Origin of the sequence: Phenylobacterium sp., from assembly GCF_044372605.1 — a bacterium.
Lineage (GTDB): Bacteria > Pseudomonadota > Alphaproteobacteria > Caulobacterales > Caulobacteraceae > Phenylobacterium.
Window position 1 is genome coordinate 1 of record NZ_JBILRO010000004.1, and the last position, 43968, is coordinate 43968.

Annotated in this window: 43 protein-coding genes, 1 tRNA gene and 1 pseudogene; 28 read left to right on the top strand and 17 right to left on the bottom strand. The window is 66.9% G+C overall.

The window, feature by feature from the left end:
• From infB to ACIQ42_RS00795, 10 genes are all read left to right on the top strand, one after another.
• A partial coding sequence (gene infB, locus ACIQ42_RS00750) for a translation initiation factor IF-2 (RefSeq protein WP_397420318.1) occupies window positions 1-2488 on the top strand: 2488 nt, incomplete at its 5' end.
• Window positions 2489-2691: 203 nt separating this feature from the next.
• Window positions 2692-4299 (top strand): NAD(P)/FAD-dependent oxidoreductase, encoded by a 1608-nt coding sequence (locus tag ACIQ42_RS00755; protein WP_397420357.1) that lies wholly within the window; start codon window positions 2692-2694, stop codon window positions 4297-4299.
• Window positions 4300-4307: 8 nt separating this feature from the next.
• Window positions 4308-4694 (top strand): c-type cytochrome, encoded by a 387-nt coding sequence (locus ACIQ42_RS00760; RefSeq protein WP_397420319.1) that lies wholly within the window; start codon window positions 4308-4310, stop codon window positions 4692-4694.
• Between the two features lie 67 nt (window positions 4695-4761).
• Window positions 4762-5259: a DUF2939 domain-containing protein gene (locus ACIQ42_RS00765; RefSeq protein WP_397420320.1), complete on the top strand. Its 498-nt coding sequence runs from the start codon at window positions 4762-4764 to the stop codon at window positions 5257-5259.
• Window positions 5260-5301: 42 nt separating this feature from the next.
• The gene (locus ACIQ42_RS00770; protein WP_397420321.1) at window positions 5302-6093 is read left to right on the top strand and encodes a dienelactone hydrolase family protein; all 792 of its coding nucleotides are present in this window, start codon (window positions 5302-5304) and stop codon (window positions 6091-6093) included.
• Window positions 6094-6174: 81 nt separating this feature from the next.
• Window positions 6175-6612 carry a 30S ribosome-binding factor RbfA gene (rbfA, locus tag ACIQ42_RS00775; protein WP_397402478.1) on the top strand — a complete coding sequence of 146 codons (438 nt, stop codon included), beginning with the start codon at window positions 6175-6177 and terminating at the stop codon, window positions 6610-6612.
• The gene (gene truB / locus ACIQ42_RS00780; RefSeq protein WP_397420323.1) at window positions 6612-7553 is read left to right on the top strand and encodes a tRNA pseudouridine(55) synthase TruB; all 942 of its coding nucleotides are present in this window, start codon (window positions 6612-6614) and stop codon (window positions 7551-7553) included. The genes rbfA and truB overlap by 1 nt, the downstream gene beginning before the upstream one ends.
• Before the next feature lie 16 nt (window positions 7554-7569).
• Complete coding sequence (gene rpsO, locus ACIQ42_RS00785; RefSeq protein ID WP_397402474.1) at window positions 7570-7839, top strand: 30S ribosomal protein S15; 270 nt, start codon at window positions 7570-7572, stop codon at window positions 7837-7839.
• A 231-nt stretch (window positions 7840-8070) separates the two neighbouring features.
• Window positions 8071-10209 carry a polyribonucleotide nucleotidyltransferase gene (gene pnp, locus ACIQ42_RS00790; RefSeq protein ID WP_397420324.1) on the top strand — a complete coding sequence of 713 codons (2139 nt, stop codon included), beginning with the start codon at window positions 8071-8073 and terminating at the stop codon, window positions 10207-10209.
• Between the two features lie 168 nt (window positions 10210-10377).
• Entirely contained in the window at window positions 10378-11043 is a 666-nt protein-coding gene (locus tag ACIQ42_RS00795) for a PEPxxWA-CTERM sorting domain-containing protein (RefSeq protein WP_397420325.1), read from the top strand.
• A 56-nt stretch (window positions 11044-11099) separates the two neighbouring features.
• Here ACIQ42_RS00795 and ACIQ42_RS00800 read toward each other — a convergent pair whose 3' ends face one another.
• The 6 genes from ACIQ42_RS00800 to mutM form a co-directional block, all read right to left on the bottom strand.
• Window positions 11100-11456: a DUF6481 family protein gene (locus tag ACIQ42_RS00800; RefSeq protein ID WP_397420326.1), complete on the bottom strand. Its 357-nt coding sequence runs from the start codon at window positions 11454-11456 to the stop codon at window positions 11100-11102.
• Between the two features lie 85 nt (window positions 11457-11541).
• Window positions 11542-12960: a chromosomal replication initiator protein DnaA gene (dnaA, locus tag ACIQ42_RS00805; protein WP_397420327.1), complete on the bottom strand. Its 1419-nt coding sequence runs from the start codon at window positions 12958-12960 to the stop codon at window positions 11542-11544.
• A gap of 416 nt (window positions 12961-13376) precedes the next feature.
• Window positions 13377-13646, bottom strand: a complete 270-nt coding sequence (gene rpsT, locus ACIQ42_RS00810; RefSeq protein ID WP_397420328.1) for a 30S ribosomal protein S20 — start codon at window positions 13644-13646, stop codon at window positions 13377-13379.
• A gap of 108 nt (window positions 13647-13754) precedes the next feature.
• Window positions 13755-14534 (bottom strand): enoyl-CoA hydratase, encoded by a 780-nt coding sequence (locus tag ACIQ42_RS00815; RefSeq protein ID WP_397420329.1) that lies wholly within the window; start codon window positions 14532-14534, stop codon window positions 13755-13757.
• 28 nt (window positions 14535-14562) lie between these two features.
• Window positions 14563-15420: a TraB/GumN family protein gene (locus tag ACIQ42_RS00820; protein ID WP_397420330.1), complete on the bottom strand. Its 858-nt coding sequence runs from the start codon at window positions 15418-15420 to the stop codon at window positions 14563-14565.
• Entirely contained in the window at window positions 15417-16280 is an 864-nt protein-coding gene (gene mutM / locus ACIQ42_RS00825) for a bifunctional DNA-formamidopyrimidine glycosylase/DNA-(apurinic or apyrimidinic site) lyase (protein ID WP_397420331.1), read from the bottom strand. Before mutM ends, ACIQ42_RS00820 begins: the two co-directional genes overlap by 4 nt.
• A gap of 63 nt (window positions 16281-16343) precedes the next feature.
• Here mutM and ACIQ42_RS00830 point away from each other — a divergent pair, with 63 nt between their 5' ends.
• Together ACIQ42_RS00830 and ubiB are read left to right on the top strand one after the other, a co-directional pair.
• Complete coding sequence (locus ACIQ42_RS00830; protein ID WP_397420332.1) at window positions 16344-17102, top strand: class I SAM-dependent methyltransferase; 759 nt, start codon at window positions 16344-16346, stop codon at window positions 17100-17102.
• Between the two features lie 6 nt (window positions 17103-17108).
• Entirely contained in the window at window positions 17109-18599 is a 1491-nt protein-coding gene (ubiB, locus tag ACIQ42_RS00835; RefSeq protein ID WP_397420333.1) for a 2-polyprenylphenol 6-hydroxylase, read from the top strand.
• Between the two features lie 120 nt (window positions 18600-18719).
• On the opposite strand, the gene ACIQ42_RS00840 is transcribed toward ubiB, so the two are convergent.
• Window positions 18720-19289, bottom strand: a complete 570-nt coding sequence (locus ACIQ42_RS00840; protein ID WP_397420334.1) for a hypothetical protein — start codon at window positions 19287-19289, stop codon at window positions 18720-18722.
• A gap of 113 nt (window positions 19290-19402) precedes the next feature.
• On the opposite strand from ACIQ42_RS00840, the gene coaBC reads away from it, so the two are divergent.
• Both coaBC and dut read left to right on the top strand, forming a co-directional pair.
• A complete protein-coding gene (gene coaBC, locus ACIQ42_RS00845) occupies window positions 19403-20596 on the top strand; it encodes a bifunctional phosphopantothenoylcysteine decarboxylase/phosphopantothenate--cysteine ligase CoaBC (RefSeq protein ID WP_397420335.1) in 1194 nt (397 codons plus the stop codon).
• Entirely contained in the window at window positions 20596-21051 is a 456-nt protein-coding gene (gene dut, locus ACIQ42_RS00850) for a dUTP diphosphatase (RefSeq protein WP_397420336.1), read from the top strand. The genes coaBC and dut overlap by 1 nt, the downstream gene beginning before the upstream one ends.
• Window positions 21052-21223: 172 nt before the next feature.
• Here the strand turns inward: dut and ACIQ42_RS00855 are convergent, their stop codons facing one another.
• Complete coding sequence (locus tag ACIQ42_RS00855) at window positions 21224-21667, bottom strand: winged helix-turn-helix transcriptional regulator (protein ID WP_397420337.1); 444 nt, start codon at window positions 21665-21667, stop codon at window positions 21224-21226.
• An 87-nt stretch (window positions 21668-21754) separates the two neighbouring features.
• On the opposite strand from ACIQ42_RS00855, the gene ACIQ42_RS00860 reads away from it, so the two are divergent.
• Window positions 21755-22492 (top strand): SDR family oxidoreductase, encoded by a 738-nt coding sequence (locus ACIQ42_RS00860; protein WP_397420338.1) that lies wholly within the window; start codon window positions 21755-21757, stop codon window positions 22490-22492.
• A gap of 8 nt (window positions 22493-22500) precedes the next feature.
• Window positions 22501-23124: a 2-hydroxychromene-2-carboxylate isomerase gene (locus ACIQ42_RS00865; protein WP_397420339.1), complete on the top strand. Its 624-nt coding sequence runs from the start codon at window positions 22501-22503 to the stop codon at window positions 23122-23124.
• A gap of 187 nt (window positions 23125-23311) precedes the next feature.
• Here the strand turns inward: ACIQ42_RS00865 and ACIQ42_RS00870 are convergent, their stop codons facing one another.
• Window positions 23312-24748 carry an amidase family protein gene (locus tag ACIQ42_RS00870; protein WP_397420340.1) on the bottom strand — a complete coding sequence of 479 codons (1437 nt, stop codon included), beginning with the start codon at window positions 24746-24748 and terminating at the stop codon, window positions 23312-23314.
• A gap of 1 nt (window position 24749) precedes the next feature.
• On the bottom strand, window positions 24750-25523 hold the full coding sequence (gene dapB / locus ACIQ42_RS00875; protein ID WP_397420358.1) for a 4-hydroxy-tetrahydrodipicolinate reductase: 774 nt from the start codon (window positions 25521-25523) through the stop codon (window positions 24750-24752).
• A gap of 178 nt (window positions 25524-25701) precedes the next feature.
• Between dapB and ACIQ42_RS00880 the strand changes: the two genes are divergently transcribed.
• The 4 genes from ACIQ42_RS00880 (at window position 25702) to ACIQ42_RS00895 (ending at window position 30181) form a co-directional block, all read left to right on the top strand.
• Window positions 25702-27993 (top strand): NADP-dependent malic enzyme, encoded by a 2292-nt coding sequence (locus ACIQ42_RS00880; RefSeq protein ID WP_397420341.1) that lies wholly within the window; start codon window positions 25702-25704, stop codon window positions 27991-27993.
• 99 nt (window positions 27994-28092) lie between these two features.
• Window positions 28093-28386, top strand: coding sequence for a type II toxin-antitoxin system Phd/YefM family antitoxin (locus tag ACIQ42_RS00885; RefSeq protein ID WP_397420342.1), 294 nt, complete (start codon window positions 28093-28095; stop codon window positions 28384-28386).
• A complete protein-coding gene (locus ACIQ42_RS00890) occupies window positions 28370-28744 on the top strand; it encodes a type II toxin-antitoxin system VapC family toxin (protein ID WP_397420343.1) in 375 nt (124 codons plus the stop codon). The genes ACIQ42_RS00885 and ACIQ42_RS00890 overlap by 17 nt, the downstream gene beginning before the upstream one ends.
• A gap of 132 nt (window positions 28745-28876) precedes the next feature.
• On the top strand, window positions 28877-30181 hold the full coding sequence (locus tag ACIQ42_RS00895; RefSeq protein WP_397420344.1) for an Hsp70 family protein: 1305 nt from the start codon (window positions 28877-28879) through the stop codon (window positions 30179-30181).
• 675 nt (window positions 30182-30856) lie between these two features.
• Here ACIQ42_RS00895 and ACIQ42_RS00900 read toward each other — a convergent pair.
• A complete protein-coding gene (locus tag ACIQ42_RS00900; protein WP_397420345.1) occupies window positions 30857-31603 on the bottom strand; it encodes a creatininase family protein in 747 nt (248 codons plus the stop codon).
• A 292-nt stretch (window positions 31604-31895) separates the two neighbouring features.
• Window positions 31896-32384 carry a hypothetical protein gene (locus ACIQ42_RS00905; protein WP_397420346.1) on the bottom strand — a complete coding sequence of 163 codons (489 nt, stop codon included), beginning with the start codon at window positions 32382-32384 and terminating at the stop codon, window positions 31896-31898.
• Window positions 32385-32551: 167 nt separating this feature from the next.
• On the opposite strand from ACIQ42_RS00905, the pseudogene acs reads away from it, so the two are divergent.
• The 3 genes and pseudogenes from acs to ACIQ42_RS00920 all read left to right on the top strand — a co-directional run.
• A pseudogene (acs, locus tag ACIQ42_RS00910) lies at window positions 32552-34429 on the top strand (acetate--CoA ligase); the annotation flags it as partial.
• The gene (locus ACIQ42_RS00915) at window positions 34415-34837 is read left to right on the top strand and encodes a hypothetical protein (protein ID WP_397420359.1); all 423 of its coding nucleotides are present in this window, start codon (window positions 34415-34417) and stop codon (window positions 34835-34837) included. The pseudogene acs and the gene ACIQ42_RS00915, both read left to right, overlap by 15 nt.
• Window positions 34837-35805, top strand: coding sequence for a small ribosomal subunit Rsm22 family protein (locus tag ACIQ42_RS00920; protein ID WP_397420347.1), 969 nt, complete (start codon window positions 34837-34839; stop codon window positions 35803-35805). Before ACIQ42_RS00915 ends, ACIQ42_RS00920 begins: the two co-directional genes overlap by 1 nt.
• A 36-nt stretch (window positions 35806-35841) precedes the next feature.
• On the opposite strand, the gene ACIQ42_RS00925 is transcribed toward ACIQ42_RS00920, so the two are convergent.
• The 5 genes from ACIQ42_RS00925 to tsaD all read right to left on the bottom strand — a co-directional run bounded on the left by ACIQ42_RS00925 (window position 35842) and on the right by tsaD (window position 39662).
• Window positions 35842-36807: a LysR family transcriptional regulator gene (locus ACIQ42_RS00925; RefSeq protein WP_397420348.1), complete on the bottom strand. Its 966-nt coding sequence runs from the start codon at window positions 36805-36807 to the stop codon at window positions 35842-35844.
• Window positions 36808-36947: 140 nt separating this feature from the next.
• Entirely contained in the window at window positions 36948-37313 is a 366-nt protein-coding gene (locus tag ACIQ42_RS00930; RefSeq protein WP_397420349.1) for a Rieske (2Fe-2S) protein, read from the bottom strand.
• Window positions 37300-37584 (bottom strand): YciI family protein, encoded by a 285-nt coding sequence (locus ACIQ42_RS00935; protein ID WP_397420350.1) that lies wholly within the window; start codon window positions 37582-37584, stop codon window positions 37300-37302. The genes ACIQ42_RS00930 and ACIQ42_RS00935 overlap by 14 nt, the downstream gene beginning before the upstream one ends.
• Window positions 37585-38574, bottom strand: coding sequence for an NAD(P)H-dependent glycerol-3-phosphate dehydrogenase (locus ACIQ42_RS00940; RefSeq protein ID WP_397420351.1), 990 nt, complete (start codon window positions 38572-38574; stop codon window positions 37585-37587).
• Window positions 38571-39662, bottom strand: coding sequence for a tRNA (adenosine(37)-N6)-threonylcarbamoyltransferase complex transferase subunit TsaD (tsaD, locus tag ACIQ42_RS00945; protein ID WP_397420352.1), 1092 nt, complete (start codon window positions 39660-39662; stop codon window positions 38571-38573). The genes ACIQ42_RS00940 and tsaD overlap by 4 nt, the downstream gene beginning before the upstream one ends.
• 70 nt (window positions 39663-39732) lie before the next feature.
• Here tsaD and hemC point away from each other — a divergent pair, with 70 nt between their 5' ends.
• From hemC to ACIQ42_RS00970, 5 genes are all read left to right on the top strand, one after another.
• Window positions 39733-40710: a hydroxymethylbilane synthase gene (gene hemC / locus ACIQ42_RS00950; RefSeq protein WP_397420353.1), complete on the top strand. Its 978-nt coding sequence runs from the start codon at window positions 39733-39735 to the stop codon at window positions 40708-40710.
• Between the two features lie 53 nt (window positions 40711-40763).
• Window positions 40764-41465, top strand: coding sequence for a uroporphyrinogen-III synthase (locus tag ACIQ42_RS00955; protein ID WP_397420354.1), 702 nt, complete (start codon window positions 40764-40766; stop codon window positions 41463-41465).
• Window positions 41462-42328 (top strand): COG4223 family protein, encoded by an 867-nt coding sequence (locus ACIQ42_RS00960; RefSeq protein ID WP_397420355.1) that lies wholly within the window; start codon window positions 41462-41464, stop codon window positions 42326-42328. The genes ACIQ42_RS00955 and ACIQ42_RS00960 overlap by 4 nt, the downstream gene beginning before the upstream one ends.
• A complete protein-coding gene (locus ACIQ42_RS00965; protein ID WP_397420356.1) occupies window positions 42325-43767 on the top strand; it encodes a heme biosynthesis protein HemY in 1443 nt (480 codons plus the stop codon). The genes ACIQ42_RS00960 and ACIQ42_RS00965 overlap by 4 nt, the downstream gene beginning before the upstream one ends.
• A gap of 51 nt (window positions 43768-43818) precedes the next feature.
• A tRNA-Thr gene (locus tag ACIQ42_RS00970) sits at window positions 43819-43894 on the top strand.
• Window positions 43895-43968: the final 74 nt, after the last annotated feature.

The window sequence follows — 43968 nt, forward strand, 5'->3', positions numbered from 1 at the left end:
CCCCGCCGCCGCCCCGGCTCCGGTCGTCGCTGCGGCCCCGACCCAGGCTCCCGCGCCGCTGGCGTCTGCGCCGCCGCCGCGTGCGCCGGCCGCGCCCGCTCTTCCGGGCCAGACACGGTCCTATCAGCCGTCGCATGAGCGTCGTGACGACCGTCCGACCACCACCACCTATCGACCGCCCACGACCGGGCGCTTCGAGGGTGCCTCGTTCAATCAACGGGCCCCGCGCACGGACGATCGTCCGCCGCGCGATGATCGCGGCCCGCCGCAGCGCAATGATCGCCCGCAAGGCGATCGCGGTCCCCGTCAGGACGCCGCCGCGAGCGGCAACACCGTGCGCTATTCGGCGCTGGCTCCACGTCCGGCGCCCGGCGCAGGCCCGCGCGGCCCTGGCGGTCCCCGTGGGCCTGCCGGCCCAAGAACCGGTCCTGCCGCGCCTCCCGCGACGCCGGAAGTCCAGCGCGCTGCACGCCAGGCCCCTCGCCCCGGCGGCGCGGCTCTGGACCGTCGCCCCGAGGAAGATGATCGGAACCGCAGGGATGCGGGTCCCGGCAAGGCCATGAGCCGCGCCAAGGGCGCGCCTACGCGCCGCGAAGGCCGCCTGACCATCCAGACCGTAGCTGGCGACGCTGAGGGCGCCGAGCGGATGCGCTCGCTGGCGTCTGTGCGCCGCGCCCGCGAACGCGAGCGTGAAAAGCGCAAGGGCGGCACGGTCGAGCAGGCCCGCGTGGCCCGCGAGGTCATCATCCCCGACGTGATCACGGTGGGCGATCTGGCCAACCGGATGGCCACACGCGGCGTCGAGATCATCAAGTTCCTGATGCGTCAGGGCGTGATGCTCAAGATCAACGATGTCATCGACAACGACACGGCGGAACTGGTGGCTACGGAGTTCGGCCATACGGTGCGGCGCGTGTCGGAAGCCGACGTGGAAGAAGGCTTCATCGGCGCCGAGGATGTGGACGACTATCTGGTGGTTCGTCCGCCGGTCGTCACCGTCATGGGCCACGTCGACCACGGCAAGACCTCGCTGCTTGACGCCCTGCGGTCAGCTGACGTGGTCTCCGGAGAGCACGGCGGGATCACCCAGCACATCGGCGCCTATCAGGTGCGGCTGGATGGCGGCCAGGCGGTCACCTTCCTCGATACCCCCGGCCACGCCGCCTTCTCCGCCATGCGGATGCGCGGTGCGAATGTGACCGATATCGTGGTGCTGGTGGTGGCGGCCGACGACGGTGTCATGCCGCAGACCATCGAGGCCATCAATCACGCCAAGGCCGCAGGCGCGCCGATCATCGTGGCGATCAACAAGATCGACAAACCCGGCGCTGATCCGACGCGTGTGATCAACGAGCTGCTCCAGCACGAGATCGTGGTGGAAAGCCTGGGCGGCGACACCCAGGCGATCCAGGTCTCCGCCAAGGAGAAGATGGGGCTGGACGACCTGATCGAGGCCATCTTGCTGCAGGCCGAGGTTCTGGACCTCAAGGCCAATCCCGATCGTACTGCCGACGGCATGGTGATCGAAGCCAAGCTTGATCGCGGACGCGGCGCGGTGTCCACCGTGCTGGTCAAACGCGGCACCCTGAAGCGCGGCGATATCGTCGTGGCCGGCGATACGTTTGGTCGGGTTCGCGCCCTGCTGAACGAGCGCGGCGAACAGCTTTCGGAAGCTGGCCCCTCAGTGCCGGTGGAGATCCTGGGCATGGACGGCACGCCGTCGCCAGGCGAGCCCTTCGCCGTCGTGGAGAATGAGGCGCGAGCCCGCGAACTCACCGACTACCGCACACGCCTCAAGCGCGAGAAGGCCGGATCCCCGATTCAGGGCGCAAGTCTGGCTGAAATGATGGCCAAGCTGGCGGACAAGAAGGTCTCGGAACTTCCCGTGATCATCAAGGCTGACGTGCAGGGCTCTGCGGAAGCCATCGTCGGTTCGCTGGACAAGCTGGCGCACGAGGAGGTCCGCGCGCGGATCATCCTGTCGGGTGCGGGCGCCATCAGCGAAAGCGACGTGATGCTGGCCAAGGGCGCAGGCTCTCCGATCCTGGGCTTCAATGTTCGCGCCTCGAAACAGGCGCAGGTGTTGGCCGAACGCGAAGGCGTCGAGATTCGCTACTACTCGATCATCTATGACCTGATTGACGACATGAAGGGCGTGCTCTCGGGCATGCTTGCGCCGATCCAGCGCGAAACCTTCCTGGGTAACGCAGAGGTGCTCCAGGCGTTCGATATCTCGAAAATCGGTCGCGTAGCCGGGTGTCGGGTTTCCGAAGGCGTGGTCCGCAAGGGCGCGCGCGTCCGGATCATTCGAGCCGACATTGTTGTGCTGGAACTGGGCACCCTGCAAACGCTCAAGCGCTTCAAGGATGAGGTCAACGAGGTGCCCTCGGGCCAGGAATGCGGCATGGCGTTCCAGGGCTTCCAGGACATCAAGGCCGGCGACACCATCGAGTGCTTCACCCTTGAGGAAGTGCGCCGCACGCTCTGATCTGCTGTTTTGTGAAAATCGCCAGGGGCGCGGGACCGCAAGGTCCCGCGCCCTTTGCATGTCTGCAATCATCATTCGCCCAGCAAAGACCCACCGGCGCCCAAGAGGGCGGCGCCGAGGCGTGAGGTTGCCGGATCGTGCCGCCATCCATTGCCGAAGCGGGCCGGTGTGTAGAAACCGGAGCACACCAAGGGGGGATGATGATGCTGGAAGACATGGGGCCGGGATCAAGGTCGCCGCTGACCCGCCGGCGGTTCTTTGAACAACTCGCAGCCGTCGGCGGCGTCTCTCTGGCGATGGCGGGTATGGACGCCCTCGGGTTCGGCTTTGCATCGGCCGCGACTGCGCCGCCCAGCCTCTCGGGTGGAGCAAAGAACACCAAAGTCATCATTCTGGGCGCAGGCCTGGCTGGCCTGACGGCGGCCTATGAGCTGGGCAAGGCCGGCTACCAGGTGCAGGTGCTGGAAGCGCGAGCTGTGGCCGGCGGGCGTGTCCAGGCAGCCCGGCGCGGCTTTGTCGACACCGACCTGATGGGCAACCGCCAAGAGTGCGACTTCGATGAGGGCCAGTACATCAACGTTGGCCCATGGCGGATCCCCTATCACCACCAGTCGACGCTGCATTACGTCCGGAAGTTCGGCGTCCAGCTGGAACTGTTCAACAACGACAATGACGCGGCCTACGTCTATTTCGAGAAAGGCAATGGACCGCTCGCCGGCAAGCCGATCCGCAAGGGCCAGATCGCCGCCGACGCGCGGGGTTACACCGCCGAGCTGATGGCCAAGGTGGCGTCCAAGGGCGACCTCGACGCCCTGCTGTCGCCTACCGACCGGCAGACCTTCATCGACTATCTGGTGAACGAAGGGCGCCTTCAGCGGGCTGACCTGTCGTATAAGGGCACTGACGGTCGCGGATTTGAGATCTTGCCCGGCGCGGGGGTGAGCCCGGGGCCTGGCAAGGAAACCGAGCCGTTCGCCTTCGCCGATGTGATGAGCTCCAGAGCCTGGAGAGTGCTGAACTCTGTTGCGGGCTGGGAGCAGCAGCGCACCATGCTGGAGCCAGTGGGCGGCATGGACATGATCCCCAGGGGCTTCCTCAACAACATCCCTGACGGCGTGATCCAGTACAATGCGCTGGTTGACCGCATCCAGCAGACCGCCAGGGGCGTGAAGGTCTCCTACACCGACGGCGCGGGCAAGAAGGCCGAGGTGTCCGGCGACTACATCATCTGCACCATCCCGCTGTCGGTGCTGAAGAACATCAAGATTGATGTGTCCAAGCCGTTCCTGGAGGCCATGAGCAGCGTCGCCTATGCGCCGGTGAACAAGATCGGCCTGCAGATGAAGACCCGCTTCTGGGAGGAGAAGCACTGGATCTATGGCGGCCATGTCTACAACGATATTCCCGGCATCGGCACCATCTCACTGCCGTCGACCGGCTGGCACAGTCAGAAGGGCGTCCTGCTGGGCTACTATTCCTTCGGCGGTGAAGCCGCGAAGATCAGCGCTCTGCCGCCGGAGGAGCGGGCGAAATTCGCCGTCGCCCAGGGCCAGAAGATTTTTCCGGAGTATGCGGAGAACTTCGAGAAGGCGTTCTCCAAGTCATGGCACCTGGATCCTCACAGTCTGGGCGGCTGGGCTGAATGGAGCGACGCGAGCCGCAAAGGTGCCTATCCGGTGCTGTGTGAACCCGATGGTCGCATCTATTTGTCCGGCGAACACCTGTCGTATCTGACGGGGTGGCAGGCCGGCGCCATCGAGAGCGCCTGGCAGCAGATGGCGAAACTGCATCAGAGGGTCCAGCAGGCGTGAGGTGGAGTGTGCGTAAAACGGTTCTGACGGCGGCGGTCTTGTTCGCGCTGGCGCCCCAGGCGATGGCGGCCGAGACGGGCCAGAGCCTCTACAATGACAACTGCGCGGCCTGTCATCAGCGCACCGGGGTTGGCATAAAGGGCGCTTTCCCGGCGCTGACAGGCGGCAAGCTGGTGGCGGGTCCGCTGCCTGTGCTGGTGGCCACCGTTCTGAACGGACGCGGTGGGATGCCGGCCTTCAAGAGCGACCTGACTGACGCCCAGATGGCGATGGTGCTCACCTATATCCGTGTGTCCTGGGGCAACAAGGCCACAGCGGTCACGACGGCGCAGGTCAGCCAGGCGCGCGTCAAGGCCCAGGCTGTGGCGAAACCCAAGGCCCTGCTGGCGCATTAGAAGCGCCGTGATCCCGCCGCCATCTGCCGATAGGGTCGGGACTGTGCACCCTTGAGGATGTCTCGCCATGCGCCTGCTGTTGATCGCCGTCGCCGCCCTGACACTGTCGGCCTGCGCCACCGTCCCCAAGCTGGATGCGGCGGGGGATGTGCACGCTCTGCTGATCGCCATCCGCGACAACGACCGACCGACCTTTGACGCCCTCGTTGATCGCCGGGCGTTGAAGCAGGAGATACAGTTGCGTCTGGTGGCCGAAGCGGGTCGTGCCGATTCTCGCGCCGCCGCCCTGGCCGCTCTGCTGGGCCCCGGTATCGCCAGCCTGGCGGGGGACGCCCTGATCAGGCCCGAAGTGTTCCGTGCGGTCGCCAGTTACTATGGCTATCGATCCGACGCCCGGATCCCGGGGCCGCTCGCCATCTCCACAACGCTGCGTCGTTTGCCCGACGGACGGGTCTGTGCGGTCAGGGAGAAGGCCGGACCCTGCCTCATGACCTTCACCTGGGCCCAGGACGGACGCTGGCGACTTTCCGGCTTTGACGGCGAACTTTCCATGCTGCGTCTGTAGCCGCGATCAGACTAAGCTGGGGTGGATAACCGGGGAATAGCCATGGGCTACGAGGCGGCGCTGGCCGACTACACGACATTCGACTTCACGCACGAGGGGCGGACCTTTCCTGTGTACCGGCGCGGATCGGGACCCGCGGTCATCGTCATGCACGAGATGCCGGGCTTGCATCCTCTCGTGGTACAGTTCGCCGACCGGGTGGCTGCGGCGGGCATGACGGTGTTCTGTCCCAGCCTGTTCGGAGTTCCTGGCAAGCCCGCAGGTAAGGCTTACGCCCTGACCACCGCACTGGGCGTGCTCTGCATCCGGCGTGAGTTCCATGTCTGGCGAGGCGACCGATCAAGCCCGGTGGTCGACTGGCTGAAGGCGCTGTCCCGCCAGGCCCTGGCAGAATGCGGCGGCAAGGGCGTGGGCGCGGTGGGCATGTGTTTCACCGGTGGGTTTGCGCTGGCGATGATGACCGATCCCAGCGTCGTGGCGCCGGTGTTGTCGCAGCCCTCGCTGCCGATCGCAGGCAAGCGTCCGAAGCCATCCGGCCAGATCGGCCTTTCCCCGGCAGAGATCGCCTGCGTGAAGGGCCGGCTCGCCGATGAGGACCTTTCGGTCATCGGTCTGAGGTTCAAAAGCGACACCCTGGTTCCGGATGCCCGGTTCGACACCTATCGGCGCGAGTTCGGCGACCGCTTCGAGGCCATAGAACTGGAAGACGCCGACGCCAAGCCGGCCTTCATCCCACCCCACTCGGTGCTGACCCTGCATCTGAAGGAGGAGGGGCCGACCAAGGCGGCCGAACAGCGGGTGATCCAGTTTTTCAGGGAACGGACGGGGGCGTGACTCCCGGCCCTTGATGCCCTAGAAGCCCGCGCTTTCCTGCGCGCGGCGTCCGATCCGTCCGCCAGGCGACCGAGGACGAAGATGGCCCCCCGCAAACCTGACAAACCCCGCACGCCCGCCGGGCCGTCGCAGCGCCAATTGCGCGCTGGAGAGCTGGTGCGTCACGCCCTGGTGGACATCTTTCGCGAAGTCACGATCAACGACACGGTACTGGCCGGGGTTTCGGTGACCGTGGCCGAGGTGCGGATGGGACCGGACCTCAGGCATGCCACCGTGTTCGCCGAGCCTCTGGGCGGTGAAAACCACGAGGCGGTGATCAAAGCTCTCAATCGGCACAAGAGCTTCATCCGAGGCCATCTGGGCCGGGCTATCGAGTTGCGCTTCACGCCTGAACTGCACTTCCGGCACGACGATACCTTCCTTGAGGCCGAGCGCATCGCCAGACTGTTCGACGACCCCAGGGTGCGCCAGGACCTGACGCCGGACGAGCCTTCGGATAGCTGGAAGGACGCCGACTGATGGGGCGTCGCCGCAAGGGCCAGGCGGTCTCGGGCTGGGTGAACCTCGACAAGGCCTATGATCTGGGATCGACCAACGCCGTGAGCCGGGTCCGCTGGCTTTACGACGCGCAGAAGGCGGGACACGCTGGTACGCTTGACCCCCTGGCCACCGGGGTCCTGCCGATCGCATTGGGAGAAGCCACCAAGACGGTTCCGTTTCTGATGGACGCGGATAAGACCTATCGATTCACGATCGCCTGGGGCCGCACAACCGCCACCCTGGACCGCGAGGGTGCTGTTATCGCCGAGTCCGGGGTCCGGCCCTCGGTGGCCGACGTCGAGGCCGCGCTGCCGCAGTTTGTGGGTGAGATCGATCAGGTGCCGCCGATCTACTCGGCCATCAAGATCGACGGCGAGCGCGCCTATGACCTGGCCCGCGCGGGAGAGGTCGTGGAAATGGAGTCGCGCAAGGTGACGGTGCACGCCGCCCGCATCGCGACGGTTCAGAGCGAGCCGGGAGACGCCAACCATATCACCCTGGAAATCGAGTGCGGCAAGGGTACCTACGTCCGCGCGATCGTCCGCGATCTGGCGCTGGCCCTGGGCGCCTGCGGTCATGTCAGCGACCTGCGTCGCACCCGCGTAGGGCAGTTCACCGAAGAAAACGCAGTGACACTGGAATTCCTTGAGAATTTGGAGTATGAGGCCCGCCACTCGGAGGCATTGCTTCCGGTTTCGACCGCGCTGGACGACATCCCGGCGCTGGCCGTTACCGATGAAGACGCCTTCCGATTGAAGCAGGGACGATCCATCGTTCTCGTTCCCCGACAGGTGGAAGCGGTCAAGGCCAGGCTCAAACCCGGCTCACGCACCGTTTCGGCGACCTCGGGGGGAATGATGGTGGCGCTCTGCGAGATGCGTGCGGGACGGCTCGAACCCTCGCGTGTCTTCAACCTTTGAAGAGCGGAGAAACCCGATGTCGATCACGGCAGAACGTAAAGCCGAAGTCATCAAGTCCCATGCCCGCGGCGAAGCGGACACGGGCAGCGCTGAAGTCCAGGTGGCGATCATGTCCGAAAGGATTGCGAACCTCACCGAGCACTTCAAGACGCACAAGAAGGACAACCACTCGCGCCGCGGCCTCCTCAAGATGGTCTCGGCTCGCCGGTCGCTCCTGGACCACCTGAAGAAGTCCAGTCCGGACCGCTATCAGAAGCTGATCGAGACCCTCGGCCTGCGCCGTTAAGGTCTGATCTGCGAACCGCTCCCTGGCTGTTTGGTCAGGCGGGCGGGTTGCCTTTGTTTTCGCCGCTCCCCGCGACAGGCCGGTGGATTGATGCAGCGCCGGGCTCCGTACGGGCCCATTCATACGCCGAGGGAAGTCCCTCACTCCGCCTGTTCACTGGAGAGGATTCGGAAAGTCCGATCGCTGTCCGCGCCCGCCGGGAATACGCCCGGGGGCTGAGAAAGAAGCAAAATGTTCGAAATCAGACGCAAGACCATCGAGTGGGGCGGCAAGACCCTCACCCTCGAAACCGGCCGCATGGCCCGTCAGGCTGACGGCGCCGTTCTGGCCACCTACGGTGAGACCATGGTTCTGGCCACCGCCGTTTACGCCAAGAGCGCGAAGCCCGGTCAGGACTTCTTCCCGCTTACCGTCAACTATCAGGAAAAGTTCTACGCTGCCGGCAAGATCCCCGGCAGCTTCCCCCGCCGCGAAGGCGCGCCCAGCCAGAAAGAAACCCTGACCAGCCGCTTGATCGACCGTCCGATCCGCCCGCTGTTCGTCAAGGGTTTCAAGAATGAAGTCCAGGTCGTCACCACGGTGCTGGCCCACGACCTCGAGAATGACCCCGACATCGTCGCCCTGGTGGCCGCCTCTGCCGCTCTGGTGATCTCTGGCGCCCCGTTCATGGGCCCGATCGGCGGCGCCCGCGTGGGCTTCGTCAACGGCGAGTACATCCTGAATCCGACGCTGGACGAGATGAAGGAAAGCCGGATGGACCTGGTGGTCGCCGGCACCGACGACGCTGTCATGATGGTCGAGTCCGAGATCCAGGAAATGACCGAAGACGAAGTGCTGAAGGGGGTGATGTTCGCCCACGCCGGCATGCAGCCCGTCATCCAGGCGATCATCGAGCTGGCCGAGCACGCCGCCAAGGAACCTTTCGACTTCACCCCGGACGACACCGACGCCATCAAGGCTGACGTCAAGAAGCTGATCGGCAAGGATCTGGCCTCGGCCTACAAGATCGTCGCCAAGGGCCAGCGTCAGGACGCGGTCGGCAAGGCCAAGGCCAAGGCGAGCGAAAAGTTCGGCAAGTCCGACGCCAATCCGAACGGCATCGGCGCTGACAAGCTGGGCGGCGTCTTCAAGGAACTGGAAGCCGACGTCGTGCGTCGCAACATCCTGGACACCGGCATCCGCATCGACGGCCGCAAGGTCGATCAGGTGCGTCAGATCGTCGGCGAAGTCGGCGTCCTGCCCCGGGCCCACGGCTCGGCGCTGTTCACCCGCGGTGAAACCCAGGCCCTGGTGGTCGCCACCCTGGGCACCGGCGACGACGAGCAGATGATCGACGCGCTGGAAGGCAAGTATTACGAAAAGTTCATGCTGCACTACAACTTCCCCCCCTTCTCGGTCGGGGAAACGGGCCGCATGGGCGCGCCGGGCCGCCGCGAAGTCGGCCACGGCAAGCTGGCCTGGCGGGCGATCCGTCCGATGCTGCCGGCCTACGAGGACTTCCCCTACACGATCCGTCTGGTCTCCGAGATCTTCGAGTCGAACGGCTCGTCCTCGATGGCCTCGGTCTGCGGCTCCTCGCTGGCCCTGATGGATGCGGGCGTGCCCCTGAAGAAGCAGGTCTCCGGCAGTGCCATGGGCCTGATCCTGGAAAGCGACGGCTTCGCGGTCCTGTCCGATATCCTGGGTGACGAAGATCACCTCGGCGACATGGACTTCAAGGTCGCCGGCACCGCCGACGGCATCACGTCGCTACAGATGGACATCAAGATCGCCGGCATCACCGAAGAGATCATGAAGCAGGCCCTGGCTCAGGCCAAAGGCGGGCGTGATCACATCCTCGGCGAGATGAACAAGGCGATGGAAGCTCCCCGCCAGGAGCTGGGCGAATACGCACCCAAGATCGAGACCATCAAGATTCCGGTGGAAAAGATCCGCGAAGTGATCGGCACGGGCGGCAAGGTGATCCGCGAGATTACCGCTGAAACCGGCGCCAAGATCGACATCGGCGAAGACGGCACCATCAAGATCGCGGCCGCTGACCAGGCCAAGATCGATGCGGCCAAGACCTGGATCAAGTCGATCACCCAGGAAGCTGAGGTCGGCGCGATCTACACGGGCAAGGTCGTGAAGGTTGTCGACTTCGGCGCCTTCGTGAACTTCTTCGGCGCCAAGGACGGCCTGGTTCACGTGAGCCAGATCGCCAACGAGCGTGTGAACAAGGTCTCGGACGTTCTCACCGAAGGCCAGTCGGTCAAGGTGAAGCTGCTGGGCTTCGACGACCGCGGCAAGACCCGCCTCTCCATGAAGGTCGTCGACCAGGAGACCGGCGAGGATCTGTCGTCCAAGCAGACCGAAGGCGCCGACGCCTAGACAGCGTTTCGCCTGACCTGGACTGAACAGGGCGGCTGCAGCGATGCAGCCGCCCTCTACATTTGTGCGGACCGGTTGCATTTTGAGCGGTCTGCACCCCTGACAAGGGAAGAGTGTTTTCCGCTGTGCTGCAAGCGGTTAGGATCAGGTAACGAGGAGTGTTTCAAAATGAATTTCAAAGCAGCTGTCGTTTCGCTGGTCGCCGTCGCCGCTCTCGCCGTTGCGGCGCCCGCCAGCGCGGCAAATCTTTTGATCAACGGCGATTTCGAGGATTCGGGCACTGCGGTCCTGCAGGGCTGGGGCGGCTATACCTATGGGGCTGCCTATAGCCTGCCGCTCCCCGGCTGGACGGTTGACTCGGGCAGTGTCGACATTGTCAGGAACGTGACCCAGTGGAGCCCATCGTATGATGGCAAGCAGGCGCTCGACATCAACGGCTTTGGTCCAGGGTCGATCTCGCAATCCTTCGCGACGACCGTGGGCAACTCCTACTCCGTCTTCTACGCCTATTCGCGCAACGCCGCCAACGCCCAGAACCCGGCGCTCGCCACCATCACTGCCCCCGGGCAGGTGATCCAGGTGTCGGCCCTTAATGGCAGCTTCGGCTCGCCGAACAATCTCTTGTGGCAGACCTCAACGTTCACGTTCCAGGCAACCAGCGCGCTGAGCAAGCTGACCCTCTCGTCGACCGACAATGGCTCCGGCGGCGTGTTCTTCGATGGCCTGTCTGTGACAGCGGTCCCGGAGCCCGCGACCTGGGCGCTGATGATCGGTGGCTTCGGCATGGCCGGCGCGCTCCTGCGCCGTCAGCGGCGCAGTGCCCTCGCCGCCTGATTTTTCGCGCTCGGCTCCGATTGAAAAACGCCCGGCGGCCACCGCCGGGCGTTTGGCTATCTCGCCTTGCGAGCCGCGTACTTGGCGTCGCGTTTGGCCTTGGCCTCTTCTTTGCTGAGTTGCTTGCGCTCCTTACGCGCCCCGCGCTTGCCCGCCAGCTCAGCCGCCTCGGCAGCGGCGGCGTCGGCCTCTGCCGCCGCGGCGCGGTCCAGCACGACTTGACGCGCCAACGCTTTATCAACCTCGCGGGCGGCGCGTACCGCCTGGAGGTCGGCCGCCTTCATGGCCTCACGCTCGGCGAAAAGAGGATCGACAATGGTGGGCTTTGGCTTGAGCTTCGCCAGCAGGGCGGCCTTCGCCTCCGCCGCGGCGGCAAGCCGGTCGGTTAGGGCAGAGCCCTTGAGATCGCGCATGTCAGGCTTTTCGGATGGGTCCGCCGTTGCGCGGGAACCCCTACCTTAAAGCATTTGAGTGCGCCCGTCCCTCGCGGCGGCAAACTCAGCCGCGCAGCTTGCGAAGCAGCATGTCCACGTCGCGGGCCAGGACGGGGTCATCCGCCTTCAGAGCCTCGATCCGGCGCACCGCATGCAGTACTGTGGTGTGGTCGCGCCCACCAAAGCGTCGGCCGATATCGGGCAGCGACCGCGTAGTGATTTGCTTGGCCAGCCACATCGCCACCTGGCGCGGGCGGGCAATGGCGCGCGCCCTGCGCTCGGACAGTAGGTCCGCCTGCTTCAGGGCGTAGTGTTCGGCCACCACTTTCTGGATGGTGTCGACGGTCACCTTGCGTTCGCTGACTGACAGATGGGGTCGCAGGATCGCTTGGGCCTCGTCCAGGGTCAGGCGAGCGATGTCGCCGCCGACGCGGGCCACCAGAGTATTGAGGGCACCTTCCAACTCGCGGACACTGTCGGTGAAGCGATCAGCCAGGAATTGCAGCACTTCGGCGCGGGCGGCAGGATGGAAGCCACCCTGGCGTGCCAATGTCTGCAGCTTACGTTCCAGAATGCCCAGCCGGAGCATCCGGTCAGCGGGTTCGATCCCGCAGACCAACCCGGCTTGCAAATGAGACCGCAGGCGGGGTTCCATCTCCGACAGTTCATTGGGCGATCGATCGGCCGTGAGCACCACGCGGCGGCCGTCCTCCACCAGCTCTATCAGGGTCTGGAACAGTTCCTCCTGCGTCTGCGTCTTGCCGGCCACGAAATGCACGTCGTCGATAAGGAGTAGGTCTGCGTTGCGAAGCTCTTCCTTGAAGGCCTGGGTCTGCTTGTCCTGAAGCGCCTTTACAAAGGTCGAGGTGAATCGCTCAGCGGACAGGTACACAACCCTCTTGCCGGGCTGGGTGCGCATCGCCTCCCACGCCACAGCATTGAGAAGGTGGGTTTTTCCGAAGCCATAGGGCCCGTGAAAAACGACCGGGTTGAAGTGCCCGTCCGCCCAGGACGCCACCCGCCTCGCCACAGCAAAGGCGAATTCATTCGAAGGCCCTGACACGAAGCTGTCGAAGGCGAAACGTTCCTGGAGGCCCTGCAGGCGGCCCTGGCGAGCGACGACGGGCGCCATGGCGTCGATCTCGACCTCCACGACCTCCGCCGAAACAGCGGCCCTGACGACCGGTGCCGGGGTATTGTCCAGGTCAAGCCGAGATTTCAGATCCAGCCGACGGCCCATAGGGTCATTCTGCGCCCACAGTTCCCCGATACGACGCCAGGCGTTGTTGCGAATCCAGTCGCGGGCCACGCCCGTGGCGGCAACTACGCAAACTTCGTCACCGGATTCCCGAAGCGCGGCCTGGCCGAGCCATGACCCGAACGTCGCGTCGCCCAGTTCACGCCTGAGAACCTGGCAAGTCTTGCTCCACACGGCCGATGCCGGTGCGCTTGCCATGGCTCCCGCAGCCCCCCCACTCGTCATGTCCAGAAACCTCTATCGCGCCCATGGTTGTCGACAAGCCGGGGTCCCGAACCCCCCAACCACGTATCTTGTTCTACAGAAACAGGTTCTCTGGCGGCGGATGCATGTGCTCCGCCGGTGTCCCGGTTGAGGCCGGGATCAGGTCCAAGGCGCCTGTTCGAAGACCGACACTACTGTCGGACGGGGGGGGGTCAACGGTGATTCTTGTGTCCGTCGAGCGAAATTTTCGTTGACATGACGCGGACCCTTTTGGGGCCTAGGGAAAGAGCTTTGTGGTGCCTTCAGCATGCCCCTGGCACTGACAATTTTGACGCACGAGGCCGGCGCGTACCGCCCAAAAAAACAGCGCCCGGAGGGCGCTGTTTATCGAAGGTTCCAATACTGCCGAGGCCCGATGGCCCGCCGGCGCGTCAGTGTCAGGCTGCAGACATTTTCTTGAGCTGTGCGGCAAGGCGAGAGACCTTGCGCGAGCCGGTGTTCTTGTGAACCACGCCCTTGGTGACGGCGCGCATCAGCTCGGACTGAGCCTTCACGAAGGCATCCTTGGCTACGGTGGCGTCGCCTGAGGTCACGGCTTCATCAAACTTGCGCAAGTAGGTCCGAACGCGAGAGCGACGGGCGGTGTTGACTTCGGTGCGGCGAGCGATCTTGCGGACCGCCTTCTTGGAGCCGGGCGTGTTGGCCATTCGGGACTGCTCTCAAAACGGGTAGCACCCGCCGGAGAGCCGGCGGACGAAATTGGAGGCGGGGATATACTGAAAGGGATGGGGGCGGTCAATGGCGCTTGGCGCCCGTTATCTTCCGGTGAATCCGGGCCTCCGCTTGTCGATGAAGGCCGCCATGCCCTCCTTCTGATCCTCAAAGGCAAAGAGCGAGTGGAACAGTCGCCGTTCAACGGCGACGCCGGTGGCGAGGGTGGTGTCGAAAGCGGCGTTCACCAGTTCCTTGTTCATCATAACGGCCAGTGGCGATTGCGACGCGATCTTTGCTGCAGCGGCCAGCGCCTCATCCATCAACTTGTCGGCGGCCACCACGCGTGAAACCAGACCAGCGCGTTCGGCTTCGGCGGCGTCCATCATCCTGGCGGTCAGGATCATGTCCATAGCTTTGGATTTTCCCACAGCGCGCGGCAGGCGCTGGGTGCCGCCTATGCCAGGCATCACGCCAAGATTGATCTCGGGCTGGCCGAACCGCGCGGTCTCTGACGCGATGATGAAATCACATAGCATCGCCAGTTCGCAGCCGCCGCCCAGTGCGAAGCCCGAAACTGCGGCGATGATCGGTTTGCGGAAGCTATCGATCCGCCGGGCAATCGGTCCGAACATGTCGCTGGCAAACATCTCTGCGTAGGACCGATCCGACATCTCTTTGATATCGGCGCCCGCCGCGAAGGCCCGCTCGGAGCCTGTAAGCACCAGGCAGTGGACCATGGTGTCGCTTTCTGCAGCATCGAGCGCCGAGCACAGCTCACCGAGCAACTGGCTGTTCAGAGCATTGAGCGCCTCAGGCCGATTCAGACGGATCAGGGTTACGCCCGCGCTGGGGGTCTCAACGATCAGGGTTTCGTAGGACATGATGGCTCCGTGGGCTGAAGCCGTCCGATTAAGGCCCCGTGACCGAATAGCCAAGGGCGCGCAGACGCGCGGGCACACCGTCCTCGCCGACCAGGTGACCAGCGCCCACCACGACGACTGTGTGGCCCTGGCCCTTCAGCCGTGCGTCCAACTGGCGTGTCCAGGCGGCGTTGCGAAAAGTGACCAGGCGCTTGAAGAGTTCAGGCGATGCTTCGCGCAGGGACATGGTCTCATGGGCCAGTCCCTTAACATCCCCGGCCATCCAGACGTTCAGTAGATCGGTGAAGGTATCCGGATCCGTCTCTATCTCGACCATCGATCCCAGCAGCGAGGCGATCTGGTCGACCATCGGCGTGTCGCTGAACAGCGCGATCTGTTCAGCGGGACTTTCCAGGGCTCGCCGACTGACCGCCGGCGGTACGGCAGCGGCGAGGGTGGCCTCCACGCCGTGTTCTGATGCGGCCCCTACTTTTCCGTAGAGGGCTGCGGCCAGGGCCACTTCGGCGAGCCAGGGTTTCAGGCGATCCAGAGCCTGGGGATTGACGCCAAGGTCGCTCGCGATCTGCACCAGGCGAGCCGCGTCCTTTGGCGTGAGCAGGCCGAACAGGGACTGGCCTGGCGGCAAGGTCCCATTTCGGGCCGCCAGTTGCGCAACTTCCTGTGAGGTCGCCTCATCCACCGGGAGCTCAAACCAGATATCATCGGCGCCCTTCAGCGCCAGATCCAGCGCGGCGGGCCGCCAGCGAAGGTTGGGCGGCAGGACATGAACCGATCCAAACAGCAGCATCTCTGAGTCGGCATCCCGCACGATCCAGACCGGCGGCTCGGCCAGGGCTGGGCCAGCCAACAGGAGCAGACCGGCCAGGACTGCAGCGCGCAGCTTCATCGCTGGCACCTGCGGCAAAAGAAAGTGGACCGTCCTGCCTGAATCTCGCGGCCTATGGTCCCCGTGCAGCCGTCATTGCGACAGCCCTCGCCCTCGCGGTCATAGGTCCGGAAGCTGTGCTGGAAGTAGCCGAGGGCGCCATCGGTCTGGGCGAAGTCGCGCAGGGTCGAACCGCCGGCGGCGATGGCCTCGGCGAGGACTGCCTTGATCTCCGGAACCAATACCGAAAGTCGCGTGGCTGAGACCTGACCGGCCGGCTTGAACGGGGAGATCCGGGCCCGGTTCAGGGCCTCGCATACATAGATGTTGCCAAGTCCGGCCACGGTCCGCTGGTCGAGCAACAAGGTCTTGGGCCCCTGCGTCCGTCCGGCGAAGACCTTCAGCAGGCGGGCTGCATCGAATGCGTCAGAAAGCGGTTCGGGGCCCAGGGCCGCGAACCAGGGATGCTGGTCCAGAGCGGCGGTGCTGATCAGCGCCATGTATCCGAACCGGCGGGGGTCGTAGTAGGTCACCGTACTGCCCGCCTCGGTCTCGAAGACGATGTGGGCGTGTTTCGCGTCCGGCGCTAAAGCGCTGTGGAACTGGCCGGGGCGGCTCTGGCCCTCGGCCCGGCTGATGTCGAAGCGGCCGCTCATGCCCAGATGCATAACCAGGGTTTCGTCCCGATCCAGCCGTCCCAACAGGTACTTGGCCCTGCGATCGAGCCGCAGGATTGTGGCGCCGGTCAGGCGCTGGACGAAATCGGGCGGCAACGGGAACCGCAGGTCGGGGCGTCGCGCCAGAACGCGGGACAGGCGTACGCCCTCCAGAACGGGGGCCAGTCCCCGTCGCACGGTCTCGACTTCAGGTAATTCCGGCATGACGGGCTGGCTTTGCACGGCATTGCTGGCGCGCCAAGAGCTGGGACGCTAAGAGCACGCGCTATGACGGGACCTTCCGCCACCTTCGGCTTCCGCGATGTGGACGCCGCCGAGAAACCCGGCCTGGTGCGCGGGGTCTTTGACCGCGTGGCGGGTCGGTATGATCTGATGAATGATCTGATGAGCGCGGGCGTACATCGCCTGTGGAAGGACGCCACTGCGGCGCGGCTCAACCCGCAGCCGGGCGAAACCATCATCGATTGCGCCGGGGGCACCGGCGATATGGCCCGTCGTTTCGCCCGGCTGGCGCGGCGCGCGCAGCTGCGCCGGGGAGGGGCCGACGCGAAGATATTCGTGATCGACTACAACGCCGAAATGGTCGCCGCCGGACGCGAGCGGGGCGGGATGCCGGAAATCACCTGGTCGGTCGGCGACGCCCAGCGCCTCCCGCTGCCGGACGCGAGTGCAGACGCCTATGTGATCAGCTTCGGGATCCGCAATGTCACCGACATTCCCGGCGCCTTGCGCGAGGCGCGCCGCGTGCTGAAGCCGGGCGGCCGGTTCCTTTGTCTGGAGTTCTCGCGGCCGGTCACCGAGGCCCTGCGCAAAGCCTATGACGCCTACTCCTTTGCTGTGATCCCGGAGATCGGGGCGCGGGTAGTGGGAGACCGGGCTTCCTATCAGTATCTGGTGGAGAGCATCCGGCGATTTCCAGATCAGGCGACTTTTGCGCGCATGATCACCGAGGCCGGGTTCTCGCAAACCAGCTGGACCAACTTCACCGCCGGTGTCGCGGCTCTCCACACCGCGCGGGCGCTATAGCTGCCAATGGCCGCGCTGGGCGCCTACATGCGGCTGTTCGGCGCCGGGTGGATGCTGATCCGCCACGATGCGCTGCTTCCCCGGGAGGGTGACGCCTACTATCCGTCGGCGTTGGGTGCGGTCGCCCGGGGGCTTCGGCTGTTCGCATCGCAGCGCGCGGGGCGACCCGGCGAGCGCATGGCCCGGTCGCTGGAGACGCTGGGACCGGTGGCCATCAAGGTGGGCCAGTTGTTGTCTACCCGCGGCGACATTTTCGGTCCCGTCTTCGCGGAGGACCTGGGTCGACTGAAGGACCGGTTGCCCGCCTTTCCGCTGATTGAGGCGAAGGCAGAGGTCGCGCGCGAACTTGGGCGGCCGGTCGAGGCCGTGTTCGAGACCTTCGGTACGGCTGTGGCGGCCGCATCCCTGGCCCAGGCGCATGACGCCACGCTCCTGGATGGCCGGCGCGTGGCGGTGAAGGTGTTGCGGCCCGGGATTGAGCGTCGCGTCGCGGAGGACTCGGAGGCCCTGGCCCTGGCGGCCCGGCTGATCGCCTTTTGGTGGCCCCTGGCGCGGCGGCTTGAGCCCGAGGCGCTGGCGGCGACCGTGATCCGGGCCACCGAGCTGGAGCTCGACCTGAGGCTTGAGGCGGCGGGCGCTGACGAGCTCGCCGAGGTGATGGCGCGGGATGGCTACATGTCGTCGCCAAAGGTGGTATGGGACGGCGTCGGCAAGCGGTGCCTGACCATGGGCTGGGCGGAGGGCATGGCGCTCTCGGACCCGGCGGCGCTGGCGCAACCGGGACTCGATCGCAAGGCTCTGGCCGACAATCTGACCCGCGCCTTCCTGGCCCAGGCGCTGGATCACGGGGTGTTCCACGCCGATCTGCACGAGGGCAACCTGTTCGCCGCAGCGCCGGATCGCCTCCATGCGGTGGATTTCGGGATCATCGGTAGGCTGGGCGCCCCGGAGCGGCGGTACCTGGCGGAGATCCTCTGGGGGTTTCTGCGGCGGGATTACATGGCCGTGGCCCAGGTCCACTTCGATGCGGGCTATGTGCCCGCCCGTCACAGCGTTGCGGCCTTCGCCCAGGCGCTGCGGGCGGTGGGGGAGCCGGTCTTCGGCCGTACCGCGAACGCCGTCGCCATGAGCCGGGTGCTGACCCAGCTGTTCGAGATCACCGCCCTCTACGAGATGCACCTGCGGCCCGAGCTGGTGCTGCTGCAGAAGACCATGATGACCGTCGAGGGCGTCGCCCGGCGCATCGATCCCGAACACGACATCTGGGCCGCCGCCGAGCCGGTGGTGAAGCGCTGGATCGCGCGGGAGCTGTCGCCCGTCACCCGGATCCAGCGGTTCGCCGGTGAGGCCGAGACCGCGATCCGCAATATCGCCCGGATGGCCCAGGCGCCGGCGGAGGCGCAGCCTGTCGCCAGACCTGCCGGCGGATTGCGCTGGTTTGCGATGGGCGCGGCGGTTGCGGGGGCGGCCTTTCTGCTGGCCGCCCTGCTCTTCTAGAACCGCTCCGCTTCATCCGGATTGATCTGATTAGATAGACAGCCCAATTTCACACAATCAGGGTGAATAGCTGGCTGTGTAATTGTCTATCCAAAGTAGTGTTTAGTTGGAGTACACGTATCAGCTGTCTTCGCGACCTGCGCGCTCGCGGTTTGCGCCGGCGGTCTGGCGGCGACTTTCGCGCGCCTTCTGCTCTTCCCAATAGGCCATGCCGTCGTCGGGCTTGAACATGGTGCGGGGCGCGCCGGCCTTGCTGGCGACCGCAAAGACATTGCCCTTTGGATCGTACATCAGCCGGTCGCCGTTGCGGCGGGCGTAGGTGAGGGTGCCCCGGGGCGGATTGGCCACGAAATTGTGGGCCGTCTGGACGAACTCGCCCACGCTGTCCGCGCCAAAGTCTGCGCCGTTACGGGCGAAGGCGCGCTCGGCGTTCTCTTCGGCCGAATAGCGCCGGCTGGCCGACCACATCGGCTTACCATCCACCAGCCTGACCGCGTCGTTGCGGCGATCCACCTGCGGCGCATCGGCCTCGTCGCCGCCACGGCCCGCGTCGGAGGTGAACGACTGACTGTTCGTCGCCATCTGGGTGCCTGCGGCCTGCTTCTGCGACACGGCCGAAGGGCCGTTGTCACAGCCCGCCAGGAAGAGGCCGGCCGCGGCGGCCAGCAAAACCATTCTCATACCCGCCATGTTTGTTCTCCCGCTGAGGCTGAGCAAGAACAAAAAATGAACACAGACCGCCGGGTTTGTCGAGTCCCCTTTCATGGCTTAAAGCGAAGCCTCCTTTGAAAGGGCGTCTGGCCTTGAGTGAAAAGCGGATTCTCCTGATCGTGGGCGGCGGGATCGCGGCCTACAAGGCGCTGGAGCTGACGCGGCTGTTGCGCAAGGCGGGCATCGGCGTGCGCCCGATCCTCACCCAGGCCGGCGCCCAGTTCGTCACCCCGCTCAGCCTCTCGGCGCTGGCGGAAGACAAGGTCTATTCGGAGCTGTTCTCCCTGACGGATGAGGCCGAGATGGGCCATATCCAGCTTTCCCGTTCCGCCGACCTGGTGGTGGTGGCGCCGGCTACGGCCGACCTGATGGCCAAGGCGGCGCAGGGGCTGGCGGGCGATCTGGCGACGACCACCCTGCTGGCCACCGACAAGCCGGTGCTGATGGCGCCGGCGATGAACGTGCGCATGTGGAACCATCCCGCCACCCGGCGCAATCTGGCGACGCTGAAGGGCGACGGGGTGCGCTTCGTCGGGCCGGACGAGGGGGCCATGGCCTGCGGCGAGTTCGGCCCGGGACGCATGGCCGAGCCTGCCGAGATCTTTGCCGCGATCCAGTCGATGCTGGACGGGGTCGCGCCCGGTCCGCTGGCCGGCAAGCGGGCGATCGTGACGGCTGGGCCCACCGCCGAGCCCATCGATCCGGTCCGCCTGCTCACCAACCGCTCATCCGGCAAGCAGGGCTATGCGATCGCCGCGGCTCTGGCGGAGCTGGGCGCGGATGTGACGCTGGTCAGCGGGCCGACCGCCCTGGCGGCGCCGGCGGGCGTGCGCCGGATCGAGATCGAGACGGCGCGCGAGATGCTGGCGGCCTGCGAGGCGGCCCTGCCCGCCGATATCGCGGTCTGTGTGGCGGCGGTGGCGGACTGGCGACCCGAGGCGGTCGGCGCGGCCAAGATCAAGAAGGGCGCCGACGGTCCGCCTGCCATCGCCCTCGTGGAAAACCCCGATATTCTGGCCGCCCTGTCGAAGGGCGCGCACCGCCCGAAACTGGTGGTGGGCTTCGCCGCCGAGACCGACAACGTCGAGACCCACGCCCAGGCCAAGCTGGCGCGCAAGGGTTGCGACTGGATCGTCGCCAATGATGTGAGCATCGCAGGCACCATGGGCGGCGACGACAACGCCGTGGCCATTGTTTCATCCGCCGGGATCGAGCGCTGGGAACGGGTCCACAAGTCCGAGGTGGCCCGCAAACTGGCCGCGCGCATGGCGGAGGTTTTTCAGTGATGGGCCCGTCAATCCCGATCACCCGGCTGCCCCATGCCGAGGGCCTGCCGCTTCCGGCCTATGAGACCAGCCAGGCGGCCGGCATGGACCTGCGGGCGGCGGTGCCGGACGACGCGCCCCTGACCCTGCACCCCGGCGACCGCTTCGCCGTGCCCACCGGGCTGGCCTTCGCCCTGCCGCAGGGCTTCGAGGGCCAGGTGCGGCCGCGCTCAGGCCTGGCGTTCAAGTCCGGGATCACCTGTCTGAACAGTCCCGGCACCATCGACGCGGACTATCGCGGCGAGGTGAAGGTGATCCTGATCAACCATGGCCCGGAAGACTTCATCATCCGTCGCGGCGACCGCATCGCCCAACTGGTGATCGCCCCGGTGGTGCAGGCCGCGTGGGTCGAGGTCGAGAGCCTGGACGATACAGCGCGCGGCGCGGGCGGGTTTGGATCGACGGGCGGGCGTTAGGCTCCGTACTCAACACCGCTCATCCCGGCGAATGCCGGGACCCAGATCTCAAGGCCGGGAGGCTGACTGGATTGGCTGCGCGGCCATAGAACCCGCCTCAGCGCCATTCCATCTGGGTCCCGGCATTCGCCGGGATGAGCGGAAGTTGTTGACCGTAGACCTGGCCCGAACCTCAGACCGCCCCCCTGACCTCCACGTCTCGCGCCACCACCTCTTCACCGCATGCCGAGCAGGTCTGGACCGGCGTGAAGTCGCAGCCGCAGGTCTTGTGGCGGTGGGTCAGGGGTGGGCCTTCGTCGCCGGCGTAGTGGACGTCGCCCCAGTGGACGATGGCCATCATCACCGGATGCAGGGCCAGGCCCTTGTCCGTCAGGCGGTATTCGTGGCGCACCGGGCGGTCCTGATAGGCTTCGCGACGCAGGACGCCCTCGTCGGTGAGGGTCTTCAGCCGTTCGGCGATGATGCTGCGGGAAATGCCGAGGCGACGCTCGAAGTCCTCGAAACGGCGGATGCCCAGGAAACAGTCGCGCAGGATCATCAGGGTCCAGCGGTCGCCGATCACCGCCACCGAGCGCGCCACCGAACAGCGCTCCTGCGCCAGGTCACTCCACTTCATCGAATTGCTCCGCTTTGACGCAAGGGTCCCATTGACGGGGTTCCAATTCAAGACGAAGTTCATTCGGATTTCGAACGGAGTATCCAGATGCCCGAGACAAAGGGAGCGTGCCTGATCGTGGGTGTGGGCGACGGGCTGGGATCAGCCCTGGCGCGGGCCTTCGCCGCTGAGGGACATGTGGTCTGCATGACGCGTCGGGCGCGCAATCTCGAGGCCTTGCAGGCGCTGGCCGGGTCGATCGCGGCCGATGGCGGCGCCGCTCATGCCTATGGGGTGGATGCGCGGTCCGAGGCGGAGATGACGGATCTGTTTGCGACCATCGAACGCGATATCGGGCCGCTGGAGGTGGTGGTCTTCAACGTCGGGGCGAACGTGCGCTTCGGCATCCGCGAGACCACGACGCGGGTGTTCACCAAGGTCTGGGAGATGGCCTGTTTCTCGGGCTTTCTGGCCGGGCGCGAGGCCGCGCGCGTGATGGCGCCGCGCGGGCGGGGCTCGATCCTGTTCACCGGCGCCACCGCCAGCGTTCGGGGCCGCGACGGCTTCGCCGCCTTCGCCGCCGCCAAGCACGGGCTGAGGGCCGTGGCCCAGAGCATGGCCCGCGAACTGGGGCCGCAGGGTATTCATGTGGCGCATGTGGTGATCGACGGGGCCGTGGACGGCACGTTCACCCGAGAGAACCGCACGGATGTGGAGGGCCTGCTGGCGCGGGACGAGATCCTGAAGCCGGAGGATATCGCCGCCGCCTACGTCAATCTGCACAAACAGCCCCGGTCCGCCTGGACCCATGAACTTGACCTGCGCCCCTGGCGCGAAACCTGGTGAGCCCCTCCATGACCAAGCCCGTCACCATCGATTTCATCTTCGATTTCGGCAGCCCCAATGGCTACCTGGCCCGCAAGGCGCTTGTCGGCGTCGCCGATCGCACGGGCGCGACGGTCCGCCTGATCCCCTGCCTGCTGGGCGGGATCTTCAAGGCCACCAACAATGCCTCGCCGATGGTGAATTTCGGCGGGGTGAAGGGCAAGCTTGCCTATGAGGGCCTGGAAACGCGGCGCTTCATCGAGAAGCACAAGCTCACCGCCTTCAAGCAGAACCCACACTTCCCGGTGAACACGCTGCTGATCATGCGCGGGCTGGTGGCGGCCCGGCGAGCCAGTGTGGAGGAGGCCTATCTCACCGTGGTGCTGGCCGCGATGTGGGAAGAGGGCGAGAAGATGGACGATCCTGAGGTGGTGCTGCGCGTCCTGAAAGCCGGAGGTCTGGATGGCGAGGCCCTGATCGCAGCCACCCAGGACCCCGAGGTCAAGGCCGAACTGGTCGCCAATACCGAAGCCGCGGTCGAACGCGGCGTGTTTGGCATTCCGACCTTCTTCGTGGGCGACGAGATGTTCTTCGGCAAGGAGCGCCTGGGTCAGGTCGAGGACGAAGTCCGGCGGCAGTCGGCCACTACCTGATCCAGAGTGCGGGCAGAGATTTACCGTCAACACTTTCAATCATGTCCGCTCATCCCGGCGAATGCCGGGACCCAGATCTCAAGGCTGGGGGGATGATTGGAGTTGCTGCGCGGACGTAGAACCCGCCTCAACGCCATTCCATCTGGGTCCCGGCATTCGCCGGGATGAGCGGATTTTGGCTTGGACCCTACGCCGGCGGCGGCTGAAAGCCCCGGACGGTCTCGTCGATGGCCTGGGCGACGGCCAGGGTGCGGGCGTCGCCACCGCGCGGGCCGATGAGCTGGGCGCCTACCGGCAGGCCGCCTGCGGTCAGACCCGCCGGGATCGCCGTCGCCGGCAGATGGAGCGTGGTGGCCAGGCTGATCCAGGTGAGCAGGGAGCTGTAGGGGATCGTCTTTCCGTCAGACATGACCAGCGAACGGCGGACGATCGGGCGCGCATCGTGCGGAAAGGCCGGCACCGGCGCGATGGGCGCCAGGATCACGCTCCAGCTGTCGAAGGCCGCGCCGATTTCGTGGCGCAGCCGGGCGCGGACAGCGTCGGCGGCCAGCCACTCACGATGCCGGGCGGTATAGGCCATGACGTTGGCTGCCGGCGACAGCGGTTTGGCGCCGCGAGCCATGGCAAGGCGGGCGAAGGGGCGCGCGAACTCCATGGCGCGAAGGGTCATCGGCGGCAGGTCCTCGGCGATGACGGCGCCCAGCAGGGTCTGGTAGGCGAACAGCAAGGCGCGCATGTCCACCGGGCTGAGTATGGGCTCCACCACCGCGCCGGCGGCGCGAAGCTCGCCCGCAAAAGTCTCCAGCGTCGCGCGCACCTGCGGGTCCAGCGGGCACAGCGGATCGTCGAGCCAGAGTCCGATCCGGACATCCTTCAGGTCGGCCGGAGGCGCGCTAGGCGCCAGCGATCCGGCCTCCAGGGTGGACAGCAGCAGTCGCAGGTCCCGGGCTGACCGCGCCATGGGCCCCACCACATTGAGGTCGCGCTCCGCATAGGATCCGGGATGGGGCGGCACGTGGCCGCGCGGCGAAACCAGCCCCCAGGTCGGCTTGTGGGAATAGACGCCACAGAAGGATGCCGGAACCCGAAGCGAACCCCCGATGTCGGACCCGATCTCGAGCGCGGTGACCCGGGCCGCCAGGGCTGCGGCGGCCCCGCCAGACGATCCGCCCGGCGTACGACTGACGTCCCAGGGATTGTTGGTGGCGCCATAGAGACCGTTGACGCTCTGCCAGTCGGCGGCCATCACCGGCACATTGGTCTTGCCCCAGATCACCGCGCCAGCGCGGCGGGCATGCTGCACGGCGGCGGCGTCGCCGGTCATCCGACGCCGGAACTCAGCCAGCCCGGAGGACGCCGCCATGCCCGCCACGTCGAAGGTGTCCTTCACCGTCATGGGCAGGCCCATCAGCGGACCCAGGATCTCGCCGCGCGAGCGGGCGTCGTCGAGGGCGCGGGCGCGTTCCAGGGCGCGCTCCGGATCGGAGGCGACCACGGCGTTGAGGCGCCCATGGGTCTCGGCATGCCGCGCGAGCGCCGCCTTCAGCAGTTCCGCAGACGAGACCCGGCCCGCCGCGAGTGCGGCCAGCTGGGTCGTGGCGTCCTGGTCGATCAGGCTATCCATCTCAGCGTGTCCGGAAGCCCAGCACGTCCTGCATGTCATAGGCGCCTGACGGTTGGGAAACGGCCCACCGGGCGGCCACGACGGCGCCGCGCGCGAACAGGCTGCGGTCGCGGGCGGAGTGGCTGAGGGTGAGGATCTCCTCGTCGGCGGCGAAGCTGACGCTGTGCTCGCCGATGATGTCCCCGCCGCGCATGACGGAGAAGCCGATCTCGCCTTCAGGCCGGGGGCCGGTCAGGCCGTCGCGCCCGCGTCGGGAGACATCGGACAGGGCCACGCCCCGACCTCTCGCGGCGGCCTCGCCCAGCATCAGGGCGGTGCCCGAGGGCGCGTCGACCTTGCGCCGGTGATGGGCTTCGAACACCTCGATGTCATAGGCGTCGGCGGGCAGGGCCCGGGCCGCCTGACCCACCAGGCCGATCAGCATGTTCACGCCGAGCGAGAAATTGCCCGTGCGCACCACGGCGACACGGCCTGCAGCCTCGTTGATCCGCCGGATGTGGTCTGGCGACAGGCCGGTGGAGCCGATGATCAGCGCGACGCCGCGCCCGGCCGCCTCGGCCGCCAGAGTTGCGGAGGCCTCCGGCGTGGTGAAGTCGATAACCACATCGGCGGCGCCCAGCGCTTCTGCGACAGTGACGAGGCCGTCACCCGCCACTCCCGGCCGGTCAAACCGACCCGCCAGCGCCAGCGCAGGATCAGCGTCAACGATCGCGCGCACAGCCTGGCCCATGCGGCCCAGTGCGCCGGCGATCGCAATTCTCGTGGGACTGGACAGGACTATCTCTCCGATTGGGTGTTGCGCGCCCAGCATCGCGCCCTTGCGCGCCCGGTCAACCACGCAGAGCCTTAAGCCGGGCCTAAAGGTTCCTCGCCGCGAAGCGTTGTCCCTGCCCACGCAGGTCTATAGGTTGTCCACTTGAAGCCGGATTGATGCCCAAAGGGGCGGGGGACGTATGGACCAGGTTGAAAAACGCACCTTCACGGATGAAGAGGCGCTGAATTTTCACCGCTATCCCACCCCGGGCAAGATCGGCATCCAGGCCACCAAGCCGATGTCGACCCAGCGCGACCTCAGCCTCGCCTATTCACCGGGCGTGGCCGTGCCGGTGCTGGCCATCGCGGCCGACCCGGACCTGGCCTACGAATACACCTCCAAGGGCAACCTGGTGGCGGTGATCTCCAACGGCACCGCGATTCTGGGCCTGGGCAATCTGGGTCCGCTGGCGTCCAAGCCGGTGATGGAAGGCAAGGGCGTGCTGTTCAAGCGCTTCGCCGACGTCGACGCCATCGACGTGGAAATGAGCTGCACCGACGTCGACGAGATCATCACGGTGGTGAAGAACATCGGCGTCACCTATGGCGGTATCAATCTGGAGGACATCAAGAGCCCCGACTGCTTCCGCATCGAGACGGAACTTCAGGACCTGCTGGATATCCCTGTCTTTCACGACGACCAGCACGGCACCGCCATCATCTGCTCGGCCGGCCTGATAAACGCCTGCGAGATCACCGGCCGAAAGCTCAGCGATATCAAGGTTGTCCTGAACGGCCCCGGGGCTGCGGGCATCGCCACCCTGGGCTTGATCAAGGCCATGGGCGTCCGCCCGGACAACGTCATCGCCGTCGACCGCAAGGGTGTGCTCTGGCGCGGACGGCCCGAGGATATGAATCAGTGGAAGTCGGCCCACGCCGTCGACACCGACAAGCGCACCCTGGCCGATGCGCTGGCCGGCGCCGACGTCTTTATCGGCGTGTCGGCCAAGGGCGCGTTGACGCCCGAGCTGGTCAAGACCATGGCGCCGCGCCCCATCATCTTCGCCATGGCCAATCCGGACCCCGAGATCACCCCGGAGGAGGTCTACAGCGTCCGCCCCGACGCCATCGTGGCCACGGGCCGCAGCGACTATCCCAACCAGGTCAACAATGTGCTGGCCTTCCCCTACCTGTTCCGCGGCGCGCTGGATGTCCGCGCGCGGCGCGTGAACATGGAAATGAAGATCGCCTGCGCCAATGCGCTGGCCATGCTGGCGCGCGAGGACGTGCCCGATGAGGTGGCCGCCGCCTATCACGGCGTGAAGATGAAGTTCGGCCCGGAATACATCATCCCGACGCCCTTCGATCCGCGTCTCCTGTCCTATATCCCGCCGTTCATCGCCCAGGCGGCCATGGACACCGGCGTGGCGCGCAAGCCCATCGAGGATATGGACGCCTACCGCGCCTCGCTGGCGCGCCGCCTCGACCCCACCGCCGCTTTCTCGCAGAAGCTGCAGGGCGCGGTGCTTTCCGGCCCGCAGAAGACCATCGTCTTCGCCGAGGGCGAGGAGCAGAGCGTGATCCGCGCGGCCTACGCCTTCCAGCAGCAGGGCCTGGGCAAGGCGGTGCTGGTCGGCCGCGAGGACCTCGTCCACGAGAACATGCGCAGCGCCGGCCTGGAGCCAGCCGAAGCCGGCCTTGAGATCGTCAACGCCCGGGTCTCGCCGTGGAATGACGCCTCGGTGGACCTGCTCTATGGCCGCCTGCAACGCGAGGGCTATCTGCGCCGCGACGTCCAGCGGCTGATCAACCAGGACCGCAACGCCTTTGCCGCCGCCATGGTGGCGCTGGGCCATGCCGATGGCATGGTCACCGGCGTCACACGTAACTTCGACCAGGTGCTGGAAGAGGTGCTCAACGTCATCGACCCCGCCGAGGACGGCCGGATCATCGGCATGAGCGTGGTGATGGCCAAGGGCCGCACCCTGTTCATCGCCGACACCAACGTCACCGAAATGCCGGTGGCCGAGGAGCTGGTCGAGATCGCCATCGAGGCCGCCCGCGCCGTCCGCACCCTGGGCTATGAGCCCCGCGTGGCCTTCATGAGCTATTCCACCTTCGGCAACCCGATGGGCGAGCGCTCGGCCCGCGTCCGCGATGCGGTGGCCATGCTGGACGAGATGGAGGGCATCGACTTCGAATATGAGGGCGAGATGCCGCCGGAACTGGCGCTGGAGCCGGAATCCCGCGGCGCCTATCCTTTCATGCGCCTGACCGGCCCGGCCAATGTGTTGATCATGCCGGCGATCCATTCGGCGGCCATCTCAACGCAGCTGATCAAGTCCCTGGGCGGCGCCGAGGTGATCGGCCCGATCCTGCTGGGCCTGGACAAGCCGGTGCAGATCTGCCCGCTGGGCTCGTCGGTCTCGCGGATCCTGCAGATGGCGACGTTCTGCGCCTATGACCGGCCGCTGGTGGAGCTGGATCTCTGAGGTAGGGGTTCTTCCGCTGGCAATTGCGGCCTGCGGCACAGGTGCGTGACATGACCAACCTGCTTGACCAAGGCCGGTGACCAACCTAGCGTTGGCGGCATGACCATCAACGTCAACATTGGCGAGGCCAAGACGCGCCTCTCGGAACTTGTCAGCCGCGCGCTTGAGGGTGAGGAAGTCATCCTTCAGAAGGCCGGACGACCGGTTCTGAAGCTGATGCCGCTGGTCGAGGCGGGCAGGCTGGAGGCCGAACGGGTCGCAGCCCGTCGCACCGCCGGCGTTGGTGCGTTCCAGGCGGCGTTTTCGGGGCAGGATCTCAGCCTTGAGGCCTTGAAGGCCGATCGCGACGACCCGCTTGTGCGGTTCCGGAGGAAATTTGGACCTGCTGCTTGATACGCACGTCCTGGTCTGGTTCGCGGCCGGGGACAGGCGTCTTGGGCCGGACTTCCTCAGCCTGCTGCCGGACCCCGGCACACGCCTGTTCGTCAGCGCGGTGACGGCGCACGAATACGTCGATCTGCTGATGCGTGGACGCTTTGGCCAAGGCGTCGACCTGGATCAACTGCGCGACGTCATGGGCTTTCATCTGCTCGATTTTCCGGCCGAATGCCGCGCGGTCGTCCAGACGCTGCCGGACATTCACCGCGACCCCGTCGACCGCATGCTCATCGCCCACGCCATCACACTCGACCTGCCCCTGGCGACCGCCGACACCACGCTGGCGCGCTATCCGGTGCGGGTTGTGTGGTGAGGCTGGTGGGGTAGCCGGTGTGCGGTTGAGGGTTAGCCAGGGTGTCGGCTGATTTCTGAAGCCTCGGCGATGGAGCCCTGTTGCTGCCGTCCCGCCTTTGCTACACAGCGCGCCCTCCAAAGGTCCCCGCGCATGTCCGGCTACAGTCTGGGTATCGATTTCGGCACCACCAACACCGTGCTGGCGCTCGCTGATGCGAACGGACCCGCGCGTCTGGTGACGTTTCCGGCGCCCGAGGGGGAGCTGTTTGCGTTTCGTAGCTGCCTCTCGTTCCATGCCCCCGCCGAGGCGCCGCAGGATCGGCAGATCGCCGCCGGGCCCTGGGCTATCGACGCCTATGTGGAGGACCCGGCGGAAACGCGGTTCATCCAGTCGTTCAAGAGTTTCGCCGCGCAGGAGAGCTTTACCGAGACCCAGATCCTGGGGCGGCGCTACCGGTTCGAGGATCTGCTCTCCACGTTTCTGCTGAAGGTGCGCGACTATGCGGGCGGCGCGCTCTCAGGGCTGCCGGATCGGGTGATCGTGGGCAGGCCGGTCACCTTTGTCGGCGGTTCGCCGAAGGAGAGCCTGGCGCTGGAGCGCTACGAGATCGCCTTCCAGCGGATGGGCGTGCGCGAGGTGCTCTATGCCTATGAGCCGGTCGGCGCGGCCTTCTTCTTTGCGCGGGCGCTTAAGGAGGACGCCACCGTGCTGGTGGGCGACTTCGGCGGCGGCACCTCGGACTTCTCGATCATCCGGTTTGAACGGCACGGCGGCGAGATGCGGGCGATCCCGCTGGGTCGGGCGGGCGTGGGGGTGGCGGGCGATGCATTTGACTACCGGATCATCGACAGCCTGGTCTCGCCGGAGCTGGGCAAGGGGTCGAGCTACGAGAGCTTCGGCAAGGTGCTGCCGATCCCCAACCGCTACTACGCCGCCTTCGCGCGCTGGGATCAGCTGGCGATGATGCGGGCCAGCCGCGACATGCGCGAGATCCGCAAGCTGGTGCGCGAGGCGGTGGAGCCGGAGAAGATCACGCGGCTGGTGGAGACGCTGGACGAGAACTACGGCTACCGCCTCTACCGTGCCGTCTCGAAACTGAAGGAGACGCTGTCGACCGAAGCGATGGCGGAGTTCCGGTTCGAGGCGGGATCGATCCGGATTGTCCGCGATGTGGCCCGCGCGCAGTTCGAGGGCTGGATCGCGCCGGAGCTGGCGAAGATCGAGGTCGCGGTGGATCAGGCGCTGGCGGACGCCGGGCTGCCGGCGGGCGGCATCGACCGGGTGTTCCTGACAGGCGGGTCGTCGCTGGTGCCGGCGGTGCGCGCGATCTTCCATCGCCGGTTCGAATCCGGCCGCATCGAGACCGGCGCGGAACTGGAGTCCATCGCCTCAGGTCTGGCCCTGATGGCCCGCGAACGCGACCTCAGCCAGTGGACGGCGCGTTCGGGGACTTGAGCTGAGCCCCTTCGCCCCTTGTGGGAGAAGGTGGCCGCCGCAGGCGGTCGGATGAGGGGTCGAAGAACCTCTCAAGCAAGCTCTGGAAACATCTGCGGAGAGACCGGCGCGACCCCTCATCCGTCAGGCTTCGCCTGCCACCTTCTCCCGCAAGGGGCGAAGGGGTCCTTGGGCCTTCGTCTCTTGGTCTCGCCGCACCGATTAAAGGAGGGTTGTTGTAAAATTAAACGATTTTGGACGTCACATCAAACATAGATGAAATACAGACCAGCCGCTGAGGAAACAATAATTGTCAAGAAAGCAGCGACTGTAATTTTACTTGTGTTTTCTCGCCGATAATTATCTGCATCGAATTGTTTTCGTGATTGTTGGTCAGATTGCCATTCGTTCAGCAGATAAATCGAGATCAAAAATAATCCAATTCCAATAATTCTCGCCACGTAGGATTCGAGCGAAGTCAACAAAACGCCAGCCGAAAAGCACCCTGACGATAACAACAGGGAGTATTTTCTCATTTCAATCGACCACTATTTGACTGTCTTTTGCTCAAAAATACGAAAAGCACCGGCGACAATTGAACTGAGTACCAGCCGGATTGGCCCGGCCGCGCAATTCAAATCAGAGATTGTCGCGAGTTTCACCTCAATGAAGCGCCCCCACGCGAGGGGGAGACCCCTAAGGCGCCACCTCCGCGCCGAACGCCGCGACATCCTCGATCAGCGAGGCGGCCGCCATCTTGACCAGCTCCCCGCCCTTTTCCGGGCTCGCCTGGCCGGGGTCGGAGCCCATGCGCCCGTCGGCGTAGCGGGCGCGGAAGTCGGCGGCTTCGCGGATGGGGCCGGTGGGGGCGATCTGCGGGGCGTAGTTGGCGGTCTTGATGGCGTCCGGATAGGCCCACTGGGTGACGGCGATCTCCGACGGCGTGGCGTGGCTGCCGTGGCCGGTGGGGAACTGGCGGCCGGCCAGACCCATCACGCCCTTCAGCTCCCACCAGTTCTTCTGCTTGCAGGCGAAGCCGCGCTTGCCGCCGGAATAGCTGACCTCGGCGTAGAGTTCCGAGAAGGCCGCATCGATGGTGGCGGTGTTCCCGCCGTGGCCGTTCAGGAAATAGATCTTCTCGAACCCGTGGTGCGCCAGGCTCCGCACCCAGTCGCCGATCGCCAGCATGAAGGTGGAGGGGCGCAGCGCGATGGTGCCGGGGAAGTCCAGATGGTGCTGGGCCATGCCGATGTTGAAGGTGGGCGCCACCAGGATGTCGCCGGTCTTCTGGGCCTCATGGGCGATGATCTCCGGGCAGAGCCAGTCGGTGCCCAGCAGGCCGGTGGGTCCGTGCTGCTCGTTGGAGCCGATGGGCACGACCACCGTCTTTGACCGCGCCAGAAAGCCCTCGATCTCGGCCCAGGTGGACAGGTGCAGCAACATATGGAGGGTCCCTTCGCGTGCGAGCGTGCGGCCCATTACCGACCGGGTCGAGCGCCGAGGTCAATCGCAACTCCCCGGTGTCATCCCGGTTTTCGTGAAACGAAAGACCGGGACCCATAAACTCCGTGCATCGATCACAGGGCGAAGCGTTACCACCTCGCGAGGACTTGCAGCGCGGAGTTCATGGGTCCCGGTCTTTCTCCTGCGGAGAAAACCGGGATGACACTCCTGGGGGTGATGGTGCCGGATTGCCCGCAGCTGTTTTTGCGGGTCCTGCTCAGTACCGACCAGGTCAATCGCCGGAAACTTCGATCCGCAGGTCGGAGGCCTGCATGCCCACCAGTCGCCACCCGCCCTTGGCCCTGGCGAAGGTCAGCAGGCAGCGATCTGGCGCCCGGGCGTCGGCCAGGCACGCGCGGTTCCCGTCGATGGCCTTCATTTGCCCGGCGATCTGATCGACACCCGGCGCGGTGGTCAGAGCCTGGCTGGAGCCCGCGCGCACCAGGTGCACCGCGTCCGGCCCGATCATCCGATCGAGCGCAAACTCCGAGGGCCCGCCCTCCACATCCAGCACCCTGGACCGTGCGACCTCGGACATCTGCCGCCGGACATCGTCGCGGACGGCCGGGCGGTCAATCTCGGCCTCGAAGGCGACGCGATCACCCTTGGCCGCCGCAGCCAGCAGGCGGGCGGCGGACTCAGTGGCGCCTCTGGGCGCAGCGTCGCCGCAACCGGCGAGGCCGGCCGAGACAAACGCAATCACGAGGAGGCGGCGAATCATCGCTGGAAGGTCTGCGGACGCGGACGCAGGGGCAAGGGTCCTTCGCACACGTGTTGCGCATACGGGCCGTCTGCGCTTAGTCCCTGCGTGGAAGTTCCTGCGGGAGATTGAGCGTGTCCGACGGCGAAGTGTTTCCGGTTCCCGAGGCCTGGGCGAAGAAAGCCCATATGAATGCGGCGGCCTATGACGCCGCCCTGCGTCGTGTGGACGCTGACCCCGAGGGGTACTGGACTGACATCGGCCGCCGGCTCGACTGGATGACCCCGTTTACCGAGGTCAAGGATGTCTCGTTCCACAAGGAAGACTTCCGCGTCCGCTGGTACGCCGACGGGGTGCTGAACGTTTCGGTCAACTGCCTGGACCGGCACCTCAAGAGCAACGGCGATACCGTCGCCCTGATCTGGGAAAACGACGACGGCAGCGTCCACGACAAGCTGACCTATCGCCAGCTGCACGCCGAGGTCTGCCGCTGGGCCAATGTGCTGAAGGCGCGCGGCGTCAAGAAGGGCGATCGGGTCACCATCTATCTGCCGATGATCCCGGCGGCGGCGGCCTCGATGTTGGCCTGCGCAAGGATCGGCGCGGTGCATTCGGTGGTGTTCGGCGGCTTCTCGCCCGACAGCATCGCCGGGCGAATCCAGGACTGCGATTCGAAGGTCGTCATTACCGCCAACGAGGGCCTGCGCGGCGGCAAGGTTGTGCCGCTGAAGGCCAATGTGGACGAGGCGTTGAAGTCGTGTCCCGGCGTGACCGACGTGATCGTGGTGCGTCGGACGAACACCGAGGTTCCGATGGTCGAGGGTCGCGACGCCTGGTTCTCGGACCTGAAGAAGACCGTCTCCGACAGTTGCGACCCGGAGCCGATGAACGCCGAGGATCCGCTGTTCATCCTCTATACGTCGGGATCGACCGGCAAGCCCAAGGGCGTGCTGCACACCACCGGGGGCTATCTGGCCTGGGCCAGCTGGACGCATGAAACCGTGTTCGACTACCGACCCGGCGAGGTGTTCTGGTGCACGGCCGACGTGGGTTGGGTGACCGGTCACAGTTATGTGGTCTATGGGCCGCTGGCCAATGGCGCCACCAGCCTGATCTTCGAGGGCGTACCCAACTACCCGACCACGTCGCGCTTCTGGGAAGTTTGCGACAAGCATCAGGTGGAGATCTTTTACACCGCGCCCACGGCGCTGCGGGCCCTGATGCGGGAGGGCGACGAGCCGGTGACCCGCACCTCGCGCAGCTCGATCCGGTTGCTGGGCACGGTGGGTGAGCCGATCAACCCCGAGGCCTGGCTCTGGTATCACCGGGTGGTGGGCGAGGGGCGGTGCCCGATCGTCGACACCTGGTGGCAGACTGAAACCGGCGCCTGTCTGATGACGCCCCTGCCCGGCGCGCACGCCCTGAAGCCGGGGTCCTGCGCCAAGCCCTTGCCCGGCGTGATGCCGCAACTGGTGGACGCCGAGGGCAAGGTGCTGGACGGCGCGATCAGCGGAAACCTGTGCATCACCGACAGCTGGCCCGGCCAGATGCGCACGGTCTATGGCGACCACCAGCGCTTCATCGACACCTACTTCTCCACCTACCCCGGCAAGTACTTCACCGGCGATGGCGCCCGGCGCGACGCCGACGGCTACTACTGGATCACCGGCCGGGTGGATGACGTGATCAACGTCTCCGGCCACCGGCTGGGCACCGCCGAGATCGAGAGCGCGCTGGTGGGCCATACCGCCGTCGCAGAGGCGGCCGTCGTGGGCTATCCGCACGATATCAAGGGGCAGGGCATCTACTGCTATGTCACCCTGAAGGTCGGGGTAGACGCGACCGATGCCTTGCAGGCGGATCTGCGCGGCCACGTGCGGCGCGAGATCGGGCCCTTCGCCGCACCTGATGTGATCCAGTTTGCACCCGGTCTGCCCAAGACCCGCTCGGGCAAGATCATGCGCCGCATCCTGCGCAAGATCGCGGAGGATGATCTTTCCAACCTGGGCGACATCTCCACCCTGGCCGAACCGGCCGTGGTGGATGACCTGGTGAAGAACCGCGCGGCGCGGCGCGGCGATGACGAGATCATCAGCGACGGTCAACGGGTCTCGACCCGGGAGATCGAAGCCGTTCTGGCGGGTCACGGCGCCGTCGCCGAAGCTGCGGCCGTCGGGTTCCCGTCGGCTGGGCGGGGCGAGGCGGTCTGGGCGTTCGTGACGCCGGAACCGGGCGCCATGGTCAGCGACGTGCTGGCTGCGGACCTCAAGGGCTGGGTGCGCCGCCAGCTGGGCGCCCAGGCCGTGCCGGAGATGGTGCAGTTCGGACCCCTGCCCAAGACGCCATCCGGCGAAGTGGTCCGGCCGCTGCTGGAACGGATCGCCGCGACGGGCGAGGCGGGCGATGTCTCCGGCCTGGCCGACACGGCGGTGGCGGACTATCTGGTGAAGACCCGGGCCGACGCCCAGGGCTGATGTCACCGGATCTGCCGCCCGCGCTTCGTAGCGCCATCGACCGGGAGATGGCCGGGGTCTCACGCCAGTCGATGGCGGCGCGGACCGCCGCCACCACGACGGCCTATCGTGCCGGCGGGACCTCGGCGTCTGCCATCCGGGGGCGGGACGATGCGCTGGCCTATGCGCTGGCGCGCCTGCCGGCGACCTATGCCGCCTGCGCCGAGGTCTTCAGCGAGGCCGGGCGGATGATCCCGGGGTTCTCGCCGCAGAGTCTGCTGGACGCGGGATGCGGCCCCGGCGGCGGCAGCTGGGCGGCGCTTGAGGCCTGGCCGGCCCTGAAGCAGGTGACCTGGCTGGACGCCAACCCGCCTTTCCTGGAGCTGGCCCAGCGGCTGGCGGCGGGCAGTGCGCTGGCCGCCGCGGCCGTCCGCCGCGGCGATTTGCTGGCCGGAGACTACCCAGGCGCGGATCTGGTGCTGGCCAGCTACGCCCTCGCCGAGATCGCGGAGGCGGACCTCGCGCGGGTCACAGGCCATCTGTGGGCGGCGTGCAGCGGCGTGCTGGCCCTGGTCGAGCCCGGCACGCCAGCGGGATATGCGCGGCTTCTGGCGGCCCGGCGTGTCCTGATCGACGCCGGCGCGGTGGTCGCAGCGCCCTGTCCGCACGAGGAGGCCTGCCCGCTGATCGACCCCGACTGGTGTCACTTCAGTGTGCGCCTGGCGCGCAGCCGCGACCATCGTCTGGCCAAGGGCGCCGAGGTTCCCTACGAGGACGAGAAGTACGCCTATCTGCTGGTGGCCCGACCCGGCCTCGGGATCGCGCCGCGACACCCCCGCGTGCTGGATCGGCCCCGGGTGGGCAAGCCGGGCATCGAGCTCAAACTCTGCGGCCCGGACGGTGTGGAGCGACGCTTCGTCGCCCGCCGCGACAAGTCCGCCCATGCGGTGGCCCGTCGGCTTGACTGGGGCGACGTTCATGAGGGGTGAGCGCGAGCCCGGCGTGGGCCGGAGGGTGACCGCCGGCTAGCCGTCTGATCCTGTCCGGGTGGAGAAGGGCACCACGATGGCTGCGTCGGCAGCGATGCGCGCCCGGCCCTGCTCCTCGAGCTTGCGGATTTCTGCCTGCAGGTGGGGCGCCATGAAATCGATGAAGGCGCGGACGCGGGGCGTGTCCTTTAACTCGCGGCGGGTGACGATCCATGACGAAATGCGGGCTTCCAGGATGACGTCGGAGCAACGCAGCAGGTCGGTATCAATATCGCCGATGGTGGTGGGCAAAGCTCCGATCCCGAGGCCAGCCTTTACGGCATAGACCATACTGGCCATGCTGTTGGACCGGGTGATCGGGATCTTGCCGCCGGAATGGCGCTTCACCCAGGCCGCCGCCGGGGTCTCGCCCATCTCACTGGAAACATCGATGAGGTCGTGGTGGGGGAGGTCTTCGGCGGCGGCAGGCACGCCGCGTCGGACGGCGTATTCCCGGCTGCAATACAGCGCTATGTCGTGGTCGCAGATCTTGCGGGCGACCAGATCGGAGGTGGCGAGGGACTGGCCGGTGCGGATGGCGAGATCCGCCTCACCACCTTCCAGGTCCAGCGACCGGTCGGTGACCATCAGATCCACCTGCACATCAGGATGGATCGCCCGGAAAGCCCCGAGCGCCGGAATCACCATGACGTTGGCCACCAGTTCGGTGGTGGTCAGCCGGAGCGCGCCTGAGACACCGCGCATCTGCATGGCCGCCAGATTGGCGAACCGGATGGCCGCGCGCTCGACGTTTTCCGCCTCACCGATCAGGCTCTGGCCCGCCTCCGTCACCCGACTGCCGGTCTGACCCCGCTCAAATAGCTTGAAACCCAGGTTCTGCTCCAGGCTCTCGATCCGGCGCGCCACGGTGGTCTGGTTGACGCCAAGGGCCTTGGAGGCCGCAAGCGTGGAGCCGCCGCGGGCCACCGCCAGAAAGGCTTTGAGGTCGTTCCAGTCGAACATGTCGCCACTCTGCAGTTATGCAGACCTGATCTGCAAGCGCACCTACACGCGATGTGAGCGCCCCATCCGTATCTGGGGTGGACGAAGTGTGTTGCAAGGTCAGGGTTTCCCGGGGCTCCCAGCCCCGACCGGGGTGATCCTCAGAGCGTGAAGACGTCCCCATCGCGGACTTCGACACGCCAAGGGGCCAGATCATCGCCGGCGCACGGCCCGGCCACGCAGTGACCGTCCATGCTGAACAGCGCACCATGTCCGGCGCAGAAAATGTGGCGGGCGTCGCGCGTGAGGTAGCGATCATCCATGGGGGCCAGGGGCCATCCGGCATGGGGGCAACTGTCGACAAACCCGCGCGCTGCATCGCCCTGGCGGATGACGAAGCCGGCAAATATCCGCGAGCCTTCGCGAAACCGGAAACTCTTGCCGCCGGGATCGGTGATCTCGCTCAGGGCGCAAAGCCGCAGGCCTGCGGGCGGTCGCGCCGGGTTGTCGGGTTCAAAGCTGGCCAAGGGTGGCCTTGAACGCCTTGACGTCCACCCGCTCCCAGAGGCCCGCCAGGGTGTAGGGGTCGTGGGCGTTGAGGGCGACGGCGGCGGCATGGTCGGGCGCGTCCACGATCAGCATGGAGCCGGCCATCTGACCCTCGTCGTCCAGCATGGGGCCCCCCAGCTTCAGCATTCCGGCCTTGTCGCGCATATAGGCCAGATGAGCATCACGGGTAGCCATCCGCAGGTCGAGAGACCCCGGCTTGTCGACACAGAACAGAACAAACAGCGGCATCTAGTTTTCCTCTCTCAACGGGCGTGACAGCAGCTCGTGGATCGCCACATCGACACCCACCTTGCCGTCAAGGATGGCCGCGACGGCCTCGCAGATCGGTGTCTCCACGCCCAGTTTCCGGGCGAGGTCGCGCACGGCGGGCGCCGAGGCCACGCCCTCAGCCACCGACAGTTTTCCGGTTAGAGCCTCTTCCAGCGTCAGCCCCTTGCCCAGCGCCAGACCCACGCTCATGTTGCGCGACTGCGGGCTGGAGCAGGTCAGCACCAGATCGCCAAGGCCGCAGAGCCCGGCCACGGTCTCGGCCTCGCCGCCCAGGGCTATGGCCAGCCGGGTCAACTCCGAGAAGCCGCGGGTGATCAGCGCCGCGTGGGCCGAACGGCCGAGACCCCGGCCCTCGACGATGCCACAGGCGATGGCCAGCACATTCTTGACCGCGCCGCCGGCCTCCGCGCCGATCATGTCCGTCGCGAAATAGGGTCTGAACATCGGCGTGGCGATCGCTTCAGCCAGCCTCTCCGCCTGCGCCATGTCCGGGCAGGCCAGGGTGACAGCGGTGGGCAGGCCGCGGGCCACCTCGGCGGCGAAGCTGGGCCCTGACAGGACGGCCGGCGCGGCCCCGGGCAAGGTTTCGGCCAGCACCTCGGTCATCAGTTTCAACGAGCCCTGCTCCACGCCCTTCGAGCAAAGCAGGACCGGCAAGCCAGGTCGGGCATGGGATGCGAAGGCCAGCAGCGTCGTGCGCATGTGCTGCGCGGGCGGCACGGCCAGAACCAGATCGGCGCCGGCCAGGTCGGACAGCTGACCCGTGGCGCGGATCTGCGGCTCCAGTGGAATGCCGGCCAGGAAGCTGACGTTCTCGTGGCGGGCGTTGATGGTTTCCACCACGTCCGGCTCGCGCGCCCACAGGATCACCTCACGGCCGGCGCGTGCGCAGACCTGGGCCAGCGCCGTACCCCAGGCGCCGCCGCCCATGACGCCGACGCGGATCATGCCTTGGCGCCCTTCCGACCGGCAGGGTGCATCGGGTGGGCCGCCGCCGCGATCTGATCCAGCGGCCAGCGCGGGCGGGCGATGGCGTCCATCCCGTCCGTCAGCCCCAGCGCCAGCCGCTCGGCGCCGGCCAGGGCGATCATGGCGGCATTGTCGGTACAGTAGGCCAGCGGCGGCGCATCAAAGCTGAAGCCATTGGACGTGGCGACCGCCTGCAGGGCGGCGCGGACAGCTCTATTGGCGGCGACCCCACCGGCGACCACAAACCGGAGCCCGGCCTCGGCATGATCCGGCGCATAGGCCTGCATCGCGCGTGCGCTCTTCTCGGCGAGCTGGCCCGCGATCGCCGCCTGCACGCAGGCCGCCAGGTCCCGGCGAGCTGTCGGGTCGGAGACGCCCTCCGCCAGCCTTGCTGCGGCGGTCTTCAGTCCCGAGAAGGAGAAGTCGCAGTCCTTCCGCCCCAGCAGCATGCGGGGAAGTGTAAACTGGCCGGGATCGCCACCCTCGGCCAGCGCCTCCAGCGCCGGACCGCCCGGGTAGGGCAGGCCCATGGCCTTGGCGATCTTGTCGAAGGCCTCGCCCGCGGCATCGTCGAGGGTGGAGCCCAGCCGTCGACACGCGCCGACGCCGGCCACCTCCAGCAACTGGCAATGCCCGCCCGAGACCAGCAGCAACAGGAACGGATAGCCGATGTCGGCGCCCAGACGCGCCGAGACGGCGTGTCCCTCGAGGTGGTTCACCGCTACCAGCGGCAGACCCCGCGCGAGCGCCACAGCCTTGCCGAACGACAGGCCCACCATCACCCCGCCCACCAGGCCGGGGCCCGCCGTCGCCGCAACCCCGGTCAGATCGCCGTAGCCCAGCCCCGCCTCACGCAGCGCCGTCTCGGCGATCGCGTCGATGGACTCCACGTGTGCCCGCGCCGCGATCTCGGGCACGACCCCGCCATAGGGGGCATGCGCCGCGATCTGGCTGCCGACGATCGACGACAGCACCTCGGCGCGACCATCATCATGGCGGCGCACGACGGCCGCAGCCGTTTCGTCGCAGCTGGTCTCGAGACCTAGAACCGTTTGGCTGGGGGTCATTGGTTGCCGGGGACGGCTGGCTCCTGTAGCAGGCCTGACGCTTTACTCTGTCCGAGGTAGACCGCCGACCGTGCCCACGCAACCGCATGCCCGCACCGGACCTGTGCGCATCGGCGCGCGCGGCTCCAAGCTGAGCCTCGCCCAGGCCGGCCATATGCAACGCCGCATCGCCGCCCAGCTGGGCGTGGACCCTCAGGATGCGAGGGCGGTTGAGCAAGTGGCCCCGCTGATCGTGATCACGACCTCCGGCGACCGGATCCAGGATCGCCGCCTGCTGGAGATCGGCGGCAAGGGCCTCTTCACCAAGGAAATCGAAGAGGCCTTGATCGACGGCGCCATCGACTGCGCCATCCACTCCATGAAGGACGTGCCCTCGGTGTTGCCCGAGGGCCTGTGCATTGCCGCCATCCCCGAACGTGAAGACCCGCGCGATGCGTTCCTGAGTCGGGGACCCCTGACCCTGGAAGACCTGCCGGACGGCGCGACGCTGGGCACCGCCAGCCTGCGGCGACAGGCCCAGTGCCTCTATCGGCGGCCCGATCTGAAGGTCCAGATGCTGCGCGGCAATGTGGACACACGCCTGGCCAAGCTGGCTGCGGGCGACGCCGACGCCATCCTGCTGGCCTATTCCGGTCTGCGCCGGCTTGGGCTGGGCGACCTGCCCAAGAGCCTGATCGATCCCCGCCAGGCACCGCCGGCGCCGGGGCAGGGGGCGCTCGCCATCGAGGTGCGGGAGGCTGACCGCGACCTGCCGTGGGTTCAGGCCCTGGTCTGCGAGACCACCACCCTGTGCGTCACGGCCGAACGCGGCGCCCTGATCGCGCTGGAGGGGTCCTGCCGTACGCCGGTGGGCGCTCATGCGTGGCTCGAGGGCGGCGCGCTGCATCTGATCGTCGAGGCCCTCTCGCCCGGGGGAACCCTGCGGTTCCGCCACACGGGCGAGTCCGAGGTCACCCGCTTGTCCGACCCGCTGGCTTCGGCCCACGACCTTGGCCTTTCGCTGGGACAGGCCATCAAGGACGAGGCGGGCGACGACATCGTCCTCTGAACGCCGCTTCCTGATTGGCGCGGAGCGATAGGGTCGGATAACAGTAACGCCTGATGGCGCGCAGGCAGAAAATCTGGATTACCCGGGCTCAGCCCGGAGCGGACGTAACGGCCGAGCGCGTGCGCGCCATGGGGCATGATGCGGTGGTCGCGCCGTTGCTTGAGGTCCGGCTGCTGCCGGAGGCGACGGTGGACCTTCGCGGTGTTGTCGCCCTGGCCTTCACCAGCGCCAATGGCGTCCGCGCCTTTGCCGACAAGAGCGGTGAGCGGGCTCTGACGGCATTTGCCGTGGGCGCTGCGACGGCGCTCGCGGCCCGCAAGGCCGGGTTCAAATCCGTGCTGTCGGCGAACGGCGATGTCCTGGCCCTCGCGGAAGGCATCGCGGCGCGGCGCAATGAACTGCGCGGTGTGGTCCTGCATCCCGGCGCCTTCGATCTCGCCGGTGATCTGGTGGGCGCGCTCGAGAAGCACCGCGTGGAGGCGCGTCGGCTCACACTGTACGAGACCGTGCCGATCGAAACGGATGATGCCGCAGCGGAGGTCCTGTGCCGCAGCGACGCGGTGCTTTTGCACTCGGCACGCGCCGCCGAGGCCCTGGCCAGGGTCCTGAAGCGCCACCCCGCGCCGCAGATGCGCGCATTGGGTTTGTCCAGGGCGGTGCTGCAGCCTTTGGGTCGCATCGCAACGGGGGGTAAGCTCTATCCGCCGTTTCCGCTTGAAGCGGCGCTCCTGAACCTGATTGATCGACGTTCATGACCCCATCGGACACCGAAGCCCCCAGGGATCCCGCGACCTACCGGCCCAGGCCTTTGCTCGGTCTCGGCTTCTGGGTGTTCATGGCGTTCGGTGTGCTTTGCGTGCTGGCCGGCGCCGCCGTGGCGCTGCTGGGTCCCCGTCTCCTGACACCTCGCACCGGGCCGGAGGCGGTTTCGACGGTCGCACCCCAGACCATGCCACAGCCGCAGGCTCCAGGGGTCCTGTATCCGGCGAACGCTGAACCCGCCCCGCGCCCCTCGGAGGAGGTCGCCCGGCTGAGGGCGCGGATTGCCATTCTGGAGAGCCAGGGGTCCCGCTCCACGGAGGCTGCGACGGCAGCTCTGGCCGCCGCCGCCCTGATGGATGCCGCCCAGACATCGCGTCCGTTCGCCGGAGAACTTGGCGAGCTGCGCGGCGCCGCGCCCGAACTGCCGGAACTGGCCGCGCTCAGCCGCCTGGCGACGACAGGCGCGCCAAGCCGGGCCGCGCTCGCCGCGGGCTTCGAAGACATCGCCGCCCGGGTGGCCAGTCGATCCCGGAAACCGTCCACGGATGCGGGGCTCTGGGCGACGATCTCCTACACGATCGGCAAGGTCGTGACCCTGCGGCGGGTTGATGATGTCGAGGGCGAAGGAACCGACGCCCTGGTGGCGCGCGCGGAACTGGCGTTGCGGGAGGGCGATGTGGTCGGCGCACTCAAGCTGCTGGATCGCCTGCCGCCGAAGGGCCGCGAGGCCGTGGCGGTCTGGCGCGAGGGCGCCGAACGCCGCGCCGCCATTGACCGTGAGGTGGCCGCCCTTCGCGCCCGCGCGCTCCGCGATCTTGATCCCGGCGTGGCGGCGTCACCGGGGGCTGCCCTATGATCCGCGCCAGCTTTGTCCTGCTGCTGCTGGTGGCCGCCGCTGTCGGCGCGCTCACCCTGGCTGGTGAGCCGGGCCGGGCGAGCATCACCTGGCTGGGCTGGCGCGCTGACATGACGGCGGCGGCGGCGATCCTGATCGCGCTGGGGGTGGGCCTGCTGGCGGCCTTCATCTGGCGAATGATCCTGTGGGTGCTGGGCGCGCCGCGCCGCGCCGAAAGGGCGCGCGCCGAGGCCCGGCGGCGCCAGACGCTCGACCTGCTGGGCCGGGGCTTTGTGGCCGTGGCGGCCGGCGATGGATCAGAAGCCCTGCGACTGTCCAAGAAGGCTGCGGAACTGGCCGAGGCGCCCGGCCTCGTGCGGGTATTGGCGGCGCAGTCGGCGGAAGCCGCCGGCGACGTGGCCCAGGCCCAGGCGGCCTATACCGCCATGCTGGGCTTTCCGGAGATGCGGCTGGCCGGCCATCGCGGCCTGATGCAGCTGGCCCTGGGCCAGGGCGCCCGGGAGACCGCGCTGCGCCACGCCCAGGAAGCCTATGGCGAAAAGCGATCTGCCCGCTGGGCCTGGCGCGCGATCCTGGAGGCCCGGCTGGAGGCCGGTGACTGGGAGGGCGGACTGGAGCTGGTGAAGAGCGCGCTGGACCGCAGGATTGTGCCGCCGGTGGTGGCCGAGCGCGCCCGGGCGGCCTTGCTGGCGGCCTCTGCAGCCCAGCTTGAGCACGCCCCTGAACCGCGCGCGCGGTCCCTCGCCCGGGATCAGGCTGTCGAAGCCGCCAAGCTGCAACCGGCCTTTGCGCCCGGCGTGGTGATGGCGGCCCGTCTGCTGGCCCAGGATAACAAGCTGGGCCGGGCCACCGCGGCCCTGGAGAGCGCCTGGCGGGCGCGGCCGCATCCGGCGCTATGGTTGGCCTATCGTGATCTCAAGACCGACGAGACCCCCAGACAGCGCGCCGCGCGGCTGGCGCAATTGGCCGCCGTCAACCCGACGCACCGGGAAAGCCTGATCCTCTATGTCGAGCAGGCCCTGGTCACGGGCGATGCCGCCGGTGCGCTGTCAGCCGCGCGCGCGCTGGAGCCTGAGCCGGTGACCGCCCGGATTGCGGGGCTGATGGCGCGGGCCGCCTTTGCCGCCGGCGCTGTCGATGAGGCCCGCATGTGGCTGGCCCGGGGCCTCAACGCCCCGCCCGAGCCGGACTGGTCCGATCTTGATCCCGAGGGCCGCGCCTTCGCCTATCACGCCTCGGACTGGGCGCGGCTGGTGATTACCTTTGCCGAGACCGGCGACCTTATTCACCCGCGTCACGAACGTCGCGAGCGCACCCTGCGTGAACTCCCGGACCTGCCTATCGCCTACGCCAATGCGGGGCCGATGTTGATCGAGCCTGTGCTCTACGCAGTGGACGAGGACTATGATCAGCCCGAAGCCGGGCGGCCTCTCCCCTGACCCTTCCCAAATCGACCCGGCACAGGTACAAGCCCGCGTCCCCGGACAGGAGCCGCCTTAGCTCAGCCGGTAGAGCACCGCATTCGTAATGCGGGGGTCAGGTGTTCGAGTCACCTAGGCGGCACCATTTGTTCCGGCGCGCGGCGCCCGTCAGGCGGGCGCGGTCCTAAGTAGGACACTCGGGCATCAGCTAAGGGCAGC

What these genes read in the sequence shown, in the direction of transcription:
- ACIQ42_RS00755 (WP_397420357.1), top strand. Translation starts at nt 2,692, where the DNA reads ATGCTGGAAGACATGGGGCCGGGATCAAGGTCGCCGCTGACCCGCCGG.
- ACIQ42_RS00765 (WP_397420320.1), top strand. Translation starts at nt 4,762, where the DNA reads ATGCGCCTGCTGTTGATCGCCGTCGCCGCCCTGACACTGTCGGCCTGC.
- ACIQ42_RS00770 (WP_397420321.1), top strand. Translation starts at nt 5,302, where the DNA reads ATGGGCTACGAGGCGGCGCTGGCCGACTACACGACATTCGACTTCACG.
- rbfA (WP_397402478.1), top strand. Translation starts at nt 6,175, where the DNA reads ATGGCCCCCCGCAAACCTGACAAACCCCGCACGCCCGCCGGGCCGTCG.
- truB (WP_397420323.1), top strand. Translation starts at nt 6,612, where the DNA reads ATGGGGCGTCGCCGCAAGGGCCAGGCGGTCTCGGGCTGGGTGAACCTC.
- rpsO (WP_397402474.1), top strand. Translation starts at nt 7,570, where the DNA reads ATGTCGATCACGGCAGAACGTAAAGCCGAAGTCATCAAGTCCCATGCC.
- pnp (WP_397420324.1), top strand. Translation starts at nt 8,071, where the DNA reads ATGTTCGAAATCAGACGCAAGACCATCGAGTGGGGCGGCAAGACCCTC.
- ACIQ42_RS00795 (WP_397420325.1), top strand. Translation starts at nt 10,378, where the DNA reads ATGAATTTCAAAGCAGCTGTCGTTTCGCTGGTCGCCGTCGCCGCTCTC.
- ACIQ42_RS00800 (WP_397420326.1), bottom strand. Translation starts at nt 11,456, where the DNA reads ATGCGCGATCTCAAGGGCTCTGCCCTAACCGACCGGCTTGCCGCCGCG.
- dnaA (WP_397420327.1), bottom strand. Translation starts at nt 12,960, where the DNA reads ATGACGAGTGGGGGGGCTGCGGGAGCCATGGCAAGCGCACCGGCATCG.
- rpsT (WP_397420328.1), bottom strand. Translation starts at nt 13,646, where the DNA reads ATGGCCAACACGCCCGGCTCCAAGAAGGCGGTCCGCAAGATCGCTCGC.
- ACIQ42_RS00815 (WP_397420329.1), bottom strand. Translation starts at nt 14,534, where the DNA reads ATGTCCTACGAAACCCTGATCGTTGAGACCCCCAGCGCGGGCGTAACC.
- ACIQ42_RS00820 (WP_397420330.1), bottom strand. Translation starts at nt 15,420, where the DNA reads ATGAAGCTGCGCGCTGCAGTCCTGGCCGGTCTGCTCCTGTTGGCTGGC.
- mutM (WP_397420331.1), bottom strand. Translation starts at nt 16,280, where the DNA reads ATGCCGGAATTACCTGAAGTCGAGACCGTGCGACGGGGACTGGCCCCC.
- ACIQ42_RS00830 (WP_397420332.1), top strand. Translation starts at nt 16,344, where the DNA reads ATGACGGGACCTTCCGCCACCTTCGGCTTCCGCGATGTGGACGCCGCC.
- ubiB (WP_397420333.1), top strand. Translation starts at nt 17,109, where the DNA reads ATGGCCGCGCTGGGCGCCTACATGCGGCTGTTCGGCGCCGGGTGGATG.
- ACIQ42_RS00840 (WP_397420334.1), bottom strand. Translation starts at nt 19,289, where the DNA reads ATGGCGGGTATGAGAATGGTTTTGCTGGCCGCCGCGGCCGGCCTCTTC.
- dut (WP_397420336.1), top strand. Translation starts at nt 20,596, where the DNA reads ATGGGCCCGTCAATCCCGATCACCCGGCTGCCCCATGCCGAGGGCCTG.
- ACIQ42_RS00855 (WP_397420337.1), bottom strand. Translation starts at nt 21,667, where the DNA reads ATGAAGTGGAGTGACCTGGCGCAGGAGCGCTGTTCGGTGGCGCGCTCG.
- ACIQ42_RS00860 (WP_397420338.1), top strand. Translation starts at nt 21,755, where the DNA reads ATGCCCGAGACAAAGGGAGCGTGCCTGATCGTGGGTGTGGGCGACGGG.
- ACIQ42_RS00865 (WP_397420339.1), top strand. Translation starts at nt 22,501, where the DNA reads ATGACCAAGCCCGTCACCATCGATTTCATCTTCGATTTCGGCAGCCCC.
- ACIQ42_RS00870 (WP_397420340.1), bottom strand. Translation starts at nt 24,748, where the DNA reads ATGGATAGCCTGATCGACCAGGACGCCACGACCCAGCTGGCCGCACTC.
- ACIQ42_RS00880 (WP_397420341.1), top strand. Translation starts at nt 25,702, where the DNA reads ATGGACCAGGTTGAAAAACGCACCTTCACGGATGAAGAGGCGCTGAAT.
- ACIQ42_RS00885 (WP_397420342.1), top strand. Translation starts at nt 28,093, where the DNA reads ATGACCATCAACGTCAACATTGGCGAGGCCAAGACGCGCCTCTCGGAA.
- ACIQ42_RS00895 (WP_397420344.1), top strand. Translation starts at nt 28,877, where the DNA reads ATGTCCGGCTACAGTCTGGGTATCGATTTCGGCACCACCAACACCGTG.
- ACIQ42_RS00900 (WP_397420345.1), bottom strand. Translation starts at nt 31,603, where the DNA reads ATGTTGCTGCACCTGTCCACCTGGGCCGAGATCGAGGGCTTTCTGGCG.
- ACIQ42_RS00905 (WP_397420346.1), bottom strand. Translation starts at nt 32,384, where the DNA reads ATGATTCGCCGCCTCCTCGTGATTGCGTTTGTCTCGGCCGGCCTCGCC.
- ACIQ42_RS00920 (WP_397420347.1), top strand. Translation starts at nt 34,837, where the DNA reads ATGTCACCGGATCTGCCGCCCGCGCTTCGTAGCGCCATCGACCGGGAG.
- ACIQ42_RS00925 (WP_397420348.1), bottom strand. Translation starts at nt 36,807, where the DNA reads ATGTTCGACTGGAACGACCTCAAAGCCTTTCTGGCGGTGGCCCGCGGC.
- ACIQ42_RS00935 (WP_397420350.1), bottom strand. Translation starts at nt 37,584, where the DNA reads ATGCCGCTGTTTGTTCTGTTCTGTGTCGACAAGCCGGGGTCTCTCGAC.
- ACIQ42_RS00940 (WP_397420351.1), bottom strand. Translation starts at nt 38,574, where the DNA reads ATGATCCGCGTCGGCGTCATGGGCGGCGGCGCCTGGGGTACGGCGCTG.
- tsaD (WP_397420352.1), bottom strand. Translation starts at nt 39,662, where the DNA reads ATGACCCCCAGCCAAACGGTTCTAGGTCTCGAGACCAGCTGCGACGAA.
- ACIQ42_RS00955 (WP_397420354.1), top strand. Translation starts at nt 40,764, where the DNA reads ATGGCGCGCAGGCAGAAAATCTGGATTACCCGGGCTCAGCCCGGAGCG.
- ACIQ42_RS00960 (WP_397420355.1), top strand. Translation starts at nt 41,462, where the DNA reads ATGACCCCATCGGACACCGAAGCCCCCAGGGATCCCGCGACCTACCGG.
- ACIQ42_RS00965 (WP_397420356.1), top strand. Translation starts at nt 42,325, where the DNA reads ATGATCCGCGCCAGCTTTGTCCTGCTGCTGCTGGTGGCCGCCGCTGTC.